Here is a 57,671-nt window from a genome sequence, read left to right as displayed (position 1 = left end):
GCGTCGGCGTCCATATTCATAATAGGAGCGCTCTTCGTGGTTTTTGTCGCCTGGGCATCCTTTGCCGAAGTCGATGAGATCGCACGGGGCGACGGCAAGGTCATACCCGCTTCCAAGACCCAGATCATTCAGGCGAGTGAAGCCGGTGTCGTTCAGGAAATCGCCGTGACGATTGGCCAGATCGTCAAGAAGAACGATCTCATCATTCGCCTGGACAATACGCTCAACACGTCCAGTCTTGGCGAGCAGCAGGCCAAGGCGCGCGCACTGGAAGTGCGCATAGCAAGGCTGAAATACGAACAGAGCGGCAATCTCTCGGGGCCATTTCCGTGCCCGCAAGACATTCAGTCGGTCGCTCCGCAAATCTGCGACAATGAACAGAAGCTGCTCATCGCCAGACGCGAGAACTTCGACAACAAGCTGTCCGTACTCAAGTCACGCCTTGATCAGCGTGAGAACGAACTGGCCGAGGCGATCGCCAATTCCGACCGTCTGACCAAGAACCTGGCCGTCAGCGACCAGGAGGCAAAGCTGGTCGACGCGATGGTCAAGAAAGGCCTGATGGCAAGGACCGAACAGCTCCGGGTAGAGCGCGAACAGACTGAACTCAACGGCCAGCTGAACCTGGCCGGCGAAACAATAAAGAAGATCAAATCGTCGATCACGGAAGCTCAGCTTCAGGTCGAAGAACTTGGCCTGCAACTGCAGCAGGAGGCGTTGGACGACGTTACCCAGGCGCTGGCGGACCTTTCGGTGGTGGATGAAACCATAAGGGGGGCCACCGACAAGGTCGCGCGCACCGATATCCGGTCTCCGGTGGACGGCATCGTCAACACGCTGGAGCTGAACACGGTCGGTGCCTTCGTCCAGCCCGGCGCCGTCGTGGCCGGCATCGTGCCAACCTCCGAGACCTTGCTGGTGGAGGCACGGGTCTCGCCACGGGATGTCGCGTTCATCCGCCCCGACCAGGAAGCGCTTATCAAGGTCACCGCCTATGATTTCTCGATCTTCGGCGGCATCGAGGGCAAGGTCTCCAACATCACGGCCGACAGCCTGGTCGATCAGAAGACCGGGGAACCCTATTATCAGGTGCGCGTGTCGACGGATAAATCGACTCTTCAAAGAGATGGCAAGGCCTACTCGATCATTCCCGGGATGATCTGTTCAGTCGACATCAAGACCGGGCGCAAGACGATCCTGCACTACCTCTTGAAGCCGATCAACAAGGCGCGTGAGGAGGCGATGAGTGAGCGGTAGCGCCAGCCCTCATTCCGACCGCGAGCGACTGCTTCCTCCAGTCGCGGCCGAGGATTTTGGACTGGAATTTCGGGTTGTGGCGCGTGGCGGCATACGACGCGGCATCCGTTTGGAGCGGGCATTCTGGGTGTCGCTGAAGCAGATGGCCGAAAGCAGGAAATGCACGATCGGCATGCTCATTGATGAGATCGCTGAAAGCCAGGCACAGACAGGTAACCTGACATCCGCGATCAGGGTGGCCTGCATGCGTGGATTGGGGGACGAAAACCTGACTTTGCGAAGGCTTGCGTCGATCAATACCATCAGCGCCATACTGCTCGCTTGCCCGTCACCGGCCTTTGCCCTGGCTTCATCGAAGAAGATCCTGACGTTCAACGCGCCGTTCCAGCAGCTGGTCAAGCGTCAGTTGCCGATCGTTCCAAACGATGATGCACGGCACGACCTCAAGCTGGCGCTGGATCTCAATGTGGCGGACATCTTCGCGCGGCTCGAGGCCAATGGCGAAGCGCCGGTGTCCACCGGCTTTGTCATCGGCGCTGGTGACCGTCGATACAGGGGTCAGTTGAATGCGGTACGGGCCCCGGTGGTCGAGCCGGAGTTGCTGATGGCGTTCGTCTTCGGCGGGTAGCTCGGGGACTCATAAACCCGAGCCTGAGGCGGATAGCCGCGTGGTCATCCGATCGGCAAGGCTGGTCGACCCAGTATGGTAGGCCGGTTCCTGAAAGCTTTCATTCTCTCAAAGGCTGCCAGCATTGAGCGATCGATGTGTGTGGTTACAATCAGGCATTCGCGGTATACTTGCCGTCTTCAAAGCGTGACCCTTACTGAGGTTTGCCTTGGGAGATGCCAAATGCGCGTGTCCTTGCTTTTCATTCCACTGCTGCTTGTACACATCCCGATTGTTGCGCACGCCGACGCCATTCACGACGCAGCGAAAGAGGGTGATGTCGCGGCGATCACGGCAGCGCTCGACGCAGGTGCCGGCGTCGATGAGAGCGATGGGCACGCGACACCACTCTTTCTCGCGGTCAGAGGCGGGCATTTTGCGGCGGCAAAACTGCTCGTCGAACGCGGTGCCGACGTCAACGCCACCCCGGACCCGCGTTTGGGCTCTGCCCTTATGCCGGCTCTGGCAAAACGCCGGATCGATTTGATCAATCTGTTGCTCGACGCGGGCGCAAATCCAAATTCCGACCGTGGCGGCCAATCTGCCCTTCATGTCGCCGTCACTCTTAGTTGTCTCGACTGTGTGAAGGCACTCGTCGAGGCCGGTGCCGACGTGAATGCGAAGACAAAGGACGGCAAGACACCGCTCCATCTGGCAAAACTCAAGGGGCAACGCGAAGTTGCCGACTATCTCTTGTCGCATGGGGTCGTCTTGCCGACACCAGCCCCGATCTCAATGAAGTTGGCTTCCGCCGATGTCGAGAAAGGCCGAACCTACTTCACCCGCGTGTGTGCCGGTTGCCACCATGCCGACCCACAGGGAGGGAACAAAACAGGACCGAACTTGTGGAGCGTCGTCGGCCGCGACAAGGCATCCATGGCAGGTATAAGTTACTCCGACACGTTGCTGGCCTGGGAGGGTGTATGGACGTACGAGGACCTGAACAAATACCTCTTCGGCCCCATGCTCACCACGCCGGGCGTTAAGATGGAGATCCCTGGTGTCCCGGACGAGACTGAACGGGTCAACCTGATCGCCTACTTGCGCACACTCAGCGACAAGCCGATCCCGCTGCCCTGAATCGAGAGCGGCTCACTGCTTCACGGGGAACCACCAATCTTAGCGAAACCTACGGCTGAAAACCCTCGCCCGGTGCGACGGTCGCGAGGCTGCCTTTGAGGTCGGCCATCTGGGCTGCCCCCGGTTTCGAGCCGTGGATCCAGGCCCGGTCCGTGCTGAACGAATAGAGCGGAACATAGGTCGGGAGATCGCTATCGCGCACAACAGTGTTGCTGAGGCTATCGAGAATGAAGGTGCCGCTGCCTGTGCTCACCGACAGCACTGCGTGAAAGAAGCCTCGCTTGCGATCCTGGAGAACAACGAGCGCCATGCTTTGCGTTGGAATGCCGGCTCTCATCAGAGCCGTCATCTTGAGGATGGCGAAATCCTCGCAGTCGCCGGCGCGCCGTTCGAGAATCTCCGACGGCTTGGCCCAATAGTCGAGCTTGCCATAGACAACGCTGTCTTTCCTGTAGGCGATCAGGCGATTTACGCTGCTGTTGACGAAGGACAGCTTCTCGCTGAATCCCTTGCCTTGAGCGGCGGCGACCATGCCGGCAAAAGCCGCACTTTTGCGTTCGCAGGCGCTGCCTTCCGAGCAGGCGGTGATTGCCCGGTAGACAGGCGCCCAGCGAGCCGCGACGGGAAAATTGCGCATGGACAAGGCAACCGATCCGAACACGCCCGGAATGATCGACGCCGTCTGCACCGGATCTATCCCGGCCTCACCTTGTGCCACCGACGAGCCATCCTCGCGGTCGGCAACCGCCGCGCCATAGCTGCCGAAAACCATGCCGATCCGGTATGGGGCCGCAGGCTGCCAGGGCTGAGGCCTCACCAGCGAAACACCGCCGAGACAGGGCGGCGTCTGGACCTTTTCCAGAGCGGTGCCGGGTGCGGCGACCTCGCTGGAAACGGCATTCGCGAATGATGGCCCCGCCATGCCGACAAGCCCGATTGCCAGCAAGAGCACCTTGAGCCTGGTTTTTCCCAGGGAGTTTTCTTTTTTCATAACGCCCACCTTTGACTGTGGACGCTACCAATCTTGTCTCAAATTATTGGAAAGGAAGGTGGATAACTTTCCCGCAAATCACTACGTCTATTTTCTATAAAATTTTATTCAATTTTATACTTTCATTTACCAGAAAATCCCCGGCCTACCAGCCGCCAAGCAAGCCGCATGGAGATCAACATATATCTGGTTATATGTTTGTGATTTACCACGTGTAAAAAATGCCGGGCAATGCATATTGGAATATATGAAATAGATTGCGTGACTGTTGCAAAGTAGAAGTGGCCGCTGTCTCTTGCCGGGAAATATCGGAGGGGTTTCAGCCATGACGACCAATATCGAGTTGGACAGCTTTTCGGGTTCTTTGAGCGGGCATTCCACGTCCAATGAACACGGCGATCAGACATCGCCGGCGGAGATCCGGGTGGCACAAGCAAATTCGACGCAGCAGCCCGCGCCGGCAGCGTCCGAACCGGTGCCGGTCGATGTCGGCGGCGGAGCGCCTGTCAAACCAGAAACCCCCGTGGAAGCAAAGGCACCGCCGGCAGCTGCGCCGCACGAATATGTAGCCGACGCCAGCCACGTGGTAAGACTTCCGGCCAACGTCTCCATCGACAACATCAAGGTCGATGGCCAAAACCTCTTGCTCGAACAGGCCGACGGCTCGGTGATCGTGATCAAGGATGGCGCCCTGAACGTGCCGACCTTCATCATTGGCGACGTCGAGGTGCCACGCGTGGCGCTGCTGGCAGCGCTGGAAGCAAGCCATGTCGATGTCGCCTTCGGCGCCGATGGTTCCATCTCGGCCGGCCCGGGCGGTTCGAATTCAAGCGCAGGCGGAGACTTCTCGGTTCCCCCCGGCGGCATCGGCGACGGGTTCGACCTGTCGGCCCTTTTGCCCCCGACGGCCTTGCAGTTTGGGCTTCTGGAGCGGCGCGAACTGTTTCCCTCGATCGTCGACAGGCAGGTTTCAGTGACGGCCACGTCACTGCTTGCTCCGAGCGAAGCGGCCAGTGAAACCGGTCTTGACGGCGGTGGGGCGCAATCCCCGGGCAGCGACGCACCGAGCCATTCGGAAACGTCCGGCACTGGGACGATCAGCATCGACGCGCCGGATGGAATCGGGTCGATCGTCATCAACGGCGTTACCGTCACCGCCGTCGGCCAGGAGATCCCGGGGCAGTTCGGCTTCCTGACGATCGTCTCCTACAATCCGACCACTGGGGCTATCGAATACAACTACACGGTCACGGAGTCGGTCACCCATCCGAACCAGACAACCGGGTTCGATCCCAACGATACGGTTCCGGACAATTTCAGCATCACCGTCACCGATGTCGATGGCGATACGGCCAGCACCACCTTTGCCGTCGCCATTGTCGACGACGTGCCGACGGCGGTTGCCGACACCGACAGCATCGCAGCCGGCCAGTTCGGCCCTGCGACGGGCAATGTGCTGGTTGGCGGCACGGATGCGGGCGACGCCAACACAACGGACGGCGTTGCCGACACCCAGGGCGCCGACGGCGCGACGGTGGTGGGCGTTGCCAAGGGGACGACCAATGTCGATCTGGACAATTCGACCACTCTCAACAGCCCGATCCAGGGTGAATATGGCAAGCTGACGCTGCACAGCGACGGCAGCTACACCTATGTGCGCGATGCCGGCACGCCCGGAGGCGTCAACGACGTCTTCACCTACACGATCAAGGATGGCGACGGCGACACCTCGCACACCACGCTGACGATTTCGATCGGCAACTCGACGCCTGTGATCACCGACCTAACGCCGGAGGCCACTGGCGGCGATGTCGTCGTCAACGAGGCGGCATTGAATGCCGGCACGCCGGGCGGCCCCGGGTCCGATCCGGCAAGCACGGCCGAAATCGGCGCCGGTACCTTTACCGTGTCGTCGCCCGACGGCATCCACTCGCTGGCGATCGACGGCAACGCCTTCATCACCGATGGCGTGTTCACCGCGGGCTCCTTCACCACCGCATTCGGCAACACACTCAACGTGACGGCTTACAATGCCGCCACTGGTCAGGTGAGCTACACCTACACGCTGCTCGACAACGAGGCGCATGCCGCCGGCCAAAACACGAACAGCCTTTTCGAGAACTTCACCGTCACGCTGACCGACCAGGATCTGCAGAGCGCCAATGCCACGCTCTCCGTCAAGATCGTCGACGACGTGCCGACGGCTTCGAATGACGGCCCGTATGCGGTCGTCGAGGACGGCGCCGGCGCGGCCAACACGCCGCCGACCAGCACGGTCTCGGGCGATGTGCTTGCCAACGATGCCTCGGGCGCCGACGCGCCCAAGGGCTTCGTGGCATGGTCGGGCGCCGACGCGGCGGCAATCACGGCGCTGAACACCTACGGCACGCTGACGCAGGGCGCCGGCGGCACGTGGAGCTATGTGCTCGACAACAGCAAGGCCGCGACACAGGCGCTGACCTCGGGCAGCCATCTGAGCTACGACCTGCACTACACCATGACGGACGCCGACGGCGACACCTCGCCGGCAACGCTGACCATCACCATCGACGGCGCCAACGACAGCGCCACGGTGTCGACGGCCCAGGCCCAGGGTCCGGACAACACGGTCTATGAAGCCGGCCTCAACCCGGACGGCTCGAATGCCCTGGCCAACACGGAGACCAGCACCGGCTCCTTCACCATCTCGGCCACCGACGGCATCAAGGAGATCGTCATCGGCGGCACGACGTTCACCATGGCCCAGGTGCAGGCCTTCAACGGCTCGCAGACGGTCAACACCGGCGAAGGCGTGCTGACGCTGACCGGCTACACCGGTGATGCCCACTCGGGCACGGTGGCCTACAGCTACACGCTGACGGCGACGATCGACAATGACAGCAAGGTGCCGGCTCCCGGCGACAGCGTCGACGCCACGGGCTTCAACGACAACGTCGCACTGACCGTCAACGGCGTCGGCGGCACCACCGCCAGCGACAACCTCCTGGTCCATGTCGTCGACGACGTGCCGACGGCTTCGAATGACGGCCCGTATGCGGTCGTCGAGGACGGCGCGGGTGCGGCCAACACGCCGCCGACCAGCACGGTCTCGGGCGATGTGCTTGCCAACGATGCCTCGGGCGCCGACGCGCCCAAGGGCTTCGTGGCCTGGTCGGGCGCCGACGCGGCGACCATCGCCAGCCTCAACACCTATGGCACGCTGACGCAGGGCGCCGGCGGCACGTGGAGCTATGTGCTCGACAACAGCAAGGCCGCGACGCAGGCGCTGACCTCCGGCAGCCATCTGAGCTTCGAGCTGCACTACACGATGACGGACGCCGACGGCGACACCTCGCCGGCGACGCTGACCATCACCATCGACGGCGCCAACGACAGCGCCACGGTGTCGACGGCCCAGGCCCAGGGTCCCGACAACACGGTCTATGAGGCCGGCCTCAACCCGAACGGCTCGAATGCAGCCGCCAACACCGAGACCAGCACCGGCTCCTTCACCATCTCGGCCACCGACGGCATCAAGGAGATCGTCATCGGCGGCACGACGTTCACCATGGCCCAGGTGCAGGCCTTCAACGGCTCGCAGACGGTCAACACCGGCGAAGGCGTGCTGACGCTGACCGGCTACACCGGTGATGCCCACTCGGGCACGGTGGCCTACAGCTACACGCTGACGGCGACGATCGACAATGACAGCAAGGTGCCGGCTCCCGGCGACAGCGTCGACGCCACGGGCTTCAACGACAACGTCGCACTGACCGTCAACGGCGTCGGCGGCACCACCGCCAGCGACAACCTCCTGGTCCATGTCGTCGACGACGTGCCGACGGCTTCGAATGACGGCCCGTATGCGGTCGTCGAGGACGGCGCCGGCGCGGCCAACACGCCGCCGACCAGCACGGTCTCGGGCGATGTGCTTGCCAACGATGCCTCGGGCGCCGACGCGCCCAAGGGCTTCGTGGCATGGTCGGGCGCCGACGCGGCGGCAATCACGGCGCTGAACACCTACGGCACGCTGACGCAGGGCGCCGGCGGCACGTGGAGCTATGTGCTCGACAACAGCAAGGCCGCGACACAGGCGCTGACCTCGGGCAGCCATCTGAGCTACGACCTGCACTACACCATGACGGACGCCGACGGCGACACCTCGCCGGCAACGCTGACCATCACCATCGACGGCGCCAACGACAGCGCCACGGTGTCGACGGCCCAGGCCCAGGGTCCGGACAACACGGTCTATGAAGCCGGCCTCAACCCGGACGGCTCGAATGCCCTGGCCAACACGGAGACCAGCACCGGCTCCTTCACCATCTCGGCCACCGACGGCATCAAGGAGATCGTCATCGGCGGCACGACGTTCACCATGGCCCAGGTGCAGGCCTTCAACGGCTCGCAGACGGTCAACACCGGCGAAGGCGTGCTGACGCTGACCGGCTACACCGGTGATGCCCACTCGGGCACGGTGGCCTACAGCTACACGCTGACGGCGACGATCGACAATGACAGCAAGGTGCCGGCTCCCGGCGACAGCGTCGACGCCACGGGCTTCAACGACAACGTCGCACTGACCGTCAACGGCGTCGGCGGCACCACCGCCAGCGACAACCTCCTGGTCCATGTCGTCGACGACGTGCCGACGGCTTCGAATGACGGCCCGTATGCGGTCGTCGAGGACGGCGCCGGCGCGGCCAACACGCCGCCGACCAGCACGGTCTCGGGCGATGTGCTTGCCAACGATGCCTCGGGCGCCGACGCGCCCAAGGGCTTCGTGGCCTGGTCGGGCGCCGACGCGGCGGCAATCACGGCGCTGAACACCTACGGCACGCTGACGCAGGGCGCCGGCGGCACGTGGAGCTATGTGCTCGACAACAGCAAGGCCGCGACGCAGGCGCTGACCTCGGGCAGCCATCTGAGCTACGACCTGCACTACACGATGACGGACGCCGACGGCGACACCTCGCCGGCAACGCTGACCATCACCATCGACGGCGCCAACGACAGCGCCACGGTGTCGACGGCCCAGGCCCAGGGTCCGGACAACACGGTCTATGAAGCCGGCCTCAACCCGGACGGCTCGAATGCCCTGGCCAACACGGAGACCAGCACCGGCTCCTTCACCATCTCGGCCACCGACGGCATCAAGGAGATCGTCATCGGCGGCACGACGTTCACCATGGCCCAGGTGCAGGCCTTCAACGGCTCGCAGACGGTCAACACCGGCGAAGGCGTGCTGACGCTGACCGGCTACACCGGTGATGCCCACTCGGGCACGGTGGCCTACAGCTACACGCTGACGGCGACGATCGACAATGACAGCAAGGTGCCGGCTCCCGGCGACAGCGTCGACGCCACGGGCTTCAACGACAACGTCGCACTGACCGTCAACGGCGTCGGCGGCACCACCGCCAGCGACAACCTCCTGGTCCATGTCGTCGACGACGTGCCGACGGCTTCGAATGACGGCCCGTATGCGGTCGTCGAGGACGGCGCCGGCGCGGCCAACACGCCGCCGACCAGCACGGTCTCGGGCGATGTGCTTGCCAACGATGCCTCGGGCGCCGACGCGCCCAAGGGCTTCGTGGCCTGGTCGGGCGCCGACGCGGCGACCATCGCCAGCCTCAACACCTATGGCACGCTGACGCAGGGCGCCGGCGGCACGTGGAGCTATGTGCTCGACAACAGCAAGGCCGCGACGCAGGCGCTGACCTCCGGCAGCCATCTGAGCTACGACCTGCACTACACGATGACGGACGCCGACGGCGACACCTCGCCGGCAACGCTGACCATCACCATCGACGGCGCCAACGACAGCGCCACGGTGTCGACGGCCCAGGCCCAGGGTCCCGACAACACGGTCTATGAGGCCGGCCTCAACCCGAACGGCTCGAATGCAGCCGCTAACACCGAGACCAGCACCGGCTCCTTCACCATCTCGGCCACCGACGGCATCAAGGAGATCGTCATCGGCGGCACGACGTTCACGCTGGCCCAGGTGCAGGCCTTCAACGGCACGCAGACGGTCAACACCGGCGAAGGCGTGCTGACGCTGACCGGCTACACCGGTGATGCCCACTCGGGCACGGTGGCCTACAGCTACACGCTGACGGCGACCATCGACAATGACAGCAAGGTGCCGGCTCCCGGCGACAGCGTCGACGCCACGGGCTTCAACGACAACGTCGCACTGACCGTCAACGGCGTCGGCGGCACCACCGCCAGCGACAACCTCCTGGTCCATGTCGTCGACGACGTGCCGACGGCTTCGAATGACGGCCCGTATGCGGTCGTCGAGGACGGCGCCGGCGCGGCCAACACGCCGCCGACCAGCACGGTCTCGGGCGATGTGCTTGCCAACGATGCCTCGGGCGCCGACGCGCCCAAGGGCTTCGTGGCCTGGTCGGGCGCCGACGCGGCGACCATCGCCAGCCTCAACACCTATGGCACGCTGACGCAGGGCGCCGGCGGCACGTGGAGCTATGTGCTCGACAACAGCAAGGCCGCGACGCAGGCGCTGACCTCCGGCAGCCATCTGAGCTTCGAGCTGCACTACACGATGACGGACGCCGACGGCGACACCTCGCCGGCGACGCTGACCATCACCATCGACGGCGCCAACGACAGCGCCACGGTGTCGACGGCCCAGGCCCAGGGTCCCGACAACACGGTCTATGAGGCCGGCCTCAACCCGAACGGCTCGAATGCAGCCGCCAACACCGAGACCAGCACCGGCTCCTTCACCATCTCGGCCACCGACGGCATCAAGGAGATCGTCATCGGCGGCACGACGTTCACGCTGGCCCAGGTGCAGGCCTTCAACGGCACGCAGACGGTCAACACCGGCGAAGGCGTGCTGACGCTGACCGGCTACACCGGTGATGCCCACTCGGGCACGGTGGCCTACAGCTACACGCTGACGGCGACGATCGACAATGACAGCAAGGTGCCGGCCCTCGGCGACAGCGTCGACGCCACAGGCTTCAACGACAATGTCGCACTGACCGTCAACGGCGTCGGCGGCACCACCGCCAGCGACAACCTCCTGGTCCATGTCGTCGACGACGTGCCGACGGCGGTCAATGACGGACAGGCCGCGACGGAAGGCGGCGCGGCAATCGTGGCGAACGCGGCCAATGGCGTTCTGGCCAACGACCATGTCGGCGCGGACCAGCCCGGCACGGTGACGGCAGTGACGGGCGGCACGGTCGGCAATCCGATCGTGACGGCCTATGGCACGCTGACGCTGAACGGCGACGGCTCCTACATCTATACCCCGAAGGCGTCGGTGCCGGCTGGGACGGTGGACAGCTTCACCTACACGATGAAGGACGCTGACGGGGACACCTCGCAGGCGGTTCTGTCGTTCACCTTCTCGGGCGACAACAACCATGCGACGGCGGGTGTGTCGGCAACGCTGGTCGACGAGGACAACCTTGCGACGGGCAACAACGACGCGGCCCTGGGTGACGATGCGCCGAGCGCGCAGCCCGGAACGCTGACGCACAATTATGGTACGGACGGCGCGGGCCACATTGCGCTGGTGTCGGGCTCGGAGACGGTGAATGGCACCACCTACACCTACACGGCCAATGGCGCGGGTACGCAGATCATCGCGTCTGCCGGTGGCGTCGATGTGTTCCAGGTCGACCTGACCAATGCGGTCACCGGCACCTATACGGTGACGCTGCTGTCGCCGGTCCAGCATCCGACGCCGGGCACCGAGGACAATCTCGACTTCAACTTGAGCTACAAGGTCTACGACGCCGACGACACGGCCGCCACGGCCGCAACCGGCACGCTGACCGTGACGGTGGATGACGACGCTCCGACTCTGAGCATCGACGATATAGCCGTCAACAGGATTGCTGGCGCAGTCACCTCCGGTCATTACGACTTTGCAGTCGGTGCCGACAGTTCGACTTTTGCTGACTCGTTCGGGTCAGGCGCTCTTGCTTGGACCAATAAAGGAGCCGATTTCGATTTCCACCTGAAATCCGGTACCACCTCCACCTACGAAGCGACCTATGATGACGGTGGAACCACGAAGACCTTTTTCGAAATCACGATTAAGAACGATGGCACCTATGACTTCCAGCTAATTACTGCTGCACCTGCGCTCACAGTTTCGAGCGGATCGCTGTTCAGTGGCATCTCCGGCGGGTCCGGCTTGTCGAGCTATACGTTCGCGGCGTCAAACTTTGGCGGTGCGTTTTCCTTAGTATTGACTGCTACGAAAGAGGACGGCAACGACGCAGGAACGGACCCAGATCCTGCCACGTTGACGATTTCATCGACCGAACTCGGCATCAACGGCAATAGTATCCAGGAGAGCTTCGACGAAACTCTGCGACTGGACGTCCAGCAGCAAGCTGGTTTCCAGAACTCGACATTGAGCTCTCTCTCGATTGGGGTTGCTGCAACCGGAAGCTTGGCTGCTGGTGACGATTTCCAAATACAAGTCTTTTACACGAGTGGTTCACCGGTCACAACGGCTGTGAATTATGACGGAAGCGGTACAGTTAGTTTTGACATCGATAGTAGTCGAACGGTCGATTACGTAGAATTCAAAGCCATAACAAACAATGTCAACTTCAAGATTACTGGAATTTCTCTTGAATATACCACTACGGTGGACCCGGCCGACAATGTTCTGCAGTTCCAACTGACAGGCAAGGACGGCGATGGTGATACGGCCACCGACGCCTTTGCGGTAAATGTAATGGCTGGCACGGCTGGCAACGACACGATCGTCACCGGCAGCACAGACGATCAAGTTTCCGGGGGAAGCGGCAACGACAAGTTGAGCGGCGGTGGGGGCAATGACCTTCTTTTCGGGGGCGATGGAAACGACATCCTCATTGGCGGCGCCGGCAACGACACTCTGACCGGCGGCACCGGGGTAGATCAGTTCCGGATGGCAACAAATACCGGAATGGATACCATCAAGGACTTCGTGGTCGGGACTGACAAGATCGGCCTGCTGGACACCGGCGCGACCGGCAGCGGCAGCGTCAATTTCGCCAACACCACTGGAACCTCGGCCGGCAACGCCCTGAACGTCAGCGACTTCTCGATCCGTGCCTCGATCTCCGCACTCACGGCTGGCGACTCGGCGCATATCGTTAGAATCGACGCGGCACAGACGTCGGCGCAAATAGCGGCAGCAACAGCAGCGGTGGCAGCCAACACCTATGTGCTTGTCTTCAACTCGACCACCGCACACGGGGAACTCTGGTTCGATACGAATTGGAACGATGCCGCCGGCCGCACCCAGGTCGCAACCTTCGAAAACATCACTACGCTAGGGCAGCTTACCACGCTTACCAGCGCGGATTTCGTCGTCTATAACAGCGCTACCGATCCCATCATCCTCGACTTGAACCATGATGGGTTCGCTTTCTCCGATCTCAGCCATGGCGTCCAGTTCGACATCAATGGGGATGGTGTAAAAGATCAGGTTGCCTGGAACACATCCCATGATGGCATGCTGGCGATCGACCTCAACCATGACGGCAAGATCGACGACGGCACCGAACTGTTCACGCCGGCCTTCGGCGGCGGCAACTTCGCCAGCGGCGCGGCGGCACTGGCTTCGCTCGACAGCAACCACGACGGCATCATCGACCACAATGACGCCGCCTTCGACAGCCTGCTGATCTGGAAGGATGCCAATGCCAACGGCGCCAGCGACGCCGGGGAATTGTCACACCTCGCTGATAACGGTATCGTCTCCATCAGTACAGCGGCTACTCCGACTGTTGGCGAAATCGACGGACAGACCGTGACAGGCAACGGAACCTTCCAAATGGCCGATGGCACCACCGGCAACTATGTCGAGGTCGAACTCGACACCTCGCTTGTTGCACCGGCTGAGCCGTCCGTTGCCTCCGATGGGACGAAGACCTTCACCGTCGGCTCGCTTGACGCCGCCGATCTGATCGCGGACTTCCATGACGGTGCGAACGGCGACAAGATCGATCTTTCCGCATTGCTCAAGGGCCTGGCAGGCGTCGTCGATCTCGAAGCCGGCGGCTTCGTGGAGATCGCGCAGTCCTCGACCAATGCGGCGAACGCCGAAGTCAAGGTCGATACGGATGGCGGCGGCGACAACTACCATACGGTTGCAGTGCTGGAGAACTATGCGTTCCACAGCGCTGCCGAAGCAGTCAAAATACTGTACGATGACAGCCACGGCACCAAGACGGACGTGGCCTAAGGGCGAAAGGGACGGGGTAAGCAACATGAACAGAATTTTGCGAGTGGTTTTCGGGGCAGGTCTGCTGTCGATCTTGTCGACCGGACTCAATGCCGCCGACATCATCGATGGTCCGACCGGCGACTATTGCCGTGTCGTCGGGACTTCCAACCTGGTGCTGAACGACAACATCGTCGATCTCAGGGTGCAGGTGGTGAAGCTGATGGACGAGTCGGTTGCTGTCGCCAACAGCTCGGAGTGGATCCACTCGTCCCGGCCCGTCTTCGTCTGGGCGTCGGAGGCCAAGGTCGCTTGCGGCAAGGCCTATGGCTACCTCAAGACGAACTACAAGGACGAAGACTACCTCAACAAATGCGAGTGTTTTCACGATCGCATGGTCGAGTACATGCACTGACTGGATAGGCGAAGCCGCGCCTGTTGGCCATCATGACAGCCGACGGATCATTGTTGAGGGCGATCGCCGGAGTGGTCGCGTTGATCGGCTTTGGCCTAACTGCCACGCTGGCCCACGCCAACTGGCTGGAACGGCCCTCCGTGGAACAACGGCAGTCGTCCGGCCTGAAGCGGCCGGTGCACTGTGACGCGGCCACGGAGTGGACCCGGCAGACATTCAAGGCGTTTGCCAGCTGCCAGGCATCGATCTATGGCCTGGAGCCGATGCTGGCGCATGCGGTGATTGAGATCGAAAGCGGCTTCGATCCCGGCGCGCAGGGTGCCGACGGCGAAGTCGGCCTGATGCAGGTGATGCCGGCTACGGCCAGGATGCTTGGCTTTCGAGGTTCACTGGACGATCTGAGCGCGCCGGCGACCAACATCGCGCTGGGAGTCAAATATCTTGCGCAGGCCAACAGGCTCGCGGCGGGCGATCTGTGCACCACCGTCATGAAGTATCGCGCCGGGCACAATGAAAGCCGGTTCTCGGCCCTTTCAGTCCGCTACTGCCAGCGTAGCGCGGGCTATCCTGGCAAGGGAAGGGTTCGAAGTGACCGGGCCTTTGCCGGTGGCGACATTCGGCTTTTCCGCATTTTTGCCAGGAGGAGAGGGGGAAGCCCCTGCCCAGGGAAAGGGCGTTTGCGTGCGCCGCCTGTTCGTGCCCGGGCCGCGATACATGAAATGCGCCGACTATCGAAGTGCCGGGCAGGCAAGACAGATCAAGGCGCTCAGAGCCAGGCTTTTCGACGGCTAAATGAACTGCAGACGGCACAGCAAGTCCGCCGTAACATGACTTGAAGACCAGACCGGGAAGAATACCCGGCGGCACATAGGGGTGGAGCAAGCATGGAAGCTGGCCGACAGGTCCACTGTCCGCGGACATGGGCGATCGCCTTTGCGCTCGCCATGACGTTGTCGGGCTGCCAATCGAAAGACGGTGTTTCCGAAGCGCTCGATCCTGCGGCGATCGCCGCGCCTGCCGGGCAGAATGGCGCCGCCGTTGCCGGCCCGGCCCAGGCGACCCAGTCGCTGGGCACCGGTTCAACAAAAATCACGATGCTGCTGCCGTTGTCCGCCCCCGGAACGGCAGGGGAAAACGGCAGGAAGATGCTCGACGCGACCAAGCTGGCAATGACGGATATTGGCAACGGATTGCTGACGCTGACGGTAGAGGACACCAAAGGCGACAGCACGCTGGCCGGCAAACTGGCGATAACGGCCATAACGACGGGGTCGAAAGTCGTGATCGGCCCGACCGAACTGCCGGCAGCCCAGCACATTGCCACGCTGTCTGGATCGAAGCGGCCACCAGTCTTGGCGCTTGCCGATAATTTCGCCGGCGGCGCCGGGGTTTATGCCGTGCTCCTTGGCGAAGCCGACAGCGCCGCGGCGGGCGCCGCGGGACTGGCTGCGAAAGGCAGCAAGAAGTTCGTACTGCTTGTCGCGGACGGCCCAAGCGCCAGCGCCGTAGAGAAACGGGTCGCGAACAGTCTCAGCATCTATGGCGCGGCGCTGGCGGTCACTCTCCGATATTCGGCCAGCGACGGTGGCGCGAAGGCGGTTGAGGAAATGGGCTCACTCGTGGATGCCCCCGATGCCGTCATCGTTGCCAGCGGCAATGGCAGCCCGTCGCCTATCCTCGCCGCCCTCAAATCAAAGGGCATTCCGGGGAAGACAATCTCCGTCGTCGGAACGAACCGTTGGCTGGAACACCCCATGGATCCGCTGTTTGGGGGGGCATATATCGCCACGCTCGATCCAAGTGAAACCGGCCCGATCGCCGACCGCTTCAGGACGACATACAACTATCCGGCCGACGTCAATGTGGCCTACGCCTATGATATGGTTGCCCTGACAGCAGGGATTGCCAGCGCGGTCGGACCCGATGGCTTCAGCAAGAAAGTTCTCGAAAATCCAAGCGGGTTTCGTGGATCGACAGGTCTGTTCCGGTTTCGGGCCGACGGATCCAGCGAACGATCGATGCCGTTCTATCGGATTGAAAAAGGTGCTCTCAAACTGGTTGCCAAATCGACGTCGGGTTTCTGACCGGCGAAAATCCTTGAGAACCTGTTCGAGCTGATGGGCGGGCCGGGCCGCAGCCGCTTGGCGATCGCGCTCGGAAGCCTCCTGCTTCTGGCCGGAGTCCTGCTGATCATTCAGGCAGGGGCTTTGCTTTCGGTCGATCGGCCTGTCCTTGCTCCTTCGAAGGCTGTCGACGATACGCAGCCAATCCGGCCGGTTGCCCCGGTTGCCGGCGCACAACGCCGAGAACCGGCGCGCAAGGTTGCTCAAGACCTGATCGCTCCGCCACGGCTTGATCCCGCGGAGATCGAACGCGCCGAGCCCCGTCCGCCACTCAGCGAGCTCGGTCTCGCCGTGCCCCCGAAAACGCCGATGCCCAGGGACTGGCGGGAGGTCTTGCTCTACCGCCCTATTGCCACATCGTCGGCGATGTTCGAATCCATGGGCCGCAAGGTGGTCATCAGCGGGGTGAGAGGCATCGACCTCGACAGATCCTGCTCGTTTGACGACGTCACCTGGCCTTGCGGTCAGCGCGCACGCGCCGCATTCAATTCCTGGCTGAGGGGACGCGCGCTGAACTGTTTCGTGCCACCGGACGTCGAGCGTTTTGCCGTCGCCGCGCCGTGCAGGCTGGGCAAGCAGGATGTCGGCGCCTGGCTTGTCTCCAACGGCTGGGCCACTGCTCTACCGAGCGGCATCTACGGCAAGGCTGAGGCGACAGCCAGAAACGCGCAGATGGGCATATTCGGCCCGGCACAATAGCCGGCCATTCAACCCCTGATATTTTGTTTGTTAACCGTCACGGGCGCAGCCTTGATGGGGTCATCGCGCAATCGATTAAATTGCAAGGTTCCTTGAAACTGAAATTGCAACACACCGGCCTTATACCAGCCCATCCACAGGAGATCGGCCAGTGACAAAGACTATGGCGACCACCACCGCCCAGGCATGGAAAGGCGTCGCTTGGCTGACCTTTCTGGGAACCACGGGAATCCTGGCCTTTTCCGTCGGTCTCAACTATCTGCTGCTGTTCTCGGAGGCGCTGACGCCATTTGGGCGCAGCATGGTCACGGCAATCCTGTTGCCTGTTGTCCTTGGTGTTCCGCTTTTTCTGTTTATTGGATTGAAGCAGATCGAGCTGCGTCGCTATCGCCGGGAACTCGACAAGTCGGCAACCTTCGACACCATGACAGGCTGCCTGAACGGAGCGGTCTTCACGTCGATGGTCGAAAGAAGAACAGCAAGGCCATCGGCGCCGGGTCCGAGAACGGGCGCCTTCCTGGTCATCCATTCGGAACATTTGCGGTCCATCAACCTGCGCTTCGGTCTTGAATGGGGCGACGAGGCCTTGCGGCTCGTCGCCTCGACCATACGATCGTCGGTGCGCGCGGAGGATCTGGTTGGGCGCATAGGGGCTTCGATGTTCGGGGTTTTCCTCTCAGGGGCCACCGAAGCAGAAGCCAGGGAAATCGGCGAGCGTATACGGGCGCGTATCGCGCAAGTCTATTTCGCACCAAAAGGAACCGAGGATGCCCTGACCGTCAAAGTCGGCGGCGTGGTGTTCGAAAACGAGGTGGAGTTCGCGGACATGTTCCGGTCCGCCGAGCAGCGCATGGCCGGCGTCCAGGACGGAGCCGCGTTTGAATTGACGCATCTCCACAGCTGACAACCGCAGGGCGCCAGCGCCATTCAAACCCCAGGGGAATTGTCTGACACAGCGGCCGCTGTCGATGCGGTAGCCCCTGAAAACGACGCCCAGGTTTCCGCCATGGCGACGATTGCGGCGTTGATCGGTCCGCTCGGGATCGCCGGCATCACCGAGGCGTCGACGACAAAGATGTTGTCGAAGCCGTTCAGCCGCAGGTCAGGGTCGACGACGGCGTCGGCATCACGACCCATCCGGCATGTGCCAGCCGGATGATGATGGGTGGAAGCAGCCCTGGCGATGAAGGCATCGAGCTCGTCATCGGACTGAACCGGTGCGCCCGGCAGGATCTCCGCATCGCGCCATTCGTCCAGAGCCGCATGATGGCCGACCATGCGCGCCCGCTTCAACGCCATCCTGAAAGTCGCCCGGTCGTGTTCGGTTTCGAGATAATGCGGATCGATGACTGGCGTGTCGTTACGGCCAGGCCCGCTCGGCGCGATGCGCCCGCGGCTTGTCGGATGGGTTACGCCGCACAGGAGCGTGAAGGCAGAGCCATAGGGCGGGGCATTCAGGCCCTCGGCCGCTGACGGAGCGACGACGCAGGCGAGCACGATGTCGGGACTTCCCGTGGAACGGGTAGGGTCGTCACCATGCAGATACATCAGCGATTCGGAGTGCTGCAGGCGGGAGGGCGGCACCGGCTTTTTCGTGCTGTAGACATTTCCAAGAGCCAGCAGATGGTCCTGCAGGTTGCGCCCGATATCGCGTCGATCGGCAAGGCAGCGTATCCTCGCCTGCTTCAGGGTATCGGGGCAACCAATGCCTGACCGCATGAGGATGAGCGGCGTCGACACGGCGCCGGCGCAAAGGACAACCCGGTCGGCGGAGAGCGTTCTGGTCTCACCCTCGCAGACCACGCTCACGCCCGTGATCTTGTGGCCGTTCAGCACCAGATGCTCGACCTCGTGGCCGGTGAGCAAGGTCAGGTTCGGCCGCGCCATAACCCGCGGCGGCAGATAGGCGTCGGCGACGCTCAGGCGCTTGCCGTCGCGGATGTTGAGCGAATTGGGGCTGGTGCCAACCAGTTCGCCGCTGTTGTGGTCGGTCAGGGCGGGGGCTTCCATGGCTCGCCCGGCGGCGATGTAGGCACGCACGACCGGACTGACCTCGGCGTCCGGCAGATAGACGTCCAGCGGGCCGCTCCTGCCGCGTGTCGGCCCATCGAAGGCGGTGAAGGCTTCGCTGCGGATGAAGCCCGGCAACAATCCCCGATAGGACCAGCGCTCGCCGCCGGCTTGTGCCCAGGGTTCGAAATCATCGGGATGGCCGCGCACATAAGCCATTGCATGCATGCAGCTCGAGCCGCCGACGATCTTGCCGCGTGGCCATTCATGGACGCGGTTGGCGGTGAAGGGCTGGGGCACGGTCCGGTAGCTCCAGTCGTAGGAGCGGCCCTGGAGCATCGTCCATTTCAGCGGGTCGGCGATATCGGGATCGGCCGGCATCGCCCCGGCCTCGATGAGGCCGACCTGGCACGACCGGTCTTCACTGAGCCGGCTGGCAACAACCGAGCCGGCGGATCCCGCGCCGATGACCAGCACGTCGAAATGACGTTTCAATTTGAAATTCCCCGCACAGGCTCGATGTCAGAAGCTGATACGATCACGCGGCAAAGGCACCGGCATTCGATCGTTCCATGATCTGTCTCTGCACGGACAAAAGGTGTGCGCGCATTGCGGCCTCCGCCGCTTCGGGATCGCGCTGCGAGATCGCTTCGGCGATCAGGCGATGCTCGCCGTCGCGCTGGGCGATTCGCTTGGGGCAGGTGGGGGCTGCGGTGCGCGCAACCTTCACCCGCGCATCGACACCGACCTGACGCAGCATCTTGTAGAATTCCGTGGCGAGATGGTTGCGGGCAGCGGCGACGATCGCGAGATGGAAGGCGAAGTCGACCTCACCCGACGGGGCATTCTCCGGCGTGGTTGCCGCGTCGAGGATCCGCGCCGTCTCGAAGGAGGAAGCACGCAGCGACGCCAACCGGGCAAGGCCCGGCTCCATGAGCAGGCGCAACTCCAGAACCTCGATCGGGTTGGTTACCCTGACCAGTTCCTCGCCATATCTTGGAAGGGCGGTCGGCGCCCGCCTGGCGCGCGCCGGCTTGAGATCGCCTGAATGGCGCAGCACTTCAAGCGCCTTGCGAAGCTGATGGCGCTTGACGCTCAGATATTCCGCAAGATCGCGCTCGGACGGAAGCTTGCCGCCGCCCTGCTGCAACTGGCGGACCGCGGCAATGATGTCGTCGAGATCCGATGGTGCGACCTGCGGCTCGAATGCGCTCAAAACCAAATCTCCTGTCCGATCGGCAGACCGCCGACTCAACGTCCTGACATCATATTGTGACACGAAACCTGATGGACGGCACTCAACCAATTCAACCAATCTACAACTGTACGCAATGGTTGACAACACCAGTTGCGCGATGGTTGACTGCCTTCGTCGACGGTTGCCATCGCGGCGGGCCGTTTTCTCCCGAGGATCACGCATGCCGGCTGGCGAAACCTTTGACTACGTCATTGTCGGTGCGGGATCGGCCGGCTGCGTGCTGGCGAACCGGTTGAGCGAAGACCCTGCGGTGTCGGTGCTTCTGCTGGAGGCGGGGGATTGGGATCGCGATCCGATGATCCACATCCCGCTTGGCTGGGGCAAGATACTGACCGAGCGCCGCCACGACTGGATGTATTTTTGCGAGCCCGAGGCCAATGTCGGCGGGCGCAAGGTCGAATGCGCGCGCGGCAAGGTCATCGGCGGCTCTTCCTCCACCAACGCCATGGCTTATGTGCGCGGCAATCGCGGCGATTATGATCGCTGGGCGGCCAGCGGCCTGACGGACTGGTCGTTCGACAATGTGCTGCCCTACTTCAAGAAGCAGGAGCGCTGGGAGGCGGGCGAAAGCCGGTATCGTGGCGGCAGCGGGCCGCTGAACACTCAGTTCTGCCGTTACAAGGATGAACTGATCGATGCCTTCGCCACGGCCAGCCGCGATGCCGGATATCCGCAGACCGACGACTACAACGGCGCCGTACAGGAAGGCTTCGGCCGCCTGCAGATGACGATCGCCAACGGCCGGCGCTGCTCGACCGCGACCGCTTATCTGCGGCCCGCCATGCGCCGCGGCAACGTCAAGGTGCTGACCGGCGCGATGGCGACGAAGGTCCTGCTGAAGGATGGGCGCGCAACGGGCGTTGCCTATGCCAGAGGCGGGGCGAACCATGAAGTTCTGGCGCGGCGCGAGGTCCTGCTTGCCGGTGGCGTCATCAACACGCCGCAGCTGATGATGCTGTCGGGTATAGGCGATAGCGGCGAACTCGCGGCGCATGGCATCGAGACGAAGGTCGATCGTGCGCAGGTCGGCAAGAATTTGCAGGACCACGTTTCGGTCATCCTGATGTATCGACGCAAACAGCCGGGACCGTTTCTCAAGATGATGCGAGCCGATCGTATCGGGCTGGATTTCGTCAAGACCTATCTCACCGGAAAGGGCTTTTCTGGAGATGTGCCTGGCGGCGTCGTGGCATTCCTGAAAAGCGATGCAAGCCGGCCGTTGCCGGACGTCCAGCTGCTTTTCACCGCCGCACCGCTTGGGGCATGGCCTTACATGTCGCCGTTCAAGGCGCCGTTCGCCGACGGTTTTGCGACCCGTATCGTCGCCGTTCAGCCGGAGAGCCGCGGCAGCGTCAAGCTGGCGTCGAGCGATCCGGTCGCCGCTCCGCTGATCCATCAGAACTTCCTGTCCTCGCAGCGCGACTGGCAGTCGCTTCGCGCCGGCTTTCGTGTTGCGCGCAACCTTGCCAGCCAGCCGTCCATGGCCCCGTTCGTTGGCGCGGAATTCTTCCCCGGCCCGAAATGCGAGAGCGACGAAGAGATCGACGAGCATATCCGCAAGACGTCGATCACCGTGCATCATCCGGCCGGCACGTGCCGAATGGGTGTCGATGCAGAGTCGGTGGTCGATCCGGAATTGCGGGTGCGCGGCGTTGCCGGACTTCGTGTCGTGGACGCCTCCGTGATGCCGGATCTCGTCTGCGGCAACATCAATGCGGCGGTCATCATGATCGCCGAAAAGGCCGTGGATCTGATCCGCAGCCGCGCTCAACAGAGCGTGGCGGCCTGATAGTAGCGGCCGGAATGCAACCAAAATCTTTTGGTTGAGATTAAAATCTACGTTGGTTGGACTGCCGTGTGAGCCTGCACGGCCGTGATGGATAGGCTTCACTCTGCCTTCTTGAGCGTATTTTGTGCCAATTTTGGCCATTTTCTGCCTATTTCCGGGCATTTGCCTGTCGAAAATGCATCTCAACCAAAAACTTTCAAATTTCGCAATTTGGGGATTGTCGAGCAAAACCAATGCGAATACGGTTGAATTGGTTAGAAGCATTTTCTTCGTGACGAGAGGTGTCCGATATGTCCCTGGCGCAACCAGCTAACGATGTGCTCACCAACAAGAAGGCAGCACTCAAGGGCCTCTATGACGCTCTCTACGCGAAGAACATGTTTCCGTTCTGGGCGACGTCGGAAGGCGTCGACCATGACGAGATCAAGCAGTTGATGGCGACGTCGAAGGCCGTTCCCTTCGTGTGGTCCTATTCGGACATCGAGCCGCTGCTGCAGCGCGCCGCCGAACTGGTGACCATGGACGACAGCGAGCGCCGTTCGCTGATCCTGGTCAATCCTGGACTTGCGCCCAAGCGCGCATCGGTCAGCACCATGTACACCGCCTACCGCCTGAATGATCCTGACGAGATCATGCCGCCGCACAAGCACTCGCCGAGCGCCATCCGCTTCGGCCTGACCGGCAAGGGCAACTTCACCGGCGTCGAGGGCGAAGACGTGGTCTTCGGCCCGGGCGACATGGTGCTGACACCCAACGACGCCTGGCACAATCATGGCACCGTCGGCGGCGAGCAGGCGGTCAACCTGTCGGTGCTCGACCTGCCGCTGGTCGAAACGCTGCATGCCGTCCATTTCGACCACAAATACACCGAGATGGTCGACGGCAAGGAAGTCGAGAAGAAGGTGCAGACCGCCCGCTATCCGGGCGACTACTCACAGCGCATCTATGGCGAGGGTGGCCTGATGCCGCGTTTCGTCGACCACAAGCGCGGCGGTGGCCTGTCGTCGCCGATGTATGTCTATCGTTGGGAAAAGATGGAAGCGGTCCTCGATGCCCACAAGGATTGGGATGGCGATCCTCATGAAGGCATCGTCATCGACTATGTCGATCCGACCACCGGCGGGCCGGTCTTCCACACCATCAATTTCTACGTGCAGATGCTGCGCCCGGGTGAGAAGACCTTGCCGCAGCGCGAGACTGCCAGCCTGCTTTTGGCGCCGTTCCGCGGCAACGGCCATTCGATCATCGACGGCAAGCGCTATGACTGGAACCAGTTCGACACCATCGCCATACCCGGCGGTTCCTGGGTCGAACATGTCAACGGCTCTTCGAGCGAGCCGGTGATCTTCTTCGGCGCCACCGATGCGCCGACGCAGAAGGCGCTGCTCCTCTACAAGCGCTGGGGCCGGAACCAGGCCGGCGATCTGCTCCGCCTCGTCTAGTTCCAGTCCTTCGGCAAGCACTGTCCCGCCGCCATTGGCGGCGGGACATCGAAATGACGTTTCAGCAGCAAGGGCGTATGCATTTGGTTTCGGCGTTCAACACCAAGCAGATCGGCCATGTCGACTGCCCAGGCGGCGGCCAGGTCTGGGTCGACGGCAACATCCTCTATATCGGCCACATGCGGCCGCCGAGCGGCACGACGCTGGTCGACATTTCCGACCCGCGCAATCCGCGCAAGATAGCCACGATCGATGTTCCGCCCGGCTGGCACTCGCACAAGGTGCGCGCCAAGGACGGGCTGATGATCATCAACCACGAGCGCTTTGGCGATGCCGGCCCGGCCGATTTCGGCGGCGGACTGGCGCTCTACGACACAACCAAGCCGGCACAGCCCAAGCTTATCTCGAAATGGATAACCGGCGGCAAGGGCGTCCACCGCTACGACTTCGACGGCCGTTACGTCTACATCTCGCCGACCGCCGACGGTTATGTCGGCAATATCGTGATGATCCTCGACCTGATCGATCCCACGAAGCCGGTCGAGGTTGGACGCTGGTGGATACCCGGCCAGTGGACCGGCGGCGGCGAAGAGTATCCTTGGCACGACTATGTCACACCGCGTTGCCACCATCCGCTGCGCATGGGCGACCGGCTCTATGTCAGCTACTGGCATCACGGCCTGTTCATCCTCGACATTTCGGACATCACCAAGCCGAAGCTGATCTCGCACGTCAATTCGAGCCCGAGCTTTCCGCATCCCACCCACACCTGCCTGCCGATTCCACAGCCGCTCAAGGGCCGCAACATCATGGTGGTGGCGGACGAGGATGTCGCCAAGCTCCGGCCATCTCCGCCGGCCTTCACGTGGATTTACGACATCACCGACGAGACCAACCCGTTGCCGATCTCGACCTTCCAGGTGCCGGGCCTCGACCCGGACGGTTCACCGCAGCCGCCGATGACGGGCTGCCATCAACCTTCCGAACGGTTCAATGGAACCGTCATTCCCTTTGCATGGTTCGCGCAGGGGCTGCGCCTCGTCGACATAGCCGACCCGTTCGCGCCAAAGGAGGTCGGTCATTTCATGCCCGACGCACCGGAGGGGGCCGAGCGTTCCTCGTCCAACGACGTGACCATCGACGACCGTGGCATCGTCTACCTGATCGATCGCATCCGTGGCGTCGACATCATCGAAACCAGTGTTCTCTAGGAGCCGGCATTGAGCGACAGCACGCGAAAATCCGCCAGCCACTACGCCATCGGCAACAAGAACCCGAACCTGCCATTTCATCCGGCGGTGCGTGCCGGCGATTTCATCTTCGTCTCGGGCCAGGTGCCGAAGGACGAGAACAACAACATGATCAGCGGCACGATCGAGGAAGAGACGCTGGCGACGCTAAAGACCATAGCGCGCGTCATCGCGCATGAAGGCGCGACGCTGTCGGATGTCGTGCGGATCACCACCTATCTCGAGGATACGCGCGATTTCGGCCGCTACAACAAGGCGTTCCTCGAAGGGATCGGCGACGCCGTCCTGGCGCGCACGACCGTCGAGGCAAAGGCGGTCATCAACACCAAGATCGAAATGGACGCCATCGTCTACAAGCCGCTGCAGGCCGGCAAGTAGGCCTTGGACACAATCGAGGAGACGACATGTACAAGCTGTTAGGCCGCCAGACATCAGGCAACGTCCAGAAGGTGCTCTTCATGCTCGAAGAGCTTGGGGCGTCCTACAAACGCGAGGATTATGGCCGCCAGTTCGAGAACACCCAGACGGCGGAATACAAGGCGCTCAACCCGACCTCCAAGGTGCCGACGCTGGTCGACGGCGACACCGTGATTTGGGAGTCCAACACCATCCTGCGCTATCTCGCGGCATCCGGCGGCGAACAGTTGAATGGCACCACGCCGGCGGAAAAGACCGAGGTCGAGCGCTGGATGGACTTCCTGCTGGCGGCGGTCAATCCCGGTTACCTGGCGGCCTTCAAAGGCGCCAAGCTCGCACCCGAGGAACAGACCGCCGAATACAAGGAACAAGTGAAGGACCTTGTCGCGCAGCTCAAGATCGTCGACGCCCACCTGGCCGGCAAGGACTTCCTGGCGCTCGGCAAGCTGACGCTTGCCGACATCGCCTGCGCGCCGATCCTGAAGCGCTGCGTCGACTTCAAGATCGACCGGCCGTCGATGCCCAATCTGGAGCGCTGGGTGGCCGCGATCGCCGCTCGGCCGGCCTTCAAGGCGGCAACCACTGCTGCTCCCGCAAAGGCGGCATGATGATCAAGCGCGCCGCTCTCATCGGATTGGGAACGATGGGTCCAGGCATCGCCGCGCGGCTTTCGCGCAGCGGGCTCGATGTCACGGCGTATGATGTTTCGCCGGCGGCAGTCGAGCCTGCCCGCGGCATGCTCGATCTCGCCGGCGGCGTGCTCGACCGTCTCGACATCAAGGCGCCCGGGACAGGAGCCGGCAGCGTGCGCTTCGTCGAGACGATCGCCGAGGCCGTCGACGGCGCCGAACTGGTCATCGAGAATGTGCCCGAGAATATCGACATCAAGGCGCAGACCTATCGTGACATCGATCCGCTGATCGGCCCGTCCGTCATCGTCGCTTCCGACACGTCAGGCATCCCCATCACCAAGCTGCAGGCGCATATCTCGCATCCCGAGCGGATGGTCGGCATGCACTGGTCGAACCCGCCGCACATCATCCCGATGATCGAGGTGATCGGCGGCGAAAAGACCGCGCCTGAAACCGTGGCGGTAATCCGCGACCTCATTCGCTCGATCGGCCTGCTGCCAGTGGTGGTGAAGAAGGACGTTCCGGGCTTCGTCGAGAACCGCGTGCTCTATGCGCTGCTGCGCGAGGCGGTCGACCTTGTCGAGCGCGGCGTCATCGAACCTGAAGATCTCGACACCTGCGTGTCGTGGGGCATCGGTTACAAGATCGCCGTCATCGGCCCGATGGCGCTGCTCGATATGGCGGGGCTGGACATCTACAAATCCGTCTCGTCCTTCCTGAATGCCGATCTCTCCAACCGCGACGATGTCGCGCCGATGGTGCTGGAGAATACGGCTGCATCGAAGTTCGGCATCAAGTCGGGCGAGGGGATGTTCTCCTACACGCCTGAGCAAATCAAGGCGCTGCAAGGCGAACGGGCGCGCAAGCTCGTCGCGGTGCGGCGCATCCTGGAAGGCCGGGAGTAGCCAATGTCACATGGTGCGCAGAGGGCAGGCCGGTTTGAGGAGTTCCATCGGTCGGCTGTTTGTGTGAAGGGCGCCTTCGCAATCAAGACGGCGCGGCTGCGGCCGACGACAGCGCGCGGGGCGACACGCCATGCGCATTGAAACCATTCGGGCCGCCGGCGACAGGCCGGCCCATATCCGCCATGACGATCTGATCTCCGCCAAGGGCGTTTCGGTGGTCATCGCCCGGCAGCTGATCCTCAGGAACATCGATCTCTCGGTGCCCAAGGGGTCGTTTGTCTCCCTTATCGGCCCTTCCGGTTGCGGCAAGAGCACCTTGCTCAAGGTGCTGGCCGGGCTGGTGCAGCCGACCCAGGGCAGCGTTGCGATCGCCGGGCTCGCACCGGTCGAGGCGGCGCGCAAGCGCATGATCGGCCTCGTCTTTCAGGACGCCAACCTGCTCCCCTGGAAAAACGCCGTCGACAATGCGTCGCTGCTGCTCGGCATCGCCGACAAGTCGCTGTCGCGCTCGGATTTGCGGGCGCGCGGGCAGGAGATGCTGGAGCTGGTGGGATTGGGCGATAGCGCCCACAAGCGCCCAAACGAACTGTCGGGCGGCATGCGGCAGCGGGTTGCCATCGCACGGGCCCTGGCACTCGACCCAGCGGTCCTGCTGATGGACGAGCCGTTCGGCGCGCTCGACGCCATCACCCGCGATTCCATGGGTCAGTCGCTGCTGGAGATCTGGCAGCGTACCGGCAAGACGATCGTGCTCGTCACCCACTCCATCGACGAGGCCATCCATCTGTCGCGCCATGTTCACGTGCTGGGGATCAAGCCGGGGCGGATCACCGAGAGCCTCGACATTGCGCTGCCTTATCCACGCGACCTGTCGGTCAGCGAAGATCCGGAGTTCGTCAGGCTGGTGGTTCAGTTGCGAACGATGCTGCGCTCCAGCCATCAACCGGGAGGCGCGTCTTGAGCGACCAACCCATCACGGATATTTCCGAGTCACGGCTCGCCTCCAACTGGAGCGCTGCGACAGGTAGCTGGCTGCCAGCGGTCATTCTGCTGCTGGTGACAATCGTGCTGTGGGAAGCCGCCGTGCGGATCTTTGCCATATCCGCCTTCATCATTCCCGCCCCATCCGAGATCGCGAAGTCGCTGGTCGCGCAATGGGGCACGCTGATGCAGGCGACGCTGGTGACGGCGGGCGAAATCCTGTTCGGCTTCCTGGTCTCGGTCGTGGTCGGCATTGCGATTGCGCTGGTCATCGTGCGCTTCGATTGGTTGGGACGCGCGCTGTATCCACTGGTGGTGCTGTTCCAGAACGTGCCGAAAGTCGCGCTCGCGCCGATCTTCATCCTCTGGTTCGGCTATGGGCTGGCGCCCAAGATCGGCCTGATCCTGGTCATCGCCTTCTTCCCGGTGACACTGTCGATGCTGGCGGGCATGCAATCGGTCGACCGTTCGCTGCTGGCGCTGATGAATTCCGTCGGGGCCAGCCCGACGCAGATCCTGTTCAGGATCCGCGTTCCGCACTCGCTGCCGAACCTGATGGCCGGAACCAAGATCGCCGCCACTTTAAGTGTGATCGGCGCCATCGTCGGCGAATTTGCCGGCGCGTCGGACGGTCTCGGCTACGTCATCCAGTTCGCTTCGACCCAGCTCGATACAGCGCTGGTCTTCGCAGCGCTGCTGCTGGTTTCCGTGCTTGGCATCGCCTTCTACTACGCCGCCGAAATCCTCGAACGCATCGTGGTGCCGTGGGCGCCGAAATTCAGCCAGTCCTAGCCCGCTCGATCAACCAAATTCATAAAAGGGAACGAAAAATGCTGAGACGCTCACTTATCAAGGCCGCTGGCTTGGCGGCGTTTGTCGCGGCACTCGGCTTCTCCAGCGCGGCTCTGGCGGCCGACAAGGTCAACGTCCAGCTCGACTGGGTGGTGCGCGGCAATCACGCTATGTTCTTTGTCGGCAAGGAAAAGGGCTTCTTCGCCAAGAACGACATCGATGTAGCCGAGATCCGCAAGGGATCCGGCTCGCCGGACGCGATGCGGCTGGTGGGCAATGAGAACGCGGATTTCGGGTTCGGCGATCTTCCCACGCTTGCCGTCGCACGATCGCAGAATGTTCCGGTCGTGGCGCTGGTGGCCGTCAATCAGCACTCGCCGCTGGGGATCATTTCGCTGGCCAAGACACTGAAGCTCGCAAAGCCGTCCGACCTCAAGGGACTGACCATCGGCATTCATCCGGCCGGCTCCACTTACATCTTCTTCAAGGGTTTTCTGGCCGCCAACGGCCTGACCGAAAAGGACATGACGCTGAACAGCGTCTCGCCGCCCTATGAAAGCTATTTGCTGCTTGGCCGGGTTCAGACGGTCGTCGGCTATGTCGACGCGGAGGTTCCCGAACTGGAGGCGAAGGCCGGAGGCCCCGGCTCGCTCAGCATCATGATGGGAGCGGACTATGGGTGGAAGGCCTATGGCTCGGGCCTGTTCACCTCGCAGGCGATGATCAAGGACAAGCCGGACGTCGTGCGCCGCTTCGTCAAGGCATACAGGGAAGCCTTCGACTACGTCGTGGCTCATCCAGAAGAGGCTGCCGAGATCACGGCCAAGGCAGCGCCCGGCTATGCGGACAAGAAGGGTGTGCTGCTGGCGCAGATCAACGCCGATATCGCCTCGACGTTCAGCAGCGCCGACACCAAGGAACACGGTCTCGGCTGGATGACGAAGACACAGTGGGAGGAGACCTTGAAGACGCTGACGGACCAGGGCGTGCTCAAGGCGGCTCTGTCGGCGGACGACGTCTTCACCGACGCCTTCCTGGCGAAGGAATAAGGGGCGCGCGGTGTTCGAACGGAAAGCTCGATGAGCGCCTACCGGCAGACCAGACTGTCCTGCGCCATGGCGCAGGACACATCACGCTCGCCTTTCGCTGCATCGGCGCGGTCGAGCGTGACCTGCACCCGGGTGGCATATGCGCGACCCGACAGGCCGCACCAAAGCCTCTCGACGGGCAGGTTCTCGCGCTTGTCGTTGAGGATCGTGAACGTGCCGGTCTTCGCATCGAACCAGAGTTCGATGCGAGCGCTCTTGCCCGGTTCGACCGTTGCGATCCCGGCCGAATACCAGTGGGCGAAGTCAGCGTTGCAGGACAGGCCTTCGCTGCCCGCATTCGAAATCGTCAACGGAACCATGTCGAGCCCGTCAGTGCCGGTGCGGACGGTGACATGGTGCAACTCAACCGCGTTGGCGAAGGACGATAACGCCAGCATCACCGGAAGGGCATAACGGATCTTCACTTTGCCTGAACTCCATATGTAATTTTTCCTAGGCAGTCTATCTCGCTTTCGCGCAATAACAATAAGAATATTGATTGGTAAAACAACAGAGAGGGTAACATGTTAAAGCTTCTTAAGAGCAGTGTAAGTGCGGTTATATTGACTGGTGTCTTGATGAGCGGCGCGCTTGCCGGCGAGGTCAAGTCGATCGCCATCCTGACGCCCGAAGAAGGCACGGACTATGGCTGGAACCAGCAAGGCATCGACGCCGCCAAAGCGGCGGGCAAAGCCGCGGGCGTCGAAGTGGTCGTGGCCCAGGGCCTCGGCTATGGCGATGTTCGTCCGACCTTGCGGGAACTTGCGTCCGACGGCGCCAGCCTGCTGATCGCGCACGCCAGCGGCTACAACACCTCGGCTCCCGAAATCGCCAAGGAATTGAAAGTTCCGGTGGCGATTGTCGACACGCCGACCGGCCTGGAGAAGGGCCTTGTCGCCGACTACACGCTGAGCGGCCACGAGGGTGCCTATCTCGCCGGCCGTCTCGCCGCCAAGGTGTCGCGCTCCAAGTCGGTCGGCATCGTCGTCTCGGGCGAACCGCCTTCGTGGAATTCGCAGTCGGCGGCGTTCGCGCAGGGCGTGAAGGCGGAGAGCCCGGACGTCAAGATCACCTACGCGGTGATCGGCCCGGCTGCCTACAGCGATGCGGCCGGCGGCAAGCGCGTCACCGAAAGCGTGATCGCGTCGGGCGCCGACATCATCTTCGGCCAGGGCAACGGTTCGAGCTTCGGCATGCTGCAGGCGGTCGAGACGACCAAGGCCGGCGATGGCGGCAAGGTCTATTTCATCGACGTCATCGGCGACAAGTCGCCGATCGACAAGGGCTTCCTGCTGTCGTCGGTGGTGTGGAACATCGAGCCGGTCTATGCGGCGATGATTGCCGACCTGAAGGCCGACACGTTCGGCACCAAACACTATACGATCGGCCTCAAGGACGACTCGGTCAAGCTGCTGAAAACCGCTGCGATCCCGGATAATGTCTGGACGGAAATCCAGGCGCTGCGCGAAGACGTCATTTCCGGCAAGATCAAGGTCGAACCGGTCTATGACGCGGCCGCCGTCAGGGCACTGATGACCAGCGTCGCCCAGTAAGGCGATCACGGTCAGCTGCCGGAGGGGTGATCCGTTCACCCCTCCGGACGATTCCCGTTTTTTGGTGCTGGGCTTTCATGAGCAGTCTTTCTTCATCGTCCGTTGCCGGGCGCGACATCGTCGCGCTTGAAGGCGTGACCAAACGGTTCCCCGGTGTCGTCGCCAATGACAGCGTCGACCTGTCGATCCGCCCGGGCGAAGTGCATGTGCTGCTGGGCGAGAACGGTGCTGGAAAATCGACATTGATCGGCATGCTGTCCGGCCTGCAGCAGCCGGACGAGGGACGCATACTGGTCGACGGCAAACCGACGCCGATCACCTCGCCGCGCCATGCGCTGGCACTCGGCATTGGCACCGTATTCCAGCACATGATGCTGGTGCCGACGCTGACGGTGGCGGAAAACCTCTTGCTTGGCGGGCCGTGGTGGCAGCGCCCCAGGACCGAGGAACTGGCGGCGCGTGTCGCGGAGATCACCAGCACGCTCGGCATCACCGTCAAGCTGCATGCCAAGGTATCGGAGCTTTCGCTCGGCGAGCAGCAGCAGGTCGAGATCCTGCGCGCGATGCTGCGCAACAGTCGGTTGCTCATCCTTGACGAGTCCACCTCCATGCTGACGCCGAAAGGCATCGACGAACTGGGCGCGCTGATGCGCCGCCTCGTCGAACAAGGCCTGGCGATCGTCTTCATCACCCACAAGCTCAAGGAGGCGGCAGCCTTCGGCGACCGCATCTCGGTGCTGAAGCTCGGTCGCAAGGTTGGCGAGATCCCGCCCGAGCGGTTTCGCGCGCTGGGCGAACAGGAGATCGTCTCGGAGATCGTGGAATTGATGTTCGGCCAGCAGAAGGATGATCCTGAAGCCGTCGAGCGTCCGGTCCGCACTGTCCGCGCCGAAGCCGCCCCGTTGCTTCAGGTCGCGCATCTGTCGGTCACGCCGACCGACAATGCACCGGGCCTGTCGTCGATCTCCTTCGACATCCGTCGGGGCGAGATCCTGGGCATAGCCGGCATCGACGGTAACGGCCAGAAGCAGCTGGCGGAAGCGCTGGCCGGCCAGCGTACAGCCACCAGCGGCTCGGTGCGGCTGGACGGTATCGCCATCGAGGCGCTGAGCGTCGGCGAGCGCCGCCGGCGCGGCCTTCGATACTTGACCGACGACCGGCTGGGCGAGGGCACTGTCGGAACCTTCCCGGTCTCGATCAACTTCTTCCTCAAGCAGGTCGGCGCGGCCCCGTTCTGGCGCAACGGCGTCGAGCAGCGCGCGGAGATCGACAAGCGCGCCGCCCAGCTCGTGCGCGAATACGATGTGCGCACGCCGAGCCTGAAGACGCCTGTCGCGCGGCTATCCGGCGGCAACATCCAGAAGGTGCTTCTGGCACGAGAACTGGCGGAAGGTGCCAAGGTGGTGATCTTCAACAAACCGACCTACGGGCTCGATCTCGCCAACACGTTGGCGTCGCGCCAGCGCATCCTCGACACGGCGGCGCGTGGCCTTGCCGTGCTGCTGATCTCCACCGACCTCGAGGAATTGCTTGGTCTGTGCGACCGCATCGCCGTCATCGCGAACGGAGCTTTGGTCGGCACCGTCGAGAATGCCGACGACGCCCGCACCAAGGTCGGTCGCCTGATGATCGGACTTGCCGCATGAGCATCGACACCGTACCCACGGTCAGCGCTACCGCACTCGATGCCACGAGCGGGGCGGCGACGCGCCGCGACATCCTGCATCGGCTGCTGATGACGCTCGGTCCGATCCTCATCGCTCTCGTCATAGCCGGCTGTATCCTGCTTGCCGTCGGCGTCGACCCGCTCGCCTATTATGGCTTCGTGCTGGAGAAAGGACTGTTCTCGCCGCTCGGCATCCAGCAGACACTGACGCGCATGGCGCCACTGCTGTTTCTTGCCGCCGGCCTGATCGTGGCCTTTCGCGCTGGCATGTGGAATCTCGGCGGCGACGGGCAGTTCCTGCTTGGCGCGGTGACGGCGGCTGCCAGCGCTCCCGTGTTCGTTCAGATCATGCCAGCCTGGCTGGCGCTGTTCTGCTCGTTCCTCATCGCCATGGTGGTGGCGATGATCTGGTCGCTGGTGCCGGCCCTGCTGCGTGCCTATCAGGGCGTCAACGAGATCATCACCACGCTGATGATGACGTTCCTCGGCACCTCGCTCGCCAATGTGCTGGTCAAGCTGGCGTTTCGCGACCCGAACACGACCGTGCCGCAGACCCGTACGCTGCCGGTGGAAGACCGGCTGCCGCGCGTGTTCGAAACGACCATCACCAGCGGCTTGCTGCTTGGGCTGGCGGCGATCGTCATCGTGCATCTGGTGATGACGCGCACGGCGTTCGGGCTGAAGCTGAGGATCGTCGGCGCCAATCCACGCGCGGCCGTTCACTCGGGGCTCGGCGTCCCCGGCCTGACCGTTGCCGTCTTCGCCATTTCGGCGGGGCTGGCCGGGCTTGCCGGCGCCGTCGACATCATCGGCGTCCAGGGCAATGTCCGCGCCGACTGGAATCCCGCCTACGGGCTTGCCGTGATTCCCGCCGTGTTTCTCGCCCGCATGAATGGCTTTGCTGCCATCGGTTTCGTGTTCCTGCTTTCAGTGCTTTCGATCGGTGGCGAGAGCGCGGCCCGGCGGCTCGGCGTGCCCAATCATTTCACGCTGGTGCTGGTTTCGATCGTGCTGATCGTGCTCGCGCTCGCCGAATATTTCGATCACCGATACAACCAGTCGCGGAGGGCCTAGGGCATGACCGGGCTCTTCAGCGAAGTCTTTCTCAGCGCGCTGCTGTTCGGTGCCGTCACCGCGGCTATCCCGTTGCTGCTTGCCGGGCTCGGCGAGCAGATTTCCGAGAAGGCGGGCGTTCTCAATATCGGCATCGAAGGCATGATGCTGGCCGGCGCCTATCTCGGCTTCGTCGGCGCTTTCTATTCAGGGTCGCTGTGGCTGGGCTTTCTTACCGGTGCCGCCGGCGGTGCCGCGGTGGCGCTTGTCATGGCGCTGCTTTGCGTGCGCATCGGGCTGAACCAGATCGTCATCGGCATCGCGCTGACCTTGGGACTGGAAGGCCTGACGGCACTGCTCCACCATTTCCAGTTCTCACGCAGCTACCCGCGCCTGCCGGCGGCGGATGCGACCGTCATTCCGCTGCTTTCGGACATTCCGGTCATCGGACCTGCATTCTTCAAACATCATCTGATCGTCTATCTGGCGGTCGCGCTGGTTTTCGGCATGGGCTACATCTATCGGCGCACGCAGCTGGGCCTCAACCTGCAGGCAGCAGGCGACAAGCCGGCCGCGCTCGATGTCGCCGGCATCGATGTCGTGCGAACCCGCACCATCGCCGTGTTGACGACCGGAGCGCTGGCTGGGCTCGGCGGCGCCTATCTCGCCAATGTCGGGGCCGGGCTGTTCATCCCGTTCATCACCAATGGCGCGGGCTTTCTCGGCATCGTGCTGGCCATGCTGGCGCGCGGTCGCCCGATCTGGGTGCTATTCGGCGCGTTGCTGTTCGGCGTCTGCCTGTCGCTGACCACGGCCATGCAGGTGGCCGGCATCAACATACCGACCGACATCATCCAGATGCTGCCGTTCCTGGCGGTGATGATCATGCTGGTGCTGTTCGGCCGGCGCGCCAGCCTGCCGGCGGCGCTCGGCATTCCATACGAGCGCGGCGCGCGCTGAGCACAATTCATGCGCGGACGGGACCCGCGCCAATAAAGGAGGCAAGAATGTCGGATACCAAGGTCTACCTGCTCGACGGCGGCTCGCTCGTTCTCGACGGATACCACGTGTTCTGGAATCGTGGCCCTGGCGGCGAAGTGCGCTTCCCCGTCTATTCGATTCTGATCGAACATGCCGAGGGCCGGTTTCTTGTCGACACCGGCTACGACTACGATCATGTGATGAAGGTGCTGCCGTTCGAAAAGCCGATCCAGGAAAAGCACCAGACCATCCCCGGCGCCCTGGCGCTGCTCGGTCTCGAACCGAAGGACATCGACGTCGTCGTCAATTCGCATTTCCACTTCGACCATTGCGGCGGCAACAAATATTTTCCGCATGCCAAGAAGATCTGTCACCGGACCGAGGTGCCGCAGGCGTGCAATCCCCAGCCTTTCGAGCATCTCGGCTATTCCGATCTGAGCTTTTCGGCGGAGGCTGCCGAAGCGCGTGGCGCGACCGGGCAATTGCTTGCGGGAACGACACGGGCGAATTCGACCTTCGAGGGCATCGATGGCGACGTCGAGCTTGCCAGGGGCGTCCGGCTGATCTCGACGCCCGGTCATTCGATCGGCCATTACAGCCTGCTGGTCGAGTTTCCCAAGCGCAAGCCGATCATGTTCACGATCGATGCGGCCTATACGCAGAAGAGCCTTGAAACGCTGTGCCAGGCGGCCTTCCACATCGATCCGGTTGCCGGCGTCAATTCGATGCGCAAGGTGAAGAAACTCGCCGAGGACCATGGCGCCGAGCTGATGTACTCGCACGACATGGACAACTTCAAGACCTACAGGATCGGCACGCAATTCTACGGCTAGATCAGGATGACGTTTGGTTGAACCATCATCCTGATCTATCTCTTTGTTGGAGCATGATCTTTTCCGAAAACCGGTTCCCACTTTTCGGGATCATGCTCTGATCCCCGCCAATCCGGAGACAAGACGATGCGCTATCTCGAACACGCCGATCCGGTCATCACCCTGACCGCGGGGCCGGTGAACGCCTATGCCGAAGTGCTGCGCGGCCTCGGTCGCACGGTGCTCTACGACTACGACCCGGCGTTCCAGCTCTTCTATGAGAAGGTGGTCGACAAGGCGCAGAAAGCGATGCTGCTGTCGAACAGGCCGGTCATCCTGCATGGCGAGCCGGTGCTGGGCCTGGAGGCCGCCGCGGCCTCGCTGATCGCGCCAGACGACGTCGTGCTCAACCTTGCCTCCGGGGTCTACGGCAAGGGGTTTGGCTATTGGGCGAAGCGCTATTCGCCACATCTGCTCGAGATCGAGGTGCCCTACAACGAGGCGATCGATCCGCAGGCGGTAGCGGCAATGCTGAAGGCGCATCCGGAAATCACCGTCGTTTCCGTCTGCCACCACGACACCCCGTCCGGCACCATCAATCCGATCGACGCCATCGGCGCGCTGGTCTCAGTGCATGGCGGCTATCTCATCGTCGACGCCGTCTCGTCCTTTGGCGGCATGAAGACGCATCCGCAGGATTGCAAGGCCGATATCTATGTCACCGGCCCCAACAAATGCCTGGGCGCGCCTCCCGGCCTGACGATGATGGGCGTCAGCGAGCGGGCCTGGGCCAAGATGAAGGGCAACGAGGCGGCCCCCCGCGCGTCGATGCTGAGCATCGTCGACTGGGAGAATGCGTGGTCGCGGGACAAGCCGTTTCCGTTCACGCCGTCGGTCTCGGAGATCAACGGGCTCGATGTCGCGCTCGACCTCTATCTCAATGAGGGACCGGAGGCAGTGTGGGCGCGCCATGCGCTCACCGCCAAGGCCATGCGCGCCGGCGTCACCGCGATGGGCCTGTCGATCTGGGCCGCCAGCGACAAGATCGCGTCGCCGACCACGACCGCCGTGCGGACGCCCGAAGGCGTCGACGAGAAGGCGCTTCGCCAGGCCGCGCGCGCCCGCTACGGCGTGGTGTTTTCGTCTGGCCGCGGCGAGACTTTGGGAAAGCTGACACGCATCGGCCACATGGGTCCGACCGCGCAGCCGATCTATGCGATCGCGGCGCTGACGGCACTTGGCGGCGCCATGAACGCGGCCGGCCAGAAACTAGCGGTCGGCAAGGGCATCGACGCGGCGCTGGCCGTGATCGACGCCGACGCCTGAACAGACATCACCAGATCACGGATTGAGGGAGCATTTTCATGACTGAACGGCTTGCGGGAAAGACGGCCCTGGTTACGGGCGCCGCGCAGGGTATCGGCAAGGCGATCGCAGCGCGCCTTGCCGCTGACGGGGCAACCGTGATCGTCAGCGACATCAATGCCGAAGGCGCCAAGGCAGCGGCCGCGACGATAGGCGGAAAGGCGAGGGCGATCGCCGCCGACATTTCCGATCCGGCATCGGTCAAGGCACTCTTCTCCGAAATCCAGGCCCTGACCGGAGGCATCGATATTCTGATCAACAATGCCAGCATCGTGCCGTTCGTCGCCTGGGACGATGTCGATCTCGACCATTGGCGCAAGATCATCGACGTCAATCTGACCGGTACCTTCATTGTCAGCCGCGCCGGCACGGACCAGATGCGTGCGGCAGGCAAGGGCGGGCGGGTGATCAACATCGCATCCAACACCTTCTTTGCCGGCACCCCGAACATGGCGGCCTATGTCGCGGCCAAGGGCGGCGTCATCGGCTTCACCAGGGCGCTCGCCACAGAACTCGGCAAATACAACATCACCGCCAACGCGGTGACGCCCGGCCTGATCGAGAGCGACGGCGTCAAGGCGAGCCCGCACAATGAAGCGTTCGGCTTTGTCGAGATGCTTCAGGCGATGAAAGGCAAAGGGCAGCCGGAACATATCGCCGACGTGGTTTCGTTCCTGGCCTCCGACGATGCGCGCTGGATCACCGGCCAGACGCTCAATGTCGATGCTGGGATGGTGCGCCACTAGCTAAAGCGCATCCCAAAAACCGCCGCACACTTCTGGGCGACCTGTCCCGAGGTCGCAACAGCGGACGGGTGCGGCCAAAGTTTATCCGCAAGGCCATGTCGCAGATGGCCAATCAAAGGGAAATCATAGTGGACTTCGGATTCGACACGTCGGTTTTCGACGGGCTGACGATTGCAATGCTGGTCGCCGGTCTGGCCATGACCGGCGTGGCGTCCGGCGTGCTGGCTGGCCTGCTGGGAGTCGGTGGCGGTATCGTCATCGTCCCGGTGCTGTTCTGGGTGCTTAGCCTGTTCCACTTTTCGCCTGATGTGATCAGCCATCTGGCGGTCGCGACGTCGCTTGCGGTCATTATCCCCACCTCGATTTCATCGATGCGGTCACACAACAGGCGCGGCAATGTCGATCGGCCTCTGCTCAATCTTTGGGGACCGGCGATTTTCGTCAGTGCCCTCGTCGGTGGCATCATGTCGAAATTCATCCCGGGCGCCGGCTTGCGGCTGGTTTTCGGCGTCGTCGGCCTGCTGGTGGCCGTGAACATGGCGTTGCCGAAGCATCTCGTGATCTCCGATCACTTGCCGCAAAGCGGCTGGATCAACCGTGCGATCGCCTCTGTCATCGGCTTCGTCTCTTCGCTCATGGGAATTGGTGGCGGCACGCTCTCGGTGCCGACGCTTTCCAGCTTTTCCTTTCCGGTGCACCGGGCCGTCGGCACATCATCGGCGCTTGGCCTGCTTATCGCGCTTCCAGCGGTGGCCGGCTTCATCTGGTCGGGTCTCGAGATTGCCGGCAGGCCTCCGCTCAGCCTGGGTTACGTCAGCCTGCCGGCTGTTGCCATCATAGCGCCCGTGAGCTTTCTGTTCGCACCCTTGGGCGCAAGGCTCGCCCACGCGCTCAACCCGCGCTACCTGAAACTTGCCTTTGCGTTTTTCCTGGCGATCACGGCTGGGCGAATGCTGCTTTCCTGAATCCTGACAGGCAGGCCGTCGCGGCATTCCGCACGCCGTCACATGTTGCTCGGCGGACCGCCCTTTGATGACGCAACGCGCGTTTTCTCCACGCTGACGGCGAAGTCAAACCTCGCCCCCCAGATTGCGACGACTTGTGATAAAAAAAAGTGCTGGCAGCCCAACCTTGATGCATTCGAGGCAATGGGCGCGGCCCGGACCGCCTGCGTGTTAAGTTCTTGGTAACTCTAACAAGTCGAACAGAACTCGAAGGCCCAAAAAGGCATTGGCTTCTCGTGCCCTCCATAGATGCTAGGGCTGACATTGAGGCGAGTCCAAGGAGCAGAGACCAGCATGGCCACCGTCCTGAACGCCAAGGGCGTTCCACTCCCCTACAGCGGGTCCTCGACCAGATGGTACTCGGCGACGAATTCCGGCCCGGCACTTTATGGCAGCATCTACAACGACTCGCTCTACGGCGACAGTAACGTCAGCGTCACGATGTATGGCGGCAAGGGCGATGATATCTACTATCTGTATTCCACGAAGAACAAGGCGGTCGAACTGGCCAACGAGGGTGTCGACACCATTTCGACCTGGATGAGCTACAGGCTGCCTTCGAATTTCGAGAACCTGACGGTCACGAACGACAAACGCTATGCTTTCGGAAACGAGCTGAACAACATCATTACCGGCGGCTCCGGCCAACAGACGCTCGACGGTCTAAAGGGCGACGACGTTCTCAAGGGCGGATCCGGGGCGGACATTTTCGTCGTGGCACCCGGCAACGGCAGTGACCTGATCCTGGACTTTGGCGCCGAGGATACAGTGCGCGTCGGGAGCTACGGCTTCACCTCCTTCGAGCAGGTGCACGCCAACATGATCCAGTCGGGAGCGAACGTCCGGCTTGATCTATCCGACACCGAGTTTCTCGTCTTCGCCAACAAGACAATCGACCAGTTCACCGCAAGCCAGTTCGATCTGGCCCTGGACAGGTCGCATCTGGAACTTACCTTCTCGGACGAGTTCAACACACTGAACCTGTGGAATGGCTCGAGCGGCACCTGGGACACGAACTTCTGGTGGGGAGGCGCGAATGGTAGCTCGCTCACGAGCAATAGCGAGCTTCAATGGTATATCGATACCGGCTACGCCCCGACGAGTTCAGTCAACCCGTTCAGCATCGAGGACGGTGTTCTCACGATTACCGCCGCCCGAGCCCCTGAGGCTATCAAGCCCTACATAAACAACTACCAATACACGTCAGGTTTGCTGACGACTTACGAATCCTTCGCACAAACCTACGGCTATTTCGAAATTCGGGCCGACATGCCCGAAAAACAAGGCGCATGGCCGGCCTTCTGGCTTCTGCCGGCGGACGGCTCCTGGCCACCGGAACTGGACGTCATAGAGATGACCGGTCAGGATCCAAACAAGCTTCTTCTGACAAGCCACTCGAACGAGACGGGAACTCATACAACAGCGGCTTCGACGCCCTTTGTCTCGGATACCGCAGGGTTCCACACATACGGGGTGCTGTGGACGGAAGACGAACTCGTCTGGTATTTCGACGACGTCGAAGTTGCCCGTGCCGAAACACCTGCCGACATGCACGAGCCGATGTATATGCTGGTCGATCTGGCAGTGGGCGGCATCGCGGGAGCGCCCGCCGACGGGCTTGCGACGCCCGCGGAAATGCAGATCGACTACATCCATGCCTATTCGTTGAACGATTGGGTTATCTAGGCGGAAGAAAGAGCGAAACGGCACGACGTCGATCGATGGGAGGCGCCACCGGGCCGGCGCCTCTTTTGCCGTAAGGTTCGCTGCGGCGGTCTGGGCCTAACGAGCGCAACCTTGGCCGCGCGTCTCATCTATGTGTCTCGGCTCGGCTCGCGACAGTGGTCTGTCCGCGCTTCGATGACTTTGACCACCGCGATCATGTCGAGGTCGCCATGGCCCAACGCGACGGTTTCCTCGTAAAGGTCGCGGCAGACATCAAGGACGGGCGAGGCGATCCCGCGACTCCTGGCCGCTTCAGCAATCAACCGCCCGTTCTTCAGAACGTCCGCGATCGTCGCATGGGCTGAGAAGTCGCCTTGCACGAGTTTCGGCGCCTTGAGACGTGAAATGTCGCTCGCCATCTGGCTTGCCGCGAGAACCTGGATGACCTGATCGAGGTCGAGCCCGCCGCGCTGGGCAAAATGCAGTGACTCCACGAGGCCGGTGACCGTCGCCAGCAGGAGGATATTGACCGCGAGCTTCATCAGAAGCGCCTTTGGAACCGCGCCGCAGGTGATCGAGCTTTTGCACATCGGTGTCAGGCACGACCGCGCCGCCGCAACGGCCGCTGGCTCACCGGCCAGCATGGCGACCAATTGGCCGGCTTCGGCGGGTTTGCGCGAACCCGATACGGGTGCCTCGACGTAGCCGCCTCCCGCCGTGCGGGTATCCTTCTCAAGCTGCAGGGAATAGTCCGGCGAGGTCGTGCCCATATGCACGATGACGCGACCGCTCACGCGAGCCGTAAAACGGCTGGAGAACCGATCGAGAACGGCATCGATAGCGGCTCCATCGGTCAGCATCAGAATAACGATGTCTGATGAAGCAAACAGGTCATCCGGGCTGGAAGCAACCCTTGCTCCGGCCCGCTTGAGTGCGGCCGCCTTGCCGGCCGACCTGTTCCAGACCGTCAACGGGCCGGCGTTGGCCAGATTCATCGCCATCGCCAAGCCCATATGCCCCAACCCGATGAAACCCACGCGTGGTGTGCCGTCCATCATCGACCTCCAGTCGGCATTCGCTCAACCTGGCTGACGGCCATGGTGGCCGTTGCCGGGTTGCGGCGTACCTACACATCTGACCCAACCAAACCAATGGACAAGCTTTCGGGGCAGGTGAGCATCTTTCACTTGTCGTTGCCGCTCGATGGCGCCGAATAGAGGAAAGGCGCGTCACACGGATTGCGACCGGAACTCTCCTTGGGCTCACGATGGTCGAAATGACAGAATCGCCGAGTGCCGGCATTGCGGCACCGAATGACGAGCATCACGGGTGCTACCTCATCCGGTCGCTCCAGGGCGTCGAGGGAGGTCTTTGTGACACCTTTTTCAGCCGCCTCCGTCGGTCCGACCTACGCTGGAGATTTGGCGGCCCACGCACCTCAGGCGCGTGTCTGCTGCCTTGCCGAAACGCAACGCTCCGAGGCATGGCGTTCGCCGCCTGCAGCGTTTCCGGTGATGTTCTGGGAATCCTGAACCTGGAGTATGTCGACCCGTCCACCGCGGAGATCGCTCTGATCGTGCGCTGGGACGCGAAACGGCGCGGCATCGGACGGGCACTGATCTCGCACGTCATGAGGTGGTCCAAGGCTGTGGGCCTCAAGCGTCTGGTTGGCCATGCCATGCCAGACAACAAGGCCATGCTTCGACTGGCCATCGCCGTCGGCTTCCGACGCGCTGGCGGGGATCAGGCGCTGATCGAATTGTCGTGGCTTACCGGGGCGGAGGCTTGATCCCGCCTCGGCAATACGCGGGACGAATTGGGAGAGATTGCGTATAGTGACGCACTTAAACGCATTGTGGTCACGGGTGATGCAGTGGAGTCATGGAAGCCAAACATCGAGGAAGGATCGGCGCCGCTTTATGAACGCATCGCCGACGCGATCCAGCAGGACATTCACGCCAACCGGTTGGCGCCAGGCACACGGTTGCCCGCGCACCGGGATCTGGCGCACGCGCTCTCCATCGGCACCGGGACGGTCACCAAGGCATATGGCGAAGCGGAACGCCGCGGCTTGCTGTCCTCGCAGGTCGGGCGAGGATCCTTCGTCACAGCCGCGGCTGAACAGCAAGGTCGCGGCTCTGCCAGCCCGATAGATCTCGCATACAACTTTCCTCCCGTCGGCTTGACATCACGGTATCTGGCAGAGGCGATGGGCCGTCTTTGGCGGCGCCAGGATTTCGCCGAGACCAGCCGCTACACCGCACCTGAAGGTTTGGGCAGCGCGCGCGCCGCGGCATCCCGATGGATCCGCGAGCGGCACGAACTGGATATCGCCTCCGCCAGCAATCTGATCCAGACCAATGGTGGGCAGCATGGGCTCTCGTTGCTTTTGCAAACCCTCTGCAGCCGCGGCGACACTGTGCTGTGCGAGGCGGCCACCTTTCATGGCCTCAAGCTTATCGCCAGGGCCGCGCACCTGAAGCTAGAGGGGGTTACACTGGATTCGGAAGGTCTCGTTCCGGAGGCGCTGGAGAAGGTGGCTGCGTCGACAGGCAGCAAGGTTCTCTACGTGGTTCCCACCCTGCAAAATCCCACGGCGAGCACCATGTCCACCAACCGGCGCCGCGAGATCGCAGCAATCGCGCGCCGCCATGACCTGTTCATTATCGAGGACGATGCCTATCGCGCGATCGCGGGCGGTTCGATCCGCCTGCCTCCGACCTTGGCAGATCTTGCGCCTGAGCGCACGTTCTACATAGCGTCATTGTCGAAGAGCATTTCTCCGGGACTTCGACTGGCGTTTGTGCTGCCGCCCGACCTCTCATGGCGTGAGCGGATATTGAACAACATCGTCGCGACCGGCTACGCGCCGCCTGCCCAGAATGCTCTGGTATTCGCCCAATGGGTGGAAGACGGCGTTGTTGATACGCTGGTTGGCCAAGTGCTTGCGGAAATGCGCTGGCGCACCGCCACGGCTCAACGGATCCTTGGTAAGGACGTTTCAACACCGGGGGCGGATCAGACATTGCATGTCTGGCTGCCGCTCGATTCCTTGCAGGCCGAGCGTGCCTATGGCCGGGTCCTTCGCGCCGGCATACAGATCACGCCTCCCGATGCGCCACTGGTGGGGCAGGGCGTGAGCGGCCTCAGGATATGTCTGGGCAGCGTCGCCGACCGATCGGTGCTTCAACGGGCGCTGGAGGTCGTGTCGCAGTCGCTGACTGAGGAAACGCCAGGGCGCTCGTCGGCCATAGTTTAGCCTGGGGCGAAGGCTCTCTCGCTAAGCCTGGCCTTGCGCAACCAGCCTCAAATTCCTGGTCGCGCCAACCGGAACCCTGCCGTCGCGCGAATGCGATGCCGCCGGCGGCGAGGATTGCGACTTGAGTTCCTGCAGGATCCAGTTCCTGAACGATTTGATCTCCGGCCGGTCGAAGGATTTATGGGTCCCGACCAGCCAGTATCGCGTGGCAAGAGAGATCGGTGGGCCGGCTATCTCAATGAGGTCGCCTGCGTCAATGTAGCCGTTCATCACCGGCCTCCTGCCCATGGCGATGCCCAGCCCTTGGATAGCCGCTTCCGCGGCCAGTTGGATAGTGTCGACGTTGATTGTCCGCGACCCTGAAACCATGGCAATGCCCTTGGCCTGGAACCAGGCCGCCCAGTCTTCCGAGGCCGCAGTGACGTGAATTAACGGTGCGCGGTCAATGAGCCGGATTTCTTCTCTGCAGCCGCGGTCGCGAGCAAACTCTGGCGAGCATACCGGCACGAAGGTTTCCGCCACCAGCTCTGTCCAGGATTCGCTGGGTCGCGAAGATGTTGCCATGCGTATTGCAAGATCGAACCCGTCGGTCAAAAAATCGACGTGGCGCCGGGCGGTGTCTATCGTGATGTTTATGTCGGGGTAGCGGTCCGCAAATTTGGTCAACCTTGGGAGCAGCCAGCGGTTTGCAAATGTCGGCGCGACACTCACGGACAGTGCGCCCGTTGCCTTGCGTCGACCGGGAAACACCTGGGTCGCACTCGCCAGGATTGTCAGCGCATGGTGCACTTCGGCTGCGTAGGCCTCGCCTGCCTGGGTCAAAGTAAGTCCCCTGGCGTCCCGCAGGAAGAGTTCCGCTCCCAACCAGTGTTCAAGCGTCCGCAAGCCGTGGCTGACAGCACTTGGCGTGACATGCACTTCCTCTGCCGCCTGTTTGAAGCTGCCAAGCCTGGCCGCGGCTTCAAACAGCCGCAAGGTATTCATAGGAGGGAGCCTGAAACCCATTCTCTCTTGACCCCAAAATGGATGTGCGATGCTCATCCAGTGGCCAGTACTCACATTGCTATTGTCGCTAAGTCAATGTCGATATTGTATCTGATACAATTTTCCGCATAGCAGCCCGTCCGGATGAGAGCTGTTCAAGTTGGGTAAACAAGACTCGTTTGCGGCGGTGGCGCGACGAGCCGACTCCTTGGGTGCGAGACCGGGCCGAGGAGATTGCGGTGAAAACGAGTTCCACTGGGGTGGCTGCCGCTGGTCGACACAGCGCGATGCGCTGGCTGCTGCGGTTGGTCAGGATTGTTTTGAACAGGCGCCAGCTGATCGGAATGCTGGAGATGGACGACCGCGAATTGACCGATCTGGGTTTATCGCGCCATGACGTAAGACAGGTGCTGAGATTGCCCCTTTGGATCGATCCGTCCGCGGCGCTTAGCGAGATCGCCCAGCGTCGAATTGCGGAGCGCCATGCGGGAACCGGTCATGGTGATTCATAGACCATTGCAGCAGGGAGGCCAGAAGCCCCACCACGGCCATCGAGGCCCAAGCCAGCATGTAGGAAGCGGTCAGGTCGTAGGACAAGCCACCCAGCCATGCGCCCGTGAAGCCGCCCAGCTGATGGGTGAAAAAGGCGATACCGAAAAGCGTGTTGAAGTGTTGCAGGCCGAACATATTCGAGATGAGGCCCGAAACCAAAGGAACCACCCCGAGCCAGAGAAAGCCCATGACTGCCGCGAAGGCCAAAGTCGAGAAAGCGGTCACCGGGCACGCCGCGAAAACGACGATAGCCAGGGTGCGTAGAAGATAGATCAGAGCCAGAAGCTGTTTCGGGTTGTGTCGAGCGCCCAGTCGCCCCGTCACATAGGAGCCTATGGCGTTCGCGATCCCAATGACACCGAGCGCGAGCGCGCCGATCTCAGTAGAGATGCCGCAAATGCCGAGATAGGTGGGCAGATGAACGGTGATGAACTGGAGCTGGAAGCCGCAGGCAAAAAAAGCAAGAGACATGGCGATGAAGCCGGGGTGCCGCATTGCTGCGCCGACCGCGGCCTTGGTCGATGAAGACACTTCCACCGCCGCTCTATCCACTGCCGGCTTGCCGCCGACAAAAAACGATATCGGCACGATTGCCAGGGCAAGTGCGGCGAATGCAAGCACCGCCATGCGCCAGCCTGCATGATCGATCAACGATTGACCCAAAGGCGCAATCACGAGCGTCGCCACCGAGCCGGCGGCTGAAACAACGCCGAGCGCCTGAACGCGTTTCTCCGCCGGAACGCTGCGCGACACCGCGCCAAGAACGACGCCGAAGCCGCATCCGGCAATGCCGATGCCGACCAGGACACCGGCTCCGACGTTGAGACCGACGACCGGCCCTCCCCAGGTCATCAACACGAGGCCGAAAGCGTAGATTATGGCACAGGTTACCAGCACCGGCCGTGGGCCGTAGCGGTCACCGGCCATCCCGATTACGGGTTGCGCCAACCCCCAAACGAGGTTCTGTAAGGCAAGCGCAAAGCCGAACGTGCTTGCCGAAACGCCGATGTCGGCACGGATCGGCTGGAGGAAGAGACCGAGGCTCTGTCGCAATCCCATGCAGATCGACAGGATGGCTCCGCCGACGATCATGAGCAACAGCGGCGACGGCGTTGAACGTTTAAACGGAACCTGGCCCGCAGGGGAGACGGTGGAAGGGCGCAACGGTGATCCTCCAGAAATGAAAGCCGGCTGGTCATTGTTAGACCAGCCGGCGAAGATCTTGGTATGAGAATGGCTCACCTGGAGGGAAGGCCATTCATCCGCAGTCGCGCCTTGAAGCGCCGCCTCTGTAGCTAGAGTTGGCTATAGATGTATTTTCCGTCGTCACCCTTGTTCCACTTATAGACGACATAGTCGGGATTGGTGGTGTCGCCCTTTTCGTTGAAGCTGCGATCGCCAAGGACAGTATGGAAGACGCCATGCTTCTTGATCTGCTCGGCAACCGTTGCCGGGTCGATACTGTTGGCGGCCTTGGCCGCCTCGGCGATCACCTGCACCGAGGCATACGAATAGAGTGTATAGGCTTCTGGCTCGAAGCCGGCCTTGCGGAACGTGTCCACGATGGTCTTGGCGACGTCGCGATTGCGGGGATCCGGCGGGAAGGTGAAGGTGAAGCCGTTGATCGCATCTCCCGCGATCGATGAAATCTCCGTGGACACCGTGCCGTCGTCGGACATTACCGTTGCCTTCAGGCCTTGGTCGGCAAGCTGGCGGAGGATCAAGCCGGCCTCGGTATGCAGGCCGCCATAATAGACCACCGAGATGCCAGCTTCTTTCATCTTGGCGATGAGGACGGAGAAGTCGACGTCTCCCGGATTGATGCCTTCGTACATCACTTCATGCACACCGGCGCCGTTCAGCGCCTTTTTCGTTTCATCCGCGACACCCTGCCCATAAGGGGTCTTGTCGTGCACGATGGCGATCTTGGCGTCTTTGAAGGTCTTGGTAAGGTAGGCTGCAGCGACAATGCCCTGCTGGTCGTCGCGTCCGCACATGCGGAACGTGTTCCACAGGCCCCGTTCGGTGTAGCGCGGGTTGGTCGAGGCCGGGGTTATCTCCAGAATTCCATTCTCGGCCAGCACTCCCGAGACCGGAATGGAGACGCCGGAATTGTAGTGGCCCACGACGAACTTCACGCCGTCAGCAATGAACTTGTTGGCGACTGAGATGCCCTGTTTCGGATCGGAGACGTCGTCTCCGATAACGATCTTGAGCATTTCGCCGTTGATGCCTCCTGCTGCGTTGACATCATCCACCGCTTGCTGCGCGCCACGCAGGACCTGGGCGCCAAACGCAGCGTTCGGACCTGTGATCGGGGCGCCGACGCCGAGCAGGATATCGGCATGCGCGCTGGCTCCAAATGCCGCGAAGGCCGCGGCGGCAATGGCTGGGACAAGTCGTTTTCTCATTCCTGTGCTCCACTCGTTAGACGGTGAGAATGGCTGTTTCTCCCGCGACACTCACCCCTTGCCGCAGGTATTCGACGTGCCGGACGAGGTCCGGGTTGCGAACTGGATATCGCGTTGAAAGGGATCAGACCTTCTCGACTTCGGCCCTGCCCAGCAGCCCGGAAGGAAGAAAGATCAGCACCACGACGAGGATCGAGAAGGCCGCCACGTCCTTGTAGTCGACGGAGAAATATGCCGACCAAAGGGCCTCGATGAGGCCGATCAGCAAGCCGCCAAGGACAGCCCCCGGTATCGAGCCGATGCCGCCGAGTACCGCGGCGGTGAAGGCCTTGACGCCCGGGATAAACCCGCTCGAGAACGAGATCACCCCGTAATACATTATGAACATCGTGCCGGCGACCGCGGCCAAGGCGGCGCCCATGACAAAGGTCAAGGATATAGTCCGATCGACGTCGATGCCGAGCATCGCCGCCATCTTCGGATCCTGTTCGCAGGCACGCTGCGCCCGTCCGAGCGGCGTCTTGTTGACGAGGTACCACAAGAGGGCCAGCAGCACCGCGGTCACGGCCAGAATGACGATCTGCTTCAGCGTCACGACCACGCCGGAGAACTCAAAGGTCTGCGAGATCATCGGCGGAATCGGCTTGTTGCGCGGACCCTGAACGACCTGCACGAAGTTCGAAATCATGATCGAAATGCCGATCGCCGTTATCAGCGGCGCGAGGCGAAAAGAACCCCTCAACGGCCGATAGGCGATCCGCTCGATCAGCCAACTCCAAAGGCTTGTCAGGACCATTGCCACGATCGCCATGACAAGCAATGCAACGGCCACAGGCAGGGAATAGAAAAGGCTGACGAGGACAAGGAACACGATCAGCGCGCTGAATGCGCCCAGCATGAAGATGTCGCCATGAGCGAAATTGATCATGCCGATGATGCCGTAGACCATCGTATAGCCCAAGGCGATGAGCGCGTAGATCGCGCCCAACGTCAGACCGTTGAGCACCTGCTGGGCGAAATATTCCATGTCGACCCCTCTTGGACCGGACCCTTGTTTGCGCACAACAGAGGGTGAGCACTGCGGTGCCTCAAGCGACTTGTTCTCGTCCGTGGGTGAGGAGCTTTCATTCGGTCGATGGGGGTGCAGGTCGAGCGGCCAGAAACGGCCATGCATGAGCGGCGCTAATCTGCGGCTGAATATCCCTCGCTTGCAGCGTACGCGCCGGGTTGGCTAGCAACAACGCGTACCCACGTACACTGCGGATTGCTGGCAGGCCTGTGGATGGGCCTTGCGACAGTCTGCTGGGAACGGTCGACAGACAGGGAGACGGCAAGGGTTCCCATTCCTTGTACGATCTTGGCTGGCGGCCGTTCCTCCTTTTCCTCGGAGGTGGGTTCAGCACCAAGGAACCAGTCCATGAAACACTCGGCACCCATCGAGTTCTGGTTCGAGTTCAGTTCGCCCTATGCATTTTTTGCCGCGCCGGAAATCGTCGACGTAGCGCGGCGTCACGACCGACCGGTCGTATGGCGACCATTTCTGCTTGGAGCCCTGTTGAAAGTCACAGGGATGAGCCCGCTGCCGGGCCAGAAATTGCGCGGCGCTTACGCATTGCATGACTGGCAGCGATTGGCCCGGCTGCACAAGGTGCGGTTTTCGCTGCCGACGGTGTTCCCCTTGAACTCTCTGGCGCCGGCTCGAATGACCTATGCCGTCGAAAGCTTCGAACCTGACAAAGCTGGTCCCTTGGCCCGCCATTTTCTGGCTGCTCTCTTCGAACGCGGCGCCGACATAGCCGATGTTTCCATTGCGGCGCGGCTTGGCGCGGAGCTCGGACACGACGCAACAATGCTGAGCAACGCGGCTGCGGATCACAAATGGAAGGACGTGCTGCGGGCTCGAACAGACGAGGCGATCGAACGAGGGATTTTCGGTTCGCCATTCGTTGTTGTCGACGGCGAAGGTTTCTGGGGCTCGGACCGCTTGGCGATGGTCGACCGCTGGCTCTCCTGCGGCGGATGGTAGGCGCATGACGGCCCGACACGGCCAAATTCCTTGGGGCCGCGGCCAAGAGCAATAGAAAAAAGGCCGATTCGAACCGGCCTTTTCTCGTTCTTGAGCGAAACAAAGCGCTTACTGAAGGTTGACGATCTTTCCGTCCTTCCATGTGAAAAGACTGAAGCTCGGCGAGCTCAGGTCGCCATTGTTGTCATAGGTCAGCTCGCCGATCGCGGTCGGTATTGCTTCTCCGGACTTGAGTGCCTTTTCGACATCGGCGACACTTGCCGACTTCCCGGCCTTTTCGATGCCGAACTTCAGCACTTCGACGGCAGCGTAGGAATTGAGCGTGAAGGCTTCCGGCGGGATGTTTTTCTCCTTGAGTATCTTCAAGGCGTCGGACGATGCCGGGTTTTTGGTCGCGTCACTGGCGTTGGTGAAGATTGTGCCCGCAGCAGCTTCATTGGCGATCGCCCAGTACTCTGTGTTGGAGATACCTTCACCGCCGATAATCTGCGTCTTGATCTGAAGGTCGGCAAGCTGTCGGGCGAGCAGCCCTCCTTCCGGATGGAAACCTCCGAAATAGACGACTTCAGCCTTTTCGACCTTAAGCCGCGCAACCAAGGCCGACAGGTCCTTCTCGCCAGGGGTCAGCGATGCGTAGAGGACTTCGCTGACGCCGCCGCCGTTAATCGCTCGCTTGAACGCATCGGCGAGCCCTTTTCCGTAGGTCCCGTTGTCGTGAATGATCGCGATACGTTTGTCCCTCAAATGCTGCAGAAGATAGTTCGCCGAGACCTCGGCCTGCTGGTCGTCCCGCCCGCAGGTGCGAAACACGTTTGTGAGACCGCGGTTTGTCAGATCCGGCGCGGTGGCGGTTGGCGTAATCATCAAGACGTCGTTCTCGGCAAAAACATCGGAAACCGGTATCGATACGCTCGATGTGACGGGGCCGACAACGAAGTGGACGCCGTCGCCGACAAGCTGGTTCGCGACCGAAACGCCTTGCTTCGGGTCGCCCGTATCGTCAGCAAGTTTTACGACGACCTTCTCACCGCCGATCCCGCCGGATTTGTTGATGTTGTCGATGGCGGCCTCGGCCCCGTTTTTCAACTGTTCGCCATAGGCGGCCAAGGGGCCGGTCAAGGGCGCGACCAGTCCAATGGTTATATCGGCCCTCGCGGCGGGTGCCGACATCAGCGCCGCGACGACAGAAAAACTTAGTGCTTTTGCAAAGTACATTGTTTTCATTGTCCTTTTCCCCTCCGGAATGAGAGCGAAGCCGGCAACACATCGGATAAGGGTTGCTGTGGCGCAGGCATACGGGTGGACAATGGCGACGACCGAATAGGCGGGCAAAAGAGAGTTGTTCAATCGTTGTGAGGATTTCTCAGGCGATACGTCCGTCGCAAGCCTGACAACAACGGATATGGAATTGAGGCGTTAACCCCGAGTCTCGGTTTGCAGGTATTGCCCCGACATTGCACAGATCCCGCTGAGGATATCGCTCCGCCTCAGGCGCTCACCGATACGTCGTTGTTCGAGGCAAATGTTGTTAGTGACAGCAGCCATTCCATGGCAGCTCAAGAACAGGTAGGCCTTCCTGCCGGCCTTCAGCGCGACCGCGCGCCAATGGCATCAGCTTAGGATGGCTCTCATGAAATCTTGATCTCGTTGAAGTTGTGTTTTTAGATTTAGGTGACGGTTGCCTCGGCTCACGTTCGCTGCCACATATTGCAACATCAAGGCCACAAGAGGATTCAGTGTCTCCCGAGGGTAGTCAGCCGTTGCGCGCTCTTGCCCCGCAACGCCACGCGGAAATCCTGAAGCGTGTTGGCGCTAATGGTTCGGTCAGCATCGCCGAACTCGCGGGGTTTTTCGATGTTTCGCGCGAAACCATCCGTCGTGATCTGAAGCTGCTGTCAGACAAGGGACAGCTCGACATCGTGCATGGCGGCGCCGCCCGCTTCGAGCCGAGCGAACCGGCGATGAGCCAACGCAGCCAGGAGAATGCCCAGGGCAAGGCCGCGATCGGCAGGGTGGCCGCCGGTCTCGTCAAGGACGGCATGGTGGTGTTCCTCGATTCGGGCACCACCACGCTGGCCGTCGCACAAGCCATGACCGACCTGCGCGATCTCACCATCTGCACGGCGAGTCTGAAGATCGCGCTCCTCCTGTGCCACGTCTCAGGCATGCGCGTGCATATGCTGGGTGGCGAAGTCGATCCAGCCGAGGAAGCAGCCTCCGGCGTCGACATGCTGGAGGCCATGGCGCGCTTCCGCGTCGACATCGCCTTCCTAGGCGGCGGCGCGCTCTCGCCCGACGGCGAGGTGACCGATTTCACCCGCGCCGGCGCCGAACAGCGCGGACGGATGATCGCGCTCGCCGCCAAGGCCTACTTCGTCCTTGACAGCAGCAAGTTCGCAAAGCTGACGCCGCTCCGGATTCCGAATTTTCAGCGCGCCGCAGGTGTGATTGTCGATGCGAAGCCGCAGGCGGACATCGCTGAGGCGCTGGCGCGAAAAGGGCCGAGCCTTATAGTTGCGTCTTGATGTGATATTTTGTTGCATTTTGTGTTGATTTTTGGAACGCCTCTGCTATGGTTGCCGCAGATTTCGCGCCAGCAGGATGTCCCATGGCACATGAATTCCCCTCCCAAGCGCGCGTCGTCATTGTCGGCGGCGGCATCATCGGTTGCTCGGTCGCCTATCACCTAACCAAGCTCGGCTGGACCGATGTCGTCCTGCTCGAGCAAGGCCAGCTCAGCGGCGGCACCACCTGGCACGCCGCCGGCCTTGTCGGGCAACTGCGCAGTCATGCCAACATGACCAGCCTGATCAAATATTCCACGCAGCTCTACAGCGAGTTGGAAGCCGAGACCGGCCTTGCCACCGGCTGGAAGAATTGCGGCTCCCTATCGGTGGCGCGCACGGCCGACCGCATGACGGTGCTGAAGCGCACGGCCGCTTCGGCGCGTGCGCAGGGGGTGGAGATCGACGTCATCTCGCCGAAGGAGGCGGCCGATCTCTGGCCGGTGATGGCGACCAGCGATCTGGTCGGCGCCGTCTGGCTGCCCGGAGATGGCAAGGCCAATCCGACCGACCTCACGCAATCTCTGGCCAAGGGCGCGCGCAATGGCGGTGCGAAAATATTCGAGCGGGTCAAGGTCACCGGCATTACCGTGAAAAACGGCGTCGCCTGCGGCGTCGAGACGGACCGCGGCAACATCGCCGCCGAAATCGTCGTCAACTGCGCTGGCCAGTGGGCGCGCAAGGTCGGGCTGATGTGCGGCGTCTCGGTGCCGCTGCATTCGGCCGAGCACATGTACATCGTTACCGGCAGGATCGAGGGCGTGCATCCGGATCTGCCGGTCATGCGCGACCCCGACGGCTTCATCTATTTCAAGGAAGAGGTCGGCGGCCTTGTCATGGGCGGCTTCGAGCCGCACGCCAAGCCATGGGGTATGAACGGCATTCCGGAAAATTTCGAGTTCGCGCTACTGCCGGACGATTGGGATCAGTTCGAGATCTTGATGGAAAACGCGCTTGTCCGCGTGCCGCAATTGGCTGAGGCCGAGGTCAAGAAATTCTACAACGGTCCCGAGAGCTTCACGCCGGACAACAATTTTCTCCTTGGCGAGGCGCCCGAATTGAAGAACTTCTATGTCGGCGCCGGCTTCAATTCGATGGGCATTGCCAGCGCCGGCGGCGCGGGCAGGGCGCTGGCCGAGTGGATCGTCAATGCAGCGCCGACCATGGATTTGTGGCCGGTCGACATCAGGCGCTTCGCCTCCTTCAACAACAATCCGCGCTGGCTGCATAACCGGGTCAAGGAGACGCTCGGCCTGCACTACGCCATGCCGTGGCCGAACCGCGAACTGGACACTGCAAGGCCGTTCCGCCGCTCGCCGCTCTACGACCGGCTTGCCGCCAAGGGCGCCTGCTTCGGCTCCAAGATGGGCTGGGAGCGCGCCAACTGGTTCGCTGCCCCAGGAGAGAAGGCGGAAAACGACTATGCCTTCGGCCGCCAGAACTGGCACGAGGCGGTTCGCCGCGAAATGAAGGCGACACGCGAAGCCGTCGCCATCTTCGACCAGACCTCCTTCGCCAAGCTTCTCGTGCAAGGCCGCGATGCCTGTGCGGCGCTCAATCGGATTTGCGCCGGAAATGTCGATGTACCGGTCGGTACGTCCGTTTACACGGGCGTGCTCAATGCGCGTGGCGGCTACGAAAGCGATCTCACCGTGATGCGGCTTGGTGCGGAGAAATTCCTCATCATCACCGGTTCCGCGCAAGCGGTCCACGATGCCGACTGGATCGTCAAAAACATTCCGTCGGACGTCCATGCAATCCTGACCGACGTCACCTCGTCCTATGCGGTGCTGGCGCTGATGGGGCCGCGCTCGCGTGATCTGCTCAGCAAACTGTCGTCGGCGGATCTCTCCAACGCCGGCTTTCCCTTCGCCACCATCCGCGAGATCGATATCGGCTACGCCACTGCCTATGCCAACCGCATGACCTATGTCGGCGAGCTCGGCTGGGAACTGATCGTGCCGACCGAATTCGCCGTCGGCGTCTACGAGGCGCTGCACGAGGCCGGCCGCGAATTCGGCTTGGCTGACGCTGGCTACTACGCGCTCGACGCCTTGCGCATCGAGAAAGGTTTTCGCGCCTGGGGTCGTGAGCTGACGCCAGATATCAATCCCTGGCAGGCCGGGCTTGGCTTCGCCGTCGCGATGGACAAGCCGGGTGGCTTTGTCGGCCGCGACGCGCTGGTTGAGACGAAGCCGTCGACAGCACCGGCAAGGCGCGTCGTGCTGTTCACGCTCGATGATGCCGAACCCATGCTGTGGGGTGGCGAGCTGATCCTGCGTGATGGCAAACCGGTGGGCGAGGTGCGTTCCGCTGCCTATGGCCACACGCTTGGCCGCTCGGTCGCACTCGGTCTGATCGAGAACGAGGCAGGCGTCGACGCCCTGTTCCTGAACGGGGGCCGTTTCGAGATCGACCTTGCCGGCGTTCGCCATGCCGCTACAGCGCATCTGCGCAGCCCCTATGATCCGAAGTCGGAGCGGGTGAAGGCGGATGCGATGGAGGTTCGCGCCGCCGCTTAATCCGCCGACATGGACCGTGCCATATCGAGAAAGGCGCGCACGAGTTTGCCGCCGCTGCGTTCGCGCAGGCAGATCAGCGCTTCGTCCATCAAGGTCTCGGGACCGTCGATGGTGATCGGCACCAGTCGCGAATCCTGGCCGAATTCGGCCGCCGAGACAAAGCCGATGCCGGCGCCCGAGGCGACGATCTCGCGGACGGCTTCGCGGCCCTCGGCCTCGATCACGGGCCTGAGTTCGATCTTCGACGCCGCCGCGAGGTCTTCGAGCTTCTGACGCGTCTTCGAGCCGCGCTCGCGCATGACCAGCGATTCCTGCGCGAGTTGCTTGAGCGTCAGCGATGCCTTCGCCGCCAGCGGGTGATCGACGGACGCGAACGCGATGATCGGCGTCGAGTTGAGTTTCAGCACCTCGAAATCGCGCCCGGTCGGCACTTCGCCCAGCACGCCGATGTCGGCATCGTAGCTGTAGAGGCTGCTGATCACCGTCTCGGTGTTGCCGGCGCGCACCGAAACCTGGACGCCGGGATAACGGGCCCGGAAGCTGCCGAGGATGTGAAGCAGATGATGCGCGGCATCGGCGACGATGCGTAGCGTGCCGGACCGCAGGGCGCGCGACTCCGTCAGCAGTTCCAGCGCCTGCTGCTCGGTATCGAACATGCGGTGGGTGATCTCGAGCAGCTTCTGGCCCGAATGGGTCAGCGTAACCTGCTTCTTGTTGCGGTTGAACAGCAGCACATCATACTCTTCCTCGAGCTTGCGCACCTGATCCGATATGGCCGGCTGGGTCAGGAACAGCGCTTCGGCCGCCCGCGAAAAACCGCCGGAGATTGCCACCTGGTGAAAGGCCCGCAGCTGAACGTAGCGCATCTTGTCCGCCTTTCGAGATCCCGAAATCGTCGGCAGCTTACCATAAGGTGTGCTAACTTAAAGATAGAAATGAACGATTTGACTTATGTCTGGTCGGCGATCAGCCTTACTGTGGGTCGACGTCCCTGCCGGCCGTTGGAGGCGCGGCCATGCAATTTTCCATCATCCTGATGCATCTGGCGGGTGCCGTCATGCTGCTGCTGTGGGCGGTGAGCATGGTGCGCACCGGCGTCGAGCGCGCCTGCGGCCCTGCCTTGCGCGATGCGCTGAGACAGGCGCGGGGTGCACGGATCAGGTCGGCGGGCGTCGGCACCGTGCTTGCCGTGCTGCTGCAAAGCTCCACCGCCGTCGCCATCCTGGCGGCCGGGTTTGCCGCCAGTGGCATGGTTTCGGTGTCCGCCGGGCTGGCAATCCTGCTTGGCGCCGACCTCGGTTCGGCCCTGGTCGTCCAGGTGCTGTCGTTCGACCTCAGCTGGCTGGTGCCGGCGCTGATCCTGGTCGGCGGCGCCATGGCCCTGAAATTCGAGGCGCGCGGCATCAAGCAGGGTGGACGCATCCTGATGGGCGTCGCCTTCGTTCTGTTGTCGCTGCACATGATCGGCGAGGCGACCGCGCCGATGCGGCAGAGCACATTGCTGCCCTTGGTGATTTCATATCTGCGCGCGGACTATTTCACAGCCTTCGCCGCTGCTGCCCTGTTCACATGGCTGATCCACTCCAGCGTGGCGGCGATCCTGCTGTTCGTCACGCTGGCCGCGCAAGGTGTTTTGCCGATCGAGGTCGGCCTGTTCTTCATCCTCGGCGCCAATTGCGGCGGCGCGCTGATCGCGGTGTGGCTGACGCGCGGCGATGCCGTCGAGGCGCGTCGCGTCCCGCTCGGCAATTTGATCTTTCGTGGCACGACAGCACTCGCCGCCTTGTTTGCGCTTCAGGCCGTCGTCTTCCCGGCGCATCTTTTCGGTGCAACCGAAGGCCGCCAGCTGGTCAACCTGCATCTTGCCTTCAATCTGGCACTCGTCGTCTGTTGCTTGCCCTTCACCGGTATGATGGAGCGGCTGGTCACCTTGCTAATCGCCGACAGGCCGGCGGCAAAGGCAGGCGAGGGTGTGGACCTCATGTCACGCCGCACCAGCGCGCTTGACCGCACCGTCATGCGCACGCCCGGTCTCGCTCTGGCAAGCGCGACCCGCGAGTTGCTGCGCATGGGCGAGGTCGTCGAGGTGATGCTTCGCCCGGTGTTGGATTTCTTCGACGCCGGCACCGCCGACCAGATCCGCCAGGCACAGAAGCTCGATGACGAGGTCAACCGCGCTCATACCGAGATCAAGCTCTACATTGCCGAAGTCAATCGCGGCAGCATGACCGCAGCAGAGGCGCAGCGCGGCATGGAACTCACCGACTTCGCCATCAATCTCGAACGCGCCGGCGATATCGTCGCCAAGAACCTGCTCGTGCTCACCCAGGAGCTGCGCGACAAGAACCTGCGCTTTTCGCGCGACGGCTGGAGCGAACTGGCCGGGCTTCACAACCGTGTCATGGCCAACATGCAGCTTGCGCTCAACGTGCTGGTGTCGAGCGATCTCGAATCGGCAAGGCAACTCGTCGTCGAGAAGGAACGGATGCGCAAGCTGGAACGCATGAGCCATGATCGCCACCTCAA

General features: G+C 62.2%; 44 protein-coding genes (2 of these 44 cut by a window edge). 33 read left to right on the top strand and 11 right to left on the bottom strand.

Annotation, left to right across the window (positions count from 1 at the left end; genetic code table 11):
* The 3 genes from ACFOJ9_RS25840 to ACFOJ9_RS25830 all read left to right on the top strand — a co-directional run.
* Positions 1–1,257, top strand: partial view of an HlyD family type I secretion periplasmic adaptor subunit gene (locus ACFOJ9_RS25840; protein ID WP_378982575.1) — the 3' portion only. It extends 33 nt beyond the left edge of the window; only the last 1,257 of its 1,290 coding nucleotides appear in the window; the start codon falls outside the window, past its left edge; its stop codon occupies positions 1,255–1,257.
* Complete coding sequence (locus ACFOJ9_RS25835) at positions 1,247–1,885, top strand: ribbon-helix-helix domain-containing protein (RefSeq protein WP_378982573.1); 639 nt, start codon at positions 1,247–1,249, stop codon at positions 1,883–1,885. The genes ACFOJ9_RS25840 and ACFOJ9_RS25835 overlap by 11 nt, the downstream gene beginning before the upstream one ends.
* Positions 1,886–2,107: 222 nt before the next feature.
* Positions 2,108–3,004: an ankyrin repeat domain-containing protein gene (locus ACFOJ9_RS25830; RefSeq protein WP_378982571.1), complete on the top strand. Its 897-nt coding sequence runs from the start codon at positions 2,108–2,110 to the stop codon at positions 3,002–3,004.
* Positions 3,005–3,053: 49 nt separating this feature from the next.
* Here ACFOJ9_RS25830 and ACFOJ9_RS25825 read toward each other — a convergent pair whose 3' ends face one another.
* A complete protein-coding gene (locus ACFOJ9_RS25825; RefSeq protein ID WP_378982569.1) occupies positions 3,054–3,995 on the bottom strand; it encodes a transglutaminase-like cysteine peptidase in 942 nt (313 codons plus the stop codon).
* A 424-nt stretch (positions 3,996–4,419) separates the two neighbouring features.
* Between ACFOJ9_RS25825 and ACFOJ9_RS25820 the strand changes: the two genes are divergently transcribed.
* The 6 genes from ACFOJ9_RS25820 to ACFOJ9_RS25795 all read left to right on the top strand — a co-directional run bounded on the left by ACFOJ9_RS25820 (position 4,420) and on the right by ACFOJ9_RS25795 (position 18,322).
* The gene (locus tag ACFOJ9_RS25820) at positions 4,420–14,202 is read left to right on the top strand and encodes a VCBS domain-containing protein (protein WP_378982567.1); all 9,783 of its coding nucleotides are present in this window, start codon (positions 4,420–4,422) and stop codon (positions 14,200–14,202) included.
* A gap of 25 nt (positions 14,203–14,227) precedes the next feature.
* Positions 14,228–14,596: a hypothetical protein gene (locus tag ACFOJ9_RS25815; protein ID WP_378982565.1), complete on the top strand. Its 369-nt coding sequence runs from the start codon at positions 14,228–14,230 to the stop codon at positions 14,594–14,596.
* A gap of 32 nt (positions 14,597–14,628) precedes the next feature.
* Positions 14,629–15,432 (top strand): lytic transglycosylase domain-containing protein, encoded by an 804-nt coding sequence (locus tag ACFOJ9_RS25810; RefSeq protein WP_378988067.1) that lies wholly within the window; start codon positions 14,629–14,631, stop codon positions 15,430–15,432.
* A 48-nt stretch (positions 15,433–15,480) separates the two neighbouring features.
* Positions 15,481–16,680, top strand: a complete 1,200-nt coding sequence (locus tag ACFOJ9_RS25805; RefSeq protein WP_378982563.1) for an ABC transporter substrate-binding protein — start codon at positions 15,481–15,483, stop codon at positions 16,678–16,680.
* 57 nt (positions 16,681–16,737) lie between these two features.
* A complete protein-coding gene (locus ACFOJ9_RS25800; RefSeq protein ID WP_378982561.1) occupies positions 16,738–17,418 on the top strand; it encodes a thermonuclease family protein in 681 nt (226 codons plus the stop codon).
* Between the two features lie 151 nt (positions 17,419–17,569).
* Positions 17,570–18,322 (top strand): GGDEF domain-containing protein, encoded by a 753-nt coding sequence (locus ACFOJ9_RS25795; RefSeq protein WP_378982558.1) that lies wholly within the window; start codon positions 17,570–17,572, stop codon positions 18,320–18,322.
* A 23-nt stretch (positions 18,323–18,345) separates the two neighbouring features.
* Here the strand turns inward: ACFOJ9_RS25795 and ACFOJ9_RS25790 are convergent, their stop codons facing one another.
* A complete protein-coding gene (locus ACFOJ9_RS25790; RefSeq protein ID WP_378982555.1) occupies positions 18,346–19,923 on the bottom strand; it encodes a GMC family oxidoreductase in 1,578 nt (525 codons plus the stop codon).
* Positions 19,924–19,966: 43 nt separating this feature from the next.
* Positions 19,967–20,644, bottom strand: coding sequence for a FadR/GntR family transcriptional regulator (locus ACFOJ9_RS25785; protein WP_378982553.1), 678 nt, complete (start codon positions 20,642–20,644; stop codon positions 19,967–19,969).
* Positions 20,645–20,846: 202 nt separating this feature from the next.
* Here ACFOJ9_RS25785 and ACFOJ9_RS25780 point away from each other — a divergent pair, with 202 nt between their 5' ends.
* The 9 genes from ACFOJ9_RS25780 to ACFOJ9_RS25740 all read left to right on the top strand — a co-directional run bounded on the left by ACFOJ9_RS25780 (position 20,847) and on the right by ACFOJ9_RS25740 (position 29,943).
* A complete protein-coding gene (locus ACFOJ9_RS25780) occupies positions 20,847–22,475 on the top strand; it encodes a GMC family oxidoreductase (protein ID WP_378982551.1) in 1,629 nt (542 codons plus the stop codon).
* A gap of 290 nt (positions 22,476–22,765) precedes the next feature.
* Positions 22,766–23,917 carry a cupin domain-containing protein gene (locus ACFOJ9_RS25775; protein ID WP_027039500.1) on the top strand — a complete coding sequence of 384 codons (1,152 nt, stop codon included), beginning with the start codon at positions 22,766–22,768 and terminating at the stop codon, positions 23,915–23,917.
* 53 nt (positions 23,918–23,970) lie between these two features.
* Positions 23,971–25,128 (top strand): LVIVD repeat-containing protein, encoded by a 1,158-nt coding sequence (locus tag ACFOJ9_RS25770; protein WP_378982549.1) that lies wholly within the window; start codon positions 23,971–23,973, stop codon positions 25,126–25,128.
* 9 nt (positions 25,129–25,137) lie between these two features.
* Entirely contained in the window at positions 25,138–25,545 is a 408-nt protein-coding gene (locus ACFOJ9_RS25765) for a RidA family protein (RefSeq protein WP_378982547.1), read from the top strand.
* Positions 25,546–25,571: 26 nt separating this feature from the next.
* Positions 25,572–26,192, top strand: coding sequence for a glutathione S-transferase family protein (locus tag ACFOJ9_RS25760; RefSeq protein WP_378982545.1), 621 nt, complete (start codon positions 25,572–25,574; stop codon positions 26,190–26,192).
* A complete protein-coding gene (gene fhmpcd1 / locus ACFOJ9_RS25755) occupies positions 26,192–27,121 on the top strand; it encodes a 5-formyl-3-hydroxy-2-methylpyridine 4-carboxylate 5-dehydrogenase (protein WP_378988064.1) in 930 nt (309 codons plus the stop codon). Before ACFOJ9_RS25760 ends, fhmpcd1 begins: the two co-directional genes overlap by 1 nt.
* 130 nt (positions 27,122–27,251) lie before the next feature.
* Positions 27,252–28,082: an ABC transporter ATP-binding protein gene (locus ACFOJ9_RS25750; RefSeq protein WP_378982543.1), complete on the top strand. Its 831-nt coding sequence runs from the start codon at positions 27,252–27,254 to the stop codon at positions 28,080–28,082.
* Positions 28,079–28,894, top strand: coding sequence for an ABC transporter permease (locus tag ACFOJ9_RS25745; RefSeq protein ID WP_378982541.1), 816 nt, complete (start codon positions 28,079–28,081; stop codon positions 28,892–28,894). Before ACFOJ9_RS25750 ends, ACFOJ9_RS25745 begins: the two co-directional genes overlap by 4 nt.
* 38 nt (positions 28,895–28,932) lie before the next feature.
* Entirely contained in the window at positions 28,933–29,943 is a 1,011-nt protein-coding gene (locus ACFOJ9_RS25740) for an ABC transporter substrate-binding protein (RefSeq protein WP_378982539.1), read from the top strand.
* Positions 29,944–29,981: 38 nt separating this feature from the next.
* Here the strand turns inward: ACFOJ9_RS25740 and ACFOJ9_RS25735 are convergent, their stop codons facing one another.
* Complete coding sequence (locus ACFOJ9_RS25735) at positions 29,982–30,407, bottom strand: hypothetical protein (RefSeq protein ID WP_378982537.1); 426 nt, start codon at positions 30,405–30,407, stop codon at positions 29,982–29,984.
* A 153-nt stretch (positions 30,408–30,560) separates the two neighbouring features.
* On the opposite strand from ACFOJ9_RS25735, the gene ACFOJ9_RS25730 reads away from it, so the two are divergent.
* The 9 genes from ACFOJ9_RS25730 to ACFOJ9_RS25690 all read left to right on the top strand — a co-directional run bounded on the left by ACFOJ9_RS25730 (position 30,561) and on the right by ACFOJ9_RS25690 (position 40,848).
* Positions 30,561–31,535: a putative B6 ABC transporter substrate-binding protein gene (locus tag ACFOJ9_RS25730; protein WP_378982535.1), complete on the top strand. Its 975-nt coding sequence runs from the start codon at positions 30,561–30,563 to the stop codon at positions 31,533–31,535.
* Between the two features lie 77 nt (positions 31,536–31,612).
* Positions 31,613–33,181: a putative B6 ABC transporter ATP-binding protein gene (locus ACFOJ9_RS25725; protein ID WP_378982533.1), complete on the top strand. Its 1,569-nt coding sequence runs from the start codon at positions 31,613–31,615 to the stop codon at positions 33,179–33,181.
* On the top strand, positions 33,178–34,275 hold the full coding sequence (locus tag ACFOJ9_RS25720; RefSeq protein ID WP_378982531.1) for a putative B6 ABC transporter permease subunit 2: 1,098 nt from the start codon (positions 33,178–33,180) through the stop codon (positions 34,273–34,275). Before ACFOJ9_RS25725 ends, ACFOJ9_RS25720 begins: the two co-directional genes overlap by 4 nt.
* A gap of 3 nt (positions 34,276–34,278) precedes the next feature.
* The gene (locus ACFOJ9_RS25715) at positions 34,279–35,214 is read left to right on the top strand and encodes a putative B6 ABC transporter permease subunit 1 (protein WP_027039488.1); all 936 of its coding nucleotides are present in this window, start codon (positions 34,279–34,281) and stop codon (positions 35,212–35,214) included.
* Between the two features lie 47 nt (positions 35,215–35,261).
* Positions 35,262–36,068, top strand: a complete 807-nt coding sequence (pldA, locus tag ACFOJ9_RS25710; protein WP_378982529.1) for a 4-pyridoxolactonase — start codon at positions 35,262–35,264, stop codon at positions 36,066–36,068.
* Positions 36,069–36,194: 126 nt separating this feature from the next.
* Positions 36,195–37,373: a pyridoxamine--pyruvate transaminase gene (gene ppaT, locus ACFOJ9_RS25705; protein WP_378982527.1), complete on the top strand. Its 1,179-nt coding sequence runs from the start codon at positions 36,195–36,197 to the stop codon at positions 37,371–37,373.
* 38 nt (positions 37,374–37,411) lie between these two features.
* On the top strand, positions 37,412–38,158 hold the full coding sequence (gene pldH, locus ACFOJ9_RS25700; RefSeq protein WP_378982525.1) for a pyridoxal 4-dehydrogenase, SDR-type: 747 nt from the start codon (positions 37,412–37,414) through the stop codon (positions 38,156–38,158).
* Between the two features lie 128 nt (positions 38,159–38,286).
* Entirely contained in the window at positions 38,287–39,123 is an 837-nt protein-coding gene (locus tag ACFOJ9_RS25695; protein ID WP_378982523.1) for a sulfite exporter TauE/SafE family protein, read from the top strand.
* A 333-nt stretch (positions 39,124–39,456) separates the two neighbouring features.
* Positions 39,457–40,848, top strand: coding sequence for an endo-1,3-1,4-beta-glycanase EglC (locus ACFOJ9_RS25690; RefSeq protein ID WP_378982521.1), 1,392 nt, complete (start codon positions 39,457–39,459; stop codon positions 40,846–40,848).
* A 128-nt stretch (positions 40,849–40,976) separates the two neighbouring features.
* On the opposite strand, the gene ACFOJ9_RS25685 is transcribed toward ACFOJ9_RS25690, so the two are convergent.
* Positions 40,977–41,882 carry an NAD(P)-dependent oxidoreductase gene (locus ACFOJ9_RS25685; RefSeq protein WP_378982518.1) on the bottom strand — a complete coding sequence of 302 codons (906 nt, stop codon included), beginning with the start codon at positions 41,880–41,882 and terminating at the stop codon, positions 40,977–40,979.
* Between the two features lie 212 nt (positions 41,883–42,094).
* On the opposite strand from ACFOJ9_RS25685, the gene ACFOJ9_RS25680 reads away from it, so the two are divergent.
* Together ACFOJ9_RS25680 and ACFOJ9_RS25675 are read left to right on the top strand one after the other, a co-directional pair.
* Positions 42,095–42,616, top strand: coding sequence for a GNAT family N-acetyltransferase (locus ACFOJ9_RS25680; RefSeq protein ID WP_378982516.1), 522 nt, complete (start codon positions 42,095–42,097; stop codon positions 42,614–42,616).
* 27 nt (positions 42,617–42,643) lie between these two features.
* Positions 42,644–44,086 carry an aminotransferase-like domain-containing protein gene (locus ACFOJ9_RS25675; RefSeq protein ID WP_378982514.1) on the top strand — a complete coding sequence of 481 codons (1,443 nt, stop codon included), beginning with the start codon at positions 42,644–42,646 and terminating at the stop codon, positions 44,084–44,086.
* 21 nt (positions 44,087–44,107) lie between these two features.
* On the opposite strand, the gene ACFOJ9_RS25670 is transcribed toward ACFOJ9_RS25675, so the two are convergent.
* The 4 genes from ACFOJ9_RS25670 to ACFOJ9_RS25655 all read right to left on the bottom strand — a co-directional run bounded on the left by ACFOJ9_RS25670 (position 44,108) and on the right by ACFOJ9_RS25655 (position 49,060).
* Entirely contained in the window at positions 44,108–45,127 is a 1,020-nt protein-coding gene (locus tag ACFOJ9_RS25670; protein ID WP_378982512.1) for a LysR substrate-binding domain-containing protein, read from the bottom strand.
* Between the two features lie 390 nt (positions 45,128–45,517).
* Complete coding sequence (locus tag ACFOJ9_RS25665; protein WP_378982510.1) at positions 45,518–46,786, bottom strand: MFS transporter; 1,269 nt, start codon at positions 46,784–46,786, stop codon at positions 45,518–45,520.
* A 131-nt stretch (positions 46,787–46,917) separates the two neighbouring features.
* Positions 46,918–48,033 (bottom strand): branched-chain amino acid ABC transporter substrate-binding protein, encoded by a 1,116-nt coding sequence (locus ACFOJ9_RS25660; protein WP_378982507.1) that lies wholly within the window; start codon positions 48,031–48,033, stop codon positions 46,918–46,920.
* A gap of 124 nt (positions 48,034–48,157) precedes the next feature.
* On the bottom strand, positions 48,158–49,060 hold the full coding sequence (locus ACFOJ9_RS25655) for a branched-chain amino acid ABC transporter permease (protein WP_378982504.1): 903 nt from the start codon (positions 49,058–49,060) through the stop codon (positions 48,158–48,160).
* 330 nt (positions 49,061–49,390) lie between these two features.
* Here ACFOJ9_RS25655 and ACFOJ9_RS25650 point away from each other — a divergent pair, with 330 nt between their 5' ends.
* Positions 49,391–50,059, top strand: a complete 669-nt coding sequence (locus ACFOJ9_RS25650; protein WP_378982502.1) for a 2-hydroxychromene-2-carboxylate isomerase — start codon at positions 49,391–49,393, stop codon at positions 50,057–50,059.
* Positions 50,060–50,167: 108 nt separating this feature from the next.
* Here the strand turns inward: ACFOJ9_RS25650 and ACFOJ9_RS25645 are convergent, their stop codons facing one another.
* Entirely contained in the window at positions 50,168–51,274 is a 1,107-nt protein-coding gene (locus tag ACFOJ9_RS25645; RefSeq protein ID WP_378988061.1) for a branched-chain amino acid ABC transporter substrate-binding protein, read from the bottom strand.
* A gap of 521 nt (positions 51,275–51,795) precedes the next feature.
* Between ACFOJ9_RS25645 and ACFOJ9_RS25640 the strand changes: the two genes are divergently transcribed.
* Both ACFOJ9_RS25640 and ACFOJ9_RS25635 read left to right on the top strand, forming a co-directional pair.
* Positions 51,796–52,584: a DeoR/GlpR family DNA-binding transcription regulator gene (locus tag ACFOJ9_RS25640; RefSeq protein ID WP_378982500.1), complete on the top strand. Its 789-nt coding sequence runs from the start codon at positions 51,796–51,798 to the stop codon at positions 52,582–52,584.
* Between the two features lie 83 nt (positions 52,585–52,667).
* Positions 52,668–55,145, top strand: a complete 2,478-nt coding sequence (locus ACFOJ9_RS25635) for a GcvT family protein (protein WP_378982498.1) — start codon at positions 52,668–52,670, stop codon at positions 55,143–55,145.
* Here the strand turns inward: ACFOJ9_RS25635 and ACFOJ9_RS25630 are convergent.
* Positions 55,142–56,011 carry a LysR substrate-binding domain-containing protein gene (locus tag ACFOJ9_RS25630; RefSeq protein WP_378982496.1) on the bottom strand — a complete coding sequence of 290 codons (870 nt, stop codon included), beginning with the start codon at positions 56,009–56,011 and terminating at the stop codon, positions 55,142–55,144. The genes ACFOJ9_RS25635 and ACFOJ9_RS25630 overlap by 4 nt on opposite strands.
* 149 nt (positions 56,012–56,160) lie before the next feature.
* On the opposite strand from ACFOJ9_RS25630, the gene ACFOJ9_RS25625 reads away from it, so the two are divergent.
* Positions 56,161–57,671, top strand: the 5' portion of a protein-coding gene (locus ACFOJ9_RS25625) for a Na/Pi cotransporter family protein (RefSeq protein WP_378982494.1). It continues 196 nt past the right edge of the window; only the first 1,511 of its 1,707 coding nucleotides appear in the window; its start codon is at positions 56,161–56,163; the stop codon falls past the right edge of the window.

Source organism: Mesorhizobium cantuariense (genome assembly GCF_042647205.1).
Taxonomy (GTDB): domain Bacteria; phylum Pseudomonadota; class Alphaproteobacteria; order Rhizobiales; family Rhizobiaceae; genus Mesorhizobium; species Mesorhizobium cantuariense.
Note: the sequence above shows the minus strand (reverse complement) of the source record. Positions and strands in the feature narration are given on the sequence as shown.

Coding starts and splice junctions, on each gene's coding strand:
- fhmpcd1 (WP_378988064.1), top strand. CDS start 26,192: ATGATCAAGCGCGCCGCTCTCATCGGATTGGGAACGATGGGTCCAGGC.
- ACFOJ9_RS25680 (WP_378982516.1), top strand. CDS start 42,095: ATGGTCGAAATGACAGAATCGCCGAGTGCCGGCATTGCGGCACCGAAT.
- ACFOJ9_RS25635 (WP_378982498.1), top strand. CDS start 52,668: ATGGCACATGAATTCCCCTCCCAAGCGCGCGTCGTCATTGTCGGCGGC.
- ACFOJ9_RS25630 (WP_378982496.1), bottom strand. CDS start 56,011: ATGCGCTACGTTCAGCTGCGGGCCTTTCACCAGGTGGCAATCTCCGGC.
- ACFOJ9_RS25780 (WP_378982551.1), top strand. CDS start 20,847: ATGCCGGCTGGCGAAACCTTTGACTACGTCATTGTCGGTGCGGGATCG.
- pldH (WP_378982525.1), top strand. CDS start 37,412: ATGACTGAACGGCTTGCGGGAAAGACGGCCCTGGTTACGGGCGCCGCG.
- ACFOJ9_RS25690 (WP_378982521.1), top strand. CDS start 39,457: ATGGCCACCGTCCTGAACGCCAAGGGCGTTCCACTCCCCTACAGCGGG.
- ACFOJ9_RS25810 (WP_378988067.1), top strand. CDS start 14,629: ATGACAGCCGACGGATCATTGTTGAGGGCGATCGCCGGAGTGGTCGCG.
- ACFOJ9_RS25685 (WP_378982518.1), bottom strand. CDS start 41,882: ATGGACGGCACACCACGCGTGGGTTTCATCGGGTTGGGGCATATGGGC.
- ACFOJ9_RS25660 (WP_378982507.1), bottom strand. CDS start 48,033: ATGAGAAAACGACTTGTCCCAGCCATTGCCGCCGCGGCCTTCGCGGCA.
- pldA (WP_378982529.1), top strand. CDS start 35,262: ATGTCGGATACCAAGGTCTACCTGCTCGACGGCGGCTCGCTCGTTCTC.
- ACFOJ9_RS25825 (WP_378982569.1), bottom strand. CDS start 3,995: ATGAAAAAAGAAAACTCCCTGGGAAAAACCAGGCTCAAGGTGCTCTTG.
- ACFOJ9_RS25670 (WP_378982512.1), bottom strand. CDS start 45,127: ATGAGCATCGCACATCCATTTTGGGGTCAAGAGAGAATGGGTTTCAGG.
- ACFOJ9_RS25720 (WP_378982531.1), top strand. CDS start 33,178: ATGAGCATCGACACCGTACCCACGGTCAGCGCTACCGCACTCGATGCC.
- ACFOJ9_RS25655 (WP_378982504.1), bottom strand. CDS start 49,060: ATGGAATATTTCGCCCAGCAGGTGCTCAACGGTCTGACGTTGGGCGCG.
- ACFOJ9_RS25815 (WP_378982565.1), top strand. CDS start 14,228: ATGAACAGAATTTTGCGAGTGGTTTTCGGGGCAGGTCTGCTGTCGATC.
- ACFOJ9_RS25750 (WP_378982543.1), top strand. CDS start 27,252: ATGCGCATTGAAACCATTCGGGCCGCCGGCGACAGGCCGGCCCATATC.
- ACFOJ9_RS25725 (WP_378982533.1), top strand. CDS start 31,613: ATGAGCAGTCTTTCTTCATCGTCCGTTGCCGGGCGCGACATCGTCGCG.
- ppaT (WP_378982527.1), top strand. CDS start 36,195: ATGCGCTATCTCGAACACGCCGATCCGGTCATCACCCTGACCGCGGGG.
- ACFOJ9_RS25740 (WP_378982539.1), top strand. CDS start 28,933: ATGCTGAGACGCTCACTTATCAAGGCCGCTGGCTTGGCGGCGTTTGTC.
- ACFOJ9_RS25715 (WP_027039488.1), top strand. CDS start 34,279: ATGACCGGGCTCTTCAGCGAAGTCTTTCTCAGCGCGCTGCTGTTCGGT.
- ACFOJ9_RS25830 (WP_378982571.1), top strand. CDS start 2,108: ATGCGCGTGTCCTTGCTTTTCATTCCACTGCTGCTTGTACACATCCCG.
- ACFOJ9_RS25775 (WP_027039500.1), top strand. CDS start 22,766: ATGTCCCTGGCGCAACCAGCTAACGATGTGCTCACCAACAAGAAGGCA.
- ACFOJ9_RS25760 (WP_378982545.1), top strand. CDS start 25,572: ATGTACAAGCTGTTAGGCCGCCAGACATCAGGCAACGTCCAGAAGGTG.
- ACFOJ9_RS25730 (WP_378982535.1), top strand. CDS start 30,561: ATGAGCGGCGCGCTTGCCGGCGAGGTCAAGTCGATCGCCATCCTGACG.
- ACFOJ9_RS25770 (WP_378982549.1), top strand. CDS start 23,971: ATGACGTTTCAGCAGCAAGGGCGTATGCATTTGGTTTCGGCGTTCAAC.
- ACFOJ9_RS25805 (WP_378982563.1), top strand. CDS start 15,481: ATGGAAGCTGGCCGACAGGTCCACTGTCCGCGGACATGGGCGATCGCC.
- ACFOJ9_RS25645 (WP_378988061.1), bottom strand. CDS start 51,274: ATGTACTTTGCAAAAGCACTAAGTTTTTCTGTCGTCGCGGCGCTGATG.